The sequence below is a fragment of the Mesorhizobium comanense genome, from assembly GCF_005503535.1.
Taxonomy (GTDB): Bacteria; Pseudomonadota; Alphaproteobacteria; order Rhizobiales; family Rhizobiaceae; genus Mesorhizobium; species Mesorhizobium comanense.
On the sequence record NZ_SCNN01000003.1, the window covers coordinates 167,086 to 224,756 of the forward strand.

Consider the following 57,671-nt stretch of genomic DNA (forward strand, 5'->3'; position numbering starts at 1 on the left):
CCTCCTGCAGCGCCCGGCGCGCTTCGCCGAACACCGCATTCCAGTACGGCATGCCGTTGTCGCTCTCCCTGCCGGGCGAGGTGTCGAGATAGAGCGCGCCGACGACGAGGCTCTGCGCCAGCTTCAGCTTGAAGTCGCGCACGCCCTCGCAGCCGATGGCGCGGCAGAACCGCGTCACCGTCGGTTCGCTCACGCCGGCGCGCTGGGCGAGCGCGGCATTGGAGGCGTCGACGGCGTATTTGACGTCGTCCAGCACGACATCGGCGACACGGCGCTCGGCCGGGCGCAACTCCGCGTAGGTATCCTTGACCAGCGAGATGATGTCGGGGATGCGCCTGATATCGCGCCCTTCCGTTTCGCTGTGTTCGCGGCTGTCAGCTTCGCTCATGAGGTCGATCTTCCCTGCCCTTTTCGACCTGACCTCTTACCATGGTTGCACGCTGCCGTTCCATCTGACCGGTCCCGCTGCAACCGCTGCGTGCCGCAAGGGAATGCCGGTAGTCCGAAGCGTGAGTATGTAGGAAAGCAACACGCAATTCAAGATCGTATAATCGGTTTAAAAACAACAGGATACGAACCATCCGAACTTTTCCTGATAAGCGTATCACCGCGACCGCTTGACAGCAAAGTAGGATAGTTACAGACTGATTTTCAACAAGTCCGATGACCATAGGATCATCGTGCAATCTCCGAGGGGCGGATGAACACGGGCGAAACAACAGCGCCTAAGCTTGGCGTGCAGGCGGCGACCAAAATCTATCGCACGGCATCCGGCGACCTCCTGGCGCTGGACCGCTGCAATCTCGACGTCAGGGCCAATGAAATCGTCTCGATCGTCGGCCCGTCCGGTTGCGGCAAGACCACGCTGTTATGGTCGATGTCGGGCCTGCACAGTCTGACCGGCGGCGAAATCCGGCTCGATGGCAAGAAGATCACCGGACCGCATCCCGACATCGGCATCGTGTTCCAGGAAGCGAACCTTTTGCCGTGGCGCAATCTCGACGCCAACATCCGCTTTCCCTTCGAAATCAAGGGCGAGAAGCCTGACCGCGCCTGGATCGCGCATCTGCTGAACCGCGTCGGCCTCGACGGCTTCGGCGGCAAGTTCCCGCGCGAGCTTTCGGGCGGGATGCAGCAGCGCGCCGCGATCGTGCGTGCCCTGGCGCTGAAGCCCTCCGTGCTCTTGATGGACGAACCGTTCGGCGCGCTCGACAGCTTTACCCGCGAAGAGATGAACCGGCTGGTCGAGGAGATCTGGCTCGACACCAAGACCACCATCGTCTTCATCACCCACTCGATCGAGGAAGCTATTTTTCTCTCGGACCGGGTGGTGGTGCTGAGCGCGCGGCCGGGTCGCGTCGCGAAGGAATACCGCGTGCCGTTCCCCCGCCCGCGCTCGCTCGAGATCATGGCGACACGCGAGGTGTTCGACCTCACCAACCGGATCAAGATGGATATCGTCGGCGAGCGCGCCGCGCCGAAGCCGACGGAGCAGCAGCGCGGCAGCGCCGAGATCGTGAGGATCAGGCCATGAGCGACGCCATTCCGGAATTCTCCAAGTCCAGATCGGGCGCCAAGTCGGGAGACGGACAGGACGTCAGCCTGACCAACCTTTCCGCCTTTGCCAGCGGTCCCGGCATCCAGTCGGGCAAGGAGGTCGCCGCCATCGTCGCGGTGGCGGTGATCATCATCGGCGGCATCGAGCTGGCGCTACGGCTGTTCCACGTGCCGCTCTACATCATGCCGCCGCCAAGCTCGATCGCCTATGCGCTGTTCGACGAGTTTCCGCTGATCGCGCCGCATCTCGGCTACACGCTGGTCGAACTGGTGTCGGGCTTTGCCATCGGCGCGGCCGTCGGCCTGGTGCTGGCCGCCGTCATCACCCAGTTCCCCTTCGCCGAAAAGATCGTCGCGCCTTACATCCTGCTGCTGGTCACCACGCCGATGCTGGCGCTGGTGCCGCTGCTCATCCTGCGCTTCGGTTTCGGCTACACGCCGCGCATCATCGCGGTGGCGCTGGCCGCCGGGCCGATGGTGATGATCAACGCCGCCACCGGCTTTCGCCGCGTCGACAGCGCCAAGATCGCGCTGGCGCGTTCCTATGGTGCCAGCACCTTGCAGATCTTCTGGAAGATCCGCGCGCCGATGGCGCTGCCGATGATCCTGGTCGGGCTGATGATCGGCGCCATCTTCGGCCTGCTCACGGCGGTCGGCGCCGAAATGGTCGGCGGCGGCTTCGGGCTCGGCAACCGGCTGACGACCTATTCGTCGATGATCCAGATGCCGCAATTCTTCGCCGTGGTGCTGATCCTGTCGATGCTCGGCATCCTGATCTACGTGCTGTTCTTCCTGATCGGCAAGAAGTGGGCGAGCTGGGAGGCATAGAGCAAAGGCGATGATGGCGCCCGGGAGGCGGGCGGCAAGAGACTGACGTCAAACAAAAAGGGGAAAGCAATGACCAAAGAGAATTTCGTTCGCCAGGCGGGCATGAGCCGCCGCTATTTCCTGCAGGTGACCGGTGCCGGGCTGGTGACGGCGACGACGCTCGGCGCCACCGGCATGAGAGCCCGGGCCGAGGCGTATGGCAAATTCACCTGGATCTCGCCGCGCGGCACGCTCGAAGTGCTCGACGACTATCCCTATTGGGCGGCCAAGAAGGCCGGCTATTTCGACGGGCTCGACACCGACATGCAGCCGGGTCCGTCCGACGGCACGGCGACGGTGAAATTCGTCGATGTCGGCCAGGCCGACATGGGCTTTCCCTCGCCGGGCGTGTTCTCCTTCGCCATCCAGAACGGCATGAAGCTGAAGTCCGTGTTCCACATGGGCGCGCGCGACACGTTCTCCATCGCCTTCCGCAAGGGCGAGGGCTCGAACGACCTGAAGAAGCTGGAAGGCAAGACCATCCTGCTCGGCTCCGCCGCCTGGCAGGCGATCACCGACCCGCTGCTCGCCGCGCAGGGCGTCGACATCAAGAAGGTCAAGTATGTCGAGGCCGGCTGGCCGACCTGGGGCACGGCGCTGGCCGGCGGCCAGGGCGACGCGGCGCTGTCCTGGGAAGGCCTGCGCGCGGAGTGGATCGCCAAGGGCCTCGACTTCGAATACTGGCTGGGCGTCGAGCACTCCAAGCTGCCGGCCAACACCTTCGTCGTGCGTGCCGCCGACCTCGAGGACGCCGACAAGAAGGCGTTCCTGGAGAAGTACCTGCGCGGCTGGGCGATGGGGCTGGAATTCGGCTACCAGAATCCGCGCGCCGCCGTCGAGGCGGTGTTCGAACAGTTCCCGACATTGGCCAAGAATCTCGGTCCCGAACTCGGCACCACGTCCATCCTGCAGCAGATCAACGTCTTCCGTGGCGACATGGACAAGCGCGGCGGCTGGGGCTCGCACGACATGGCGAGCTGGCAAGGCTTCTTCGACGAGATCCACAAGATCGGCCAGATCACCAATCCGGTAAAAGCCGAGGACGTCTGCACCAACGACCTCATCCCGGCGGCCAACGACTTCGACAAGGCCAAGGTCAAGGCCGATGCCGACGGCGCGAAACTGTCGGAAGGGTTCGCCGCGCTCGATGTCGAGAAGATCAAGGCGCATCTGTTCGATTCGGCGGTGAAGTAGGACTGCAAAAAGAGGCTCCTTTCCTCTCCCTCCGGAGGGGGGAGAGGTGGCGCCGCGAAGCGGCGACGGAGTGGGGGAAGGCGTTCGCCAAACGCTTAATCGCCGCAAGCCAGGCACAATCTGGCGAGAAAGAAAACTCAGGCGGTCGCGAAGGGTCGACCCCCACTCCGTCGAGCTACGCTCGACACCTCTCCCCCGATCGACGGGGGAGAGGAAGGCGCCAGGCAATGAGGGGCGGCGCAAACCTGGATGACCAATGTGGGCGGTACTGTCGCCGCCCAAGATTCAATCAAGAACTGGGAGGCTGATGTGGCCGACAAGGTAAGAGTGCTGGTCGTGGGGCTGGGCAATATGGGCGCGTCGCATGCCAGCGCCTATCATCGCTCCGAAGGGTTCGAGATCGTCGGCATCATGAGCCGCTCGATCAAGAGCAGCAAGAAGATCCCGGCCGAGCTTTCCGGCTATCCGCTCTTCGAGGATTTCGACCTGGCCTTGAAGGAGACGAAGCCGGACGCCGTCTCCATCAACAGCTGGCCGAACACGCATGCCGAATACGCGCTGAAGGCGATCGCGGCCAATTGCCATGTGTTCATGGAAAAGCCGCTCGCGACCAACATCGAGGATGCCGAGAAAGTGGTGGCTGCGGCGCGGGCGAAAAACCGCAAGCTGGTGCTCGGCTATATCCTGCGCGTCCATCCGTCCTGGATGAAATTCATCGAGGTTGGCAAGACGCTGGGCAAGCCGCTGGTGATGCGGCTCAACCTCAACCAGCAGAGCAGCGGCAGCGCCTGGCACTGGCACAAGAACCTGATCGATTCGCTGATCCCGATCGTCGACTGCGGTGTCCACTATGTCGACGTCATGTGCCAGCTGACCGGCGCCAGGCCGGTGCGGGTGCATGGCATCGGCGCGAAACTCTGGGCGGAAGCCGACAAGCAGAATTACGGCCATCTGCATGTCACTTTCGATGACGGCTCGGTCGGCTGGTACGAGGCCGGCTGGGGCCCGATGATGAGCGAGACGGCTTACTTCGTGAAGGATGTCGTCGGCCCCAAGGGCGCGGTCTCGATCGTCGCCGGCCAGGGAGCGGGCGATGCAAAGGACGCCGAGGAGGTTTCCGATTCCGCCGATATCGACCGGCACACCAAGACCGACGCGCTGAAGATCCACTACGCCGCCGTCGACGGCGACAAGAATTTTTCGAAACCCGACGAGATCGTCAGCATGGAGGACGAGCCCGGCCACCAGGAACTGTGCGATCGCGAGCAGGCTTTCTTCCTGCGCGCCATCCGCGAAGACCTCGATTTGACCGAGCAGATGGACGCGGCGGTCAACAGCCTGCGCATCGTGCTGGCCGCCGAACAGAGCATCGTGCTCGGACGCACCGTCGAACTGGCCTGACGCAATCCGGCCGCTGGCGCTGGAGACGGCGCCGGCAGCGCAGGAGTTTCTCCCTTCTCCCCGTCCCTATACGGGGAGAAGGTGCCGGCAGGCGGATGAGGGGCAGCGCTTACCTTTGCAATCGGCCGGTGGCGATGGCTCGCGCATTCTTGAGTGCGGCGGCGAGAGCATGGAAATTTGGGAGAGAGACATGGTCACCGACAGTCTGCTGAAAACCTATACGGAGTCCGACGCGCTGGCTCTCGCCGACCTCGTGCATCGGGGCGAGGTCTCGCCGGCCGAGCTGACCGAGGCGGCGATCACCGTCATCGAAAGCGTGAACCCCGCGCTCAACGCAGTGATTCATCGCCTCTATGACATGGCGCGTGCGCAGGCGGGCGCCGTCGACAAATCGGCTCCCTTCGCCGGCGTGCCGTTCCTGCTCAAGGAACTGGCCTCGTCCTGGGCGGGCACGCCCAACACCAATTCTTCCTTCTACCTCAAGGATGTCGTTGCCGATTTCGACACCGAGGTGGTCCGCCGCATGAAAAAGGCCGGGCTGGTGCTGGTCGGCAAGTCGAACGCGCCGGAAAACGGCTGGTCGATCACGACCGAGCCGAAGCTTTACGGCACGACGAAGAACCCCTGGAAGGAAGGCATCACGCCCGGCGGCTCGAGCGGGGGCGCTGCCGCCGCCATCGCCTCGCGCATGGTGCCGATCGCGGAAGCCAGCGACGGCGCCGGCTCGATCCGCGTGCCTGCCTCGTGCTGCGGCATCGTCGGGCTGAAACCATCGCGCGGCCGCGTCAGCCTCGCGCCGTTCGGCGACTATTGGTATGGCGGCGCCTATTTCCTGTGCTGCTCGCGCAGCGTGCGCGATACGGCGGCCTATCTCGACGCCGTGGCCGGCGCGCTGCCGGGCGATCCCTACACGCCGCCGGTGCCGGACGGCTCCTGGCTCACCCTGTCGGCGAAGGCGCCCAGGAAGCTGCGCATCGGCTTCACCGTCACGCCGCCCAACGGCACCGCCATCGACCCGGAGGTGAAGGCCGCGGTGCTGGCGACCGTCGCGGCGCTTGAAGGCCTCGGCCACCATGTCGAGGAGCACGACATGCCGCTCGACGCCGACGGCGTGTGGGCGACCTACACCAACATGACCTGCGTGCAGACGGCGGCGACCTTCGACTATCTGGAAACGTTGATCGGCCGGCCGGTGGCGCCTGGCGACGTGGAGGCGGTGACCTGGGCGATCATCGAGCGCGGCCGCGCCACCAGCGGCACCAGGCACATTTCCGACGTCGAGCGGTTGCGGCAGGTCGGCCGCGACATCGTCGGCGATCTCGATGGCTACGATCTCTTCGTCACGCCGACGCTGACGCAGCTGCCGCGCCCGTTCGGCTTCTACGACATGTCGGAGACCGACATCGACCGCTACAACGCCAAATGGACGGACGCCGTCTTCGCCTTCCCCTTCAACATCTCTGGCCAGCCAGCGATCTCGCTGCCGCTGGGATGGTCGAAGGGTGGGGTGCCGATCGGCGTGCAGCTCGTCGGCCGCTATGGCGACGAGGCGACGGTGCTGGCCGCCTCGACGCAGCTGGAGCAGGCGATGCCGTGGAAGGAGCGGCGCCCGCCGGTGAGTGGTTAGTTAGCCGGAAAAGCAGGGGAGTGGCAGGGCATCGGCGGTTGCGCTCTACGACGCCCCCCTCTGGCCTGCCGGCCATCTCCCCCACGGGTGGGGAGATCGGCAGTTTCGGCGCCGGCCCTTCTCCTTGCCACGTACAAAATTGGCGAAGGCAGTCGTGTCAGTCAATCTCCCCCCTCGTGGGGGAGATGCCCGGCAGGGCAGAGGGGCGCCGTAGAACGCCGGCCTACCCAATCCTCTCCAGCCGCCTCGGCAGCCGGTTCATCGCAACCGGGCCGTCCGGCGTGATCAGGAACTGGTCCTCGAGATTGAAGCTGGCGAGGCCATCGATATAGAGCGGGATTTCGAAGGCCAGCACCATGCCGGCCTCGATCGCGACATCGCTGTCCGCCGCGATGAACGGCCATTGCTCCGAAAACACCGACTGGCCGACGCCATGGCCGAAATGGCCGCGCCGGAAAGAGGGCAACCCCTGCCGGGCGAGGCTGGCGGTGGTGACCCGGTGGACGTGGCCAAGCGTGTTGCCGGGGACAAGTTCGGCCAGCCCGTCCTCGAAGGCGCGTTCGGCGATGGCGTGGAGTTCGGCCTGATCGGCGGAAGGCGGACCGAAGGTGAAATTGCGCGACATGTCCGAGGCGTAGCCGCCGACCGTGCAGACCATGTCGCATTTCAACGGATCGCCGGCCGCTGCCTTGGCGTCGGCGCCCCTGGCCCGCGCGCCGAGCGTGACATATTCGGCGGTGACGACGGGATGGGAGAGCCCCGCCGCCGCGTCGGCGACGCCCTTGCGGTAGAGTGCGACGAGGTCGGCCTGACGCATGCCGGCCATCGCGTCCACCTGCAAGCGCTCCAGCCCGGCCTCCGACAGGATGATGCCTTGCCGCAGGAGGTCGATCTCGCGTGCCTGCTTGATCGCCCTCAGCCTGTCCAGCACTGGCGACCCGTCGACCATCGGGCAGCGGGGCAGCAGTGTGCGCATGACCGAGAAATCGGCGACCGGCACGAAGTCGAGATCGATGCCGAGCGTTGCCTGGCCGAGTTCGAAGTCCTCCAGCATGGCCTGCAGCTGGCGCACCGAGCCGGTGAGATCGAAGGTGGCGGGGCGCGAAAAGTCCGGATCCCGGCCGAGCGATGCCAGTCCGGCTTCGATCCGGTCCGGCAGCGATTTGCCTTGTGACGACACCTCGACCGGCGCGGATTCGATCCAGATTGCGTGTGAGCGCACGGCCGCCTCGGGCAAGGCGGCCCGCAGCTGCGCTGCGTTGAAGTCGGCGGCGACGATGCCGATCGGCAGGTCCTGTCTGGCCGGGATGACGACGAAACCGCCGCCGGCGCGCCGGAACAGCCCCGCGGGGCCTATCCATGCACCGGTCGCATAGTGGAAGGCCTCCGGTGCGCTGAGCACCAGCGCCGAAATGCCGGCGCGCTGCATCAGCTCGGTGGCGTGCTGGCGGTCGACGAAGCCCGTCATGATCTGTCTCCGGTGTGCAGGGCGACACCGGAGCATTCCGCGTGCGGACAATCAAGCGGAGTGCTTACGATATTGATGCCCGGCATGCCTTTACGATTTCGTCATCCGCGGGCGGAGCAAGGAGCGTAGCGACGTGGCGCAGACCCCTGGAGCTGCTCTGCAGCCCAAGGGATCCATGCCGGGACTCTGGAGCGTTGGGACGGTTCAGAATTCTGCTCCGCAGCACCCTTCGATAAGGTCACGGAATGGATCCCAGGGTCTCCGCGACGGAGCTTCGCTCCTGCTTCGCCCTAGGATGACGAAGTTGGGAGGGCTTCGGCCAGTCCCACAAATGCCGCCCTACTTGATCGATTCCAGCTTGGCGAGCGCTGCGGTGAAGCCGGCCAGCGACACCGGGATGGTGACCGGCTTGCGGGTGACCGATTCCATGCCGATGTTGAGGCTGGTGCCCGACTTCATCGCCTTGACGAGGTCCGGCGACAGCGGCGTGGCGGCATAGGCGCCGTTCTGGTCGCTGGTCTGGATGGCGATGGTCGTTTTCTGCCCCTGGTCGACCTGATAACTGGCGCCGGACGGCAGGAACAGCCCGTGCGGCAAGGCGAGCAGCATGGCGAGGCTGCCATTGGCGTTGTCGCGGCGCACCGTCACGGTCAGCACGCGCTGTCCCGTCTTGGCCTCGGTGAGGTTCTGTGACAGCTGGCACTGAAGCTCGGTGCCCGCCGACCCGCTGGAGCAATTCACCGCCCACGGATTGGAGTCGGCGGGACCGGGCTTGGATTCCTTGGCCTGCGCGGGCTTCGCGTCCTCGGCAAACGCCGGTCCCAGCCAGGCCAGGCCCAGGCAGAGCGCGGCCGTTCCGGCGATTCGGCGAGGCAAATTAGTCATAGCTGAAATAACTATCATGATCTTCATGACCCCCGCAACGTTCCTTGCCCACGCACGTATTTTCTCGTTCGAGGCTTGATACAACAGCCCGCACTGCTCCGAAAGCGGAGTCGCGCCCAAGCAAGCCGGCAAATCTACTGTGACCGTCTTGCCACACATAAGAACTTTAGCACGAAATAACTGAATTCGAGGTCGTCAGGGCTCGCTATACAATAGAATTGGCGTAGAAATTTACACACGCGGGACGTGCAAGTCCCAGAAGGACTCGCCAGGGATGGGAACTACCGAGAAGTCTCGGCAAGTTGGTGAGATGACGGTGCGTGGGGAAAGGTTCCACGCGCGCGCCGTCGTCGGTCGTTCGCGTTTTGCTGGACAGTTGCTGAAGACGACAGCGCTTTCAACGCTGGCGCTGGCGCTCTCCGGCGCGGTCGCCTATGGCGACGATGCCGGGCTCTGGCAGCCGCAGATACGGGCAATCGTCGGCGCCGACAACAATGGCGGCAACGCCGCGCTCGAAGGCTTCATCCCGATCAAGCAGACGGCCGAATCGGTGCTGTTCCTGGATGTCAGGGCCAAGCACGATTTCAAGGATGCTTCCGGCCAGGATATCGGCCTTGGCATCCGCCGCATCGTCAACCCCGACCTGATGCTCGGCGGCTACGCCTATATCAACCTCGAGAACTACAACAGCACGCAGTTCACGGCAGGCACGCTGGGCGTCGAGGCCATCACGCCCAACTTCGACGCGCATGTGAACGTCTTCGTGCCGATAAAGGGCGACTCGACCGGCCAGTCGGTCTCTTCGACCCTGTCTATGGTCTCCAACCAGCTCATCGAACAGATATCGGTGCTCGACCATCGCGACTACGCGGCCTGGGGCATCGAAGGCGAGGTCGGCGCCCGGGTTCCGCTCAACCTGCCCGACAAGCATTCGCTGCGGCTCGACATTGGCGGCTACCATTTCGAGGATCCGCACGGCGACGACGGCAGCGTCACCGGCGCCAAGGCCGGGTTCGAATACACGATCGGCGATGTCTTCGGCAGCGGCACCGAACTGGTGCTCGCCGGCGAGGTCCGTGATGACAATCGCGATCACACCCAGTTCGCCGGCAGCGTGCGGCTGAACATTCCCTTCAACCCCGGCCATGGCTCGGACACGACCGGGGCGATCAGCGCGGCGGATCCGGTCTATCCGGTCAGCGAAGGCCTGCGCAAGCGCGTCAACGAGCGGGTGCGCGGCGATATCGGCGTCAGGGTCCAGTCGCAGGATTTTGACGGCGGCTCGTTCACGCGCGTGGCCATCAATGCCGCCAACAACGCGGCCTTCGGCAAGTTCTACTACGCCGATGGCGTGGGTGCCGGCACCGGCACGTTGGCGGCCCCGACGACGCTGGACAGTGCGGTCTCCCAGGCCGGCACCAGCGGCTTCGTGGTGGCACTTGGTGGCAACGGAAATTTGACGACCGCTGGCGTGACGCTTGCCAACGGCCAGACCGTCATCGGCGGCGGCGAGAGCGTCACCGCGAAACTGTTCGGCGGCGGCACCGCCACCTTCAACCTCGGCGGCAGCGACGGCACGATCCAGGGTGTCGGCTCGACCAATGTCATTACGCTCGCCAACAACAACACGCTGAACGGCATCACCATAACCGGCGACGGCAACGGCATTCTCGGCGCCGGCAAGACCGGCACGCTGACCAAGGTGACCGTCGACGGCGTCACCGGCAACGGCGCCAATTTCAGCGGCGATACCAGCAACATCAGCGCGTCCAACTTCACGTCGACGAACAACGGTCTCGACGGCCTGCACATCGAAGACAGCGGCACCTACAATTTCACCGGCACGACACTGCTGTCCGGCAACCATGACGACGGCCTCGATATTACGGGCCATGGCACCTACACCTTCGCCACCGTCAATGCGCAGAACAACACCGATCGCGGCATAACGGTACAGGGCACCTCGAGCGGCGGCACCTTCACCACCACGGGCGGCGCGATCTCCGGCAATGGCGGCATCGGCGTCTACATCGATCCGATCACCGCCCATGTGGTGCTGGATTCGATCTCTCAGACTGGCGGTCCGGCGGGCGTCGTGCTCGATCAGGTCTCGGGCAGCTTCACCGTCAACGGCACGACCACGATCTCCAACACCACCGGACCGGCGATCCAGATCACGGATTCGCCGGCGGCGATCCGCTTCGGCGGCGACGTGACGATCCAGGCGCCAAACGCGGGCGGCATCGATGTCTCGGGCATCAACGGCACGATCGGTTTCGGCAACGTCTACATTTCAGGGCTGACCAGTGGCCATACCGGGCTCGACCTGTCGGGCAGCCGGTCGACCTTCACCGCCACGCTGCTCAACATCACCGGCACCGGCACCTCGACCGGCATCGACCTTTCCGGCGCCACCGGCGGTTCGGTGGCCATCGGCAGCGGCACGATTGCCGTGGGCACGGGTGTGCAACTGGGCACGAATGGCGCATCGGGAACCAGTGCCAATACGTCCTTCACGTTCGGCGGCGGGTCGATCACCGGCACGGTGGCGTCGCTCGACGCGCGCGGCCTCAACCTGACCGGCACCTACGGGTTCGGCCCGACCGATCTTGTCGGCCCGCAGCTGTTCGATACGCACAACGTCATCTTCGTCGGCTCGATGCAGACCGGGACGGGCAGCGGCGCGTCGCTTCTCGACCTGGCCTCGATCGCGACCGCCGATGCCAACACCGCCAGCGGCGCGATCTTCGTGCTGGTCAATGACGGTACGGCGATCGATGCCAGTGGCGGCTTCTCGCTGAGCGCCGGGCAGACGCTGGCCTCGTTCGGCAATGGCCGCTCGTTCTCGCTCGGCGGCGTGCCGATGAACGTCACCGGCGACGATGTCGAGCATGACCAGGTGGTCACTGATCCGGGCGGCGGCGCGGCGACACTGACCAATTCCGGCGCCGGCGCGGTGGTGACGGCGGCCGGCGGCGGCACGTTGGAGGATTTCAACATTTCCGGCGGCTCGGGCGCGGCGATCAGCGCCTCCGGCTCCGGCAGCCTGACGATCCAGGGCGTGACGGTGAGCAGCGTCGCCACCGGCCTCTCGCTCAACGGTTTCACCGGCACCGGCACATTCAACAATTTCGACGTCACCAGCGCCGGCACCGGCGTCAGCATCACCGGCGGTACGACCGGCACCCTGACCTTCGACGCGGCGAGCTCGATCGCCGGCACGACGGGCGTCGCCTTCAACATCGATTCCTCGACGCCCAACCTCACCTACAACGGCACGATCAACCAGACCGCCGCCGCGAGCGCGGTCAAGATCAACGCCATGACCGGCGGCAGCGCCACCTTCGGCGGCCTGGTGACGGCCAGCACCGGCGCGGCCAACGCCATCGACCTGACCGCCAACACAGGCGGCAAGATCAATTTCACCGGCGGCCTGAACATCGACACGACCAGCGGCGCCGGCTTCACGGCGACGGGCGGCGGCACGATTGGCGTCGCGGCGACGGCAGGCGATGAATCGATCAAGACGACCACGGGGCAGGCGATCAACCTCACCAGCGTCACTATAGGTAGTGGTGGCGTTGCCTTCGACAGCATCACAACAGGAGTTGTTGCGGGCACAGGACTCGCCTTCAACAACGTTGATGGCGGAACTTTTTCGGGCGGCAACGTCACCGTCGGTGGCGCCAGCGTGTATGGCATCTTCATCTCAGGCTCGCCCGCCACCTTTAACTTTGCTTCCGCTACGGTAGCTAACACCCAGTTCGAAGGCATTTATCTCCACAACGCGAACGGCGATGTCACCTTCGATACCGTTGATGTTACCGGCACTGGCAGAAACGGCATCTGGATCGATGGCGCGACCAACGACGTCACCATCAGCGCCGGTTCTGTCGAGACCGCTTCTGTAGCCATCAACAGCAGTGTTGCCATCAGCAATACAGCAACGAGCACCGTCGATCTTGGATCGCTGAATATAATAGGGACCAACAATTTCGGACTTACGGTCGGCAGCGCGGCCGGCACGGTCAAGATGGCCGGCGGGACCATTACCCAAACCGGATCGGGCGGCGCGGTCGGCATATTCGATGGCACCGCCACACTTTCAGTTTCGATCGGTGCGGACATCACAAGCACCGGTGCGCCAGCACAGGCGATTCTCATCGAGCATACGGCCGGCGACATCACGCTTTCCGGCGATGTCACCGCAAGTACCGGGGCGTCGCTGTTCGCCATCGGCACCAATTCGGCGCCGACCGGCGGCCATATCACGCTTTCTGGAGCGCTGACGGCAACCGGGGGCGGCAACGCAATGGTCGGCAGTGTCGGCATGGGTTCAAGCGGTCTGGGCGTGAACGCCAAACTCGACGTGACCGGACCGCTATCAATCACCGGCGCGACCGGAAACGGGCTGTCGGTCTCAAACGTTGCGGGCAGCGCTACTTTCGGCGCGGTAACCGTGTCGGGCGCCAGCGGCAATGGCATCGACATTGGCGGCAATGCCGGCTCGATCACGTTCACCGGCACGACCAATGTGACGATGAGCTCGGCCGGCGGCACCGCCGGCATCAATTTCAGCGGCACGAACGCCGATGTCAGCTTCGGCACGACCAACGTGACGCTGGGCGCCGGCGCCAACCAGACCGGCATCGACTTCAGCGGCTCGTCGACGGCCGCCAGCTTCGGCCTGACCACGATCATGGGCCTCGGCGACATCACCTCGCGCGGCATCGACCTGTCGTCGACGACCGGCAACAAGACCATCACCTTCCTGGCCGGTTCCAAGATCGACGATCTCGGCGTCGGCGTCGAACTCAAGTCCGGCGACGTCGGCGCGACCTCGGCCAACGCCAACTTCACCTTCGGCGACGGCACGGCGGCCAACGGGCTGCAGTCGAGCATCATCGCGGCCGCCGGCGGCTACACCGTCAACACGGTCGGGCTCGATCCGGCGCTCGGCAACTACAATTTCAACGATGTCGCCTTCACCGGCAACGCCCATCTGGCCAGCGCGGTCAACGGCACCATCATGATCTCGCAGAACGGCGGCGTCATCGCCGCCGGCACGGACGGGCTGAGCGCCGCGGTGACCACGGTCACGGCCGCCGAGGCCGACGCCATGACCGGCACGCTGAACTTCGCCTTCGTCGGCACCGTCGACCTCAGCGGCACGCCGTTCACGCTCGATGCTGGCCAGTCGATCATCGGCTTCGGCAACGGCACCTCGATCCTCACCTCCGGCACGATCCAGCCGGTCAATGTCCAGGGCAATCTCGGCGCCACCGGCGGTGTCGTCACCGGCAATGAGGGCGTGGTCAAGAGCACGGGCAGCGACACGCTGCATCTGCTCGGCGGCAATCAGGTGAAGGACACCGCCTTCGATTTCAGCGGCGGCAGCGGCTCGGTCTTCGTCATCGACTCGAACCCGGCAGGCCCGGCAGTCTACGACAACACCGGCGGCATCGTCATCAACGGCGTCACGGTCAGCAATGTCGCCGTCGGCCAGACGGCGTTCAAGCTCGACGGCACCACCGGCACGATCGGCAATGTGTCGATCACCAACAACAACATCAACGTCGCCGGCACGTTGCTCGACGCCAATGGCGGCAGCGGCGACATCACGGTGACGCGCGGCGATCTGCCCAACAGCGGGCCGGCCGGCACGCTGACCGGCGGCGGCATCTCGATCGCCAACCACACCGGCGGCACGGTCAAGTTCACCGACGACGTGACGATCGGCGGCGACGGCGTTTCGCTCACCAACAACACCGGCACGACGATCACCTTCGCCGATCTGGGCGTGACGACGACCGGCGGCAACGGTGTCACGCTCACCAACAATACCGGCTCCACGATCACCTTCGACAATCTGGACGTTTCGACGGCGGGCGCGGCAGCATTCACCGCCACGGGCGGCGGCGCCATCAATGTCACCACCGGCACGGTGGCCAACTCGAACGGCCAGGCGGTTGCGCTGGACGGCATCACGGCCGGTATTCATTTCACCTCGACGAGCGCGACATTCAGCGCCGGCACCGGCATCGACCTGCAGAACGTCGGCGGCACGGCCGATTTCGGCACGGGCACGCTGACCAACACCGGGGCCGGCACCTCGTTCAATGTGGGCTCGGCGACGGCCGCGAGCGGCGGCAATGCCGACATTTCCTATGGCGGCACCATCGCCACCAACGGCAGCGGCGCGGCGGTCTCGATCCAGGGTATGACGGGCGGCTCGGTGACGCTGTCGGGCGACCTGACGGATGGGCTCGCGGACTCCGGCGGCAACATCGTCATCGCCGGCAACGATTCGGCCGCGATCACCTTCTCCGGCTCGAGCAAGGTGATCAACTCGGGCGCGACCGACGGCGTCAACATCGGATTCCCCGGCGGCTTCCCAGCGGGAACACCGAGCGCGAACACGAATTCGACGATCGACTTCACCAATGGCGGCCTCGACATCACGACGACGACGGGAACCGGCTTCGAAGCCATCGGCGATGTCATCAACCACCCGCCCGGTACGCCCTCGGCGATTACCGTCACCGGCACCGGCAACAAGATCAATTCCGGCGCCGACGGACTGCTGATGCTCGGCGCCAATGTCGGCGGCGCTGGCATAACGTTCGACAACATTTCGTCGGTGGCGACCGCCAGCGGCGGCAGCGTGGTGCTGAACACCGTCGATCTCGCCGGCGATGTGGACATAGGCGGCCTGACCAATACCGGCGCGGTCGGCGTCACCGTGTTCGGCGTGACCGGCACGGGCGCGGTCAACTTCACCGGAACGACTGATATCGATGTTGCCGGCTACGGCTTCCAGTTCGGTGGCCAGATCGGCACGGTCAACATCGCCAACGCTACCGGCTCCAGCCTGACCATCGACGGCGGCTCCACGGGCATTTCGTTCAATGGCGTATTTGGCGGCACCGTCAACATCGGCGGCCATGGCGGCACTGCCAGCATCGGCGCGACCACCAGCACCAGCGACTGGGCCATCGACGTCAACGGCAACACCGGCGGCACGCTGAATTACAATGGCTCGATCAATGTCACGCAAGGCAGTGCGCTGGCCGTCAGCGCAGCCGACCTCGCCACCGTCAATCTCAGCGGCACGGTGACGTCGACGACATCCTCGACCGCCTTCGATTTCGCCGGCGCCGACGGCACCTATTCGATCTCCAGCACGATCACGCACACCGGCGGCACCGGCGTCTCGGTGGACGGCGCATCCGACGGAACGATCACGTTCTCCGGCACGTCGAAGACATTCAGCACCGGCGCCAACGACGCGATCTACAAAGCTCCGGGTTTGACCTTCCCGGTGGCGCAGGGCTCGAGCACGCTCAACTTCACCAATGGCGGCCTGGTCATCACCACCACCAGCGGCGCCGGCTTCACCGCCAGCACCTTCGGAACGGGCTCGGTCAGCGTCACCAAGGACGGCGGTGCCGACAATACGATCACGACAACGACCGGAACCGCGCTCAAGCTCGACGGCGCGACGGTCGGTGCTGGTGGCGTCAATTTCGCTTCGATCTCGGCCACCGGTGCCGCGACAGGCATATCGCTGAACAATGTCGGCGGCGGCCCCCTCAGCCTCGGCGTGGTCGACCTTGAGGACATCACCGGTAGCGGCGTCCAGATCTCCGGCACGCTCGGCTCGACGCTGGACGCCACGAGCATCAAGATCGGGCTCGGCGCCATCAACGCGATCGGCCTCAATCTCAACGGCGCTTCGCTCGGCACCAGCAACATCGCCGCCGCCGGTTTCGACGTCAACGGCGGCAGTTTCGCCGGGACGCTCGGCATCGACATGGCCGGCACGACAGGCACCGGCACGATTCAGCTTGGCGACACGGACAACAGCCCAGCCGGCCGGCCCTCGACCATCAAGAATGTTGCGCAGGGCGTGCAGTTCTCCAGTACCACCAATGCCAACATGGTATTCGGCGACGGTCAGGCACCGGCCAAATCGTCGATCTCGACCATGGGCGGCTATGTCATCGCCGCCACCGACAGCCTGCCGACCAATGGCGACTACAATTTCAACGACGTCAATTTCAGCGGCGACATTTCGAACCTGTCGTCGATCAGCGTCTATTACGTCACCGCCGATGCCCTCGGCACGGGCGATGGCAGCCTCGCCAATCCGGGCACCTACGCGAATGCCCAGCTGTCTTCCGCCAATGTCATCGTGCTGATCGACAAGACCACGGGCGGCGTCCAGCAGACCATCGACATGGGCTCCACGTCGTACCAGCTGCACGACGGTCAGGTGCTGCTTGCCTTCAAGAGCGGCGACGCGGCCGTGGACGTCTCGCAGCTCGGCGTCGACGCCAGCGGCGGCGCTTCGGCCGCGTTCCACTTTACCACGGTTCAGAACTCGACGGTCGTCTCGGCGCCGGTCGGCATCGACACGCTGCGGCCTGTCCTGCAGAGCAACACGTCCGGTTCGGTCATCAACCTGGCGACATCGGGCACGGGCCTCATCACCGGCGGCGTCCAGAACCTCATCATCCGCAATCTGGGCGTCGGTGGGGGCATCACCGCCAATGCGAGTTCGGCCTCCAGCTTCTTCCTCAGGAGCAACGACATATCAGTCGGCGGCCGGGCGCTCGATTTCGGCACCACCGGCGCGCCGGCCAACACACTTCTGTTGTCGATCGACGGCAACACGCTGCAATCGAATGGCGCCAACTACGCGGCTTCCTTCTCGGGCCAGAACGTCAGCGCGACGCAGAATTCGATCGCCATCCGGTCGTTCTCCGGCAATACGGTGCTCAACGGAGCCGCGGGCACCGGCGGCGGCATCGCCTTCAGCAACGTCACCTTCGATTCCAACGGCGCCGGCGGCACCGTCAGCGCGGGCACGCTCGATATCGGCAAGTCGGGCGCGCGCGTCCTGGGTAACGGCCTCAGCCTCACCGGCACCAGCGGCAAACTGGACCTCGGCACGTTCACCGTCTTCAACGACAGCGGCACCGGCCTGCTGGTCGACACCAAGGGCCCGCCAGCCACCAATTTCACGCTGAGCAGCAGCGGCGGTTCGGTCGACACCACCAACGGCACGGCCCTCAATCTCGACCCGCTGACGGTCAACATGACCGTGGGCAGCGTCACCTCCACGGGCGATACGAACGGCATCATCTTCGACGGTGTGGCCGGTACCTTTACAGTGACGGGCGCCACCAGCATCACCGGCACTTCGGGCTACGGCATCGACGCCAACACCGCCAACACCGGTACCTTCAACTTCAACACGGTGGCGGTGGACAACACCACGACCGCCGGCGGCGGCATCCATGTCGCGACAGGCACGCTCAATGTCTCCGGCCTCGCCAATATCGACACGACGAGCGGCAACGGCATCCTGCAGGCCGGCGGCACCACCAGCTTCACCGGCGGGCTGACCGTCGACACCACCACCGGCACCGGCATCGTCGGAACCGGCGGCACGATCGGCGTCACCGCCACCAGCGGCGCCGAAACCGTGACTTCGACGCTCGGCCAGGCGATCAGCCTTTCCGGCGTGACCGCCGACATTACCCTTGACTCGACCTCGTCGGGCGGCGGCACCAACAATGTCGCCTTCAGCAATGTCAGCGGCTCGGTGGCGCTGGGCGGCGGCACTCTCAGCGGCGCCACGGGCTCAGCGTTCCTGGTCGGCGGCGGCGGCCTTGGCACCGGCGGCACCGCCGCCATCACCTATGCGGGCTCCATCACCAGCGGCAGCTATCATGCGGTCGACATCGAGGACCGCGCTTCGGGCGCGGGCAACATCACGCTGTCGGGCAACATCAGCCACAATGTGAACGCGGACGGCATCGTCGTCATCAACAACGCGTCCGGCACCATCACCTTCTCCGGCACGTCGAAGTCGATCAGCTCGGGCAACAGCGCCGGCGTCAATGCGTCGAACAACACCAACGCGACGGTCGCCTTCACCAATGGCGGGCTGGTCATCACCACCAACACTGGCCCGGCCTTCTACGCCACCGGCAGCGGCACCGTCAGCGTCACCAAGGACGGTGGCGCCGACAACACGATTTCGACCAGCGGCGGCGGCGCCGTCTACATGAGCGGGGTGATCGTTGGCAGCAGCGGCGTGAATTTCGCCTCCACCAGCAACAGCACCGCCAGCGCCAGCAACAACAGCAGCGTCGTCCTCACCAACGTCACCGGTTCCGGCACGATCAATCTGGGCACCGGCACGCTGGTCGGCGGCTCGCTCGCCGTGATCAATGTGACCGGCGGCAGCGCCAACCTGACCTATTCGGGCAATATCAACGAGGCGATCGCCGGCCAGGCGATGGTGTCGGTCTCGGGCGGCCACACCGGCACGATCACCTTCAACACCGGCACGCTGTCGGCCACCAATGGCACCGGCCTGCAGTTCAACAACGCAAACGGCGCCTACCATTTCAACGGCACCACGACGCTGAACGGCGGCGATGCAGGCGTCGACATCCTCGGCGGCTCGACCGGCACGTTCAGCTTCGGCACCGGCGCCTCGATCACCAGTCCGAGTGGCATCGCCTTCAACGTCGTCGGCGGCAGCGCCAGCGTCACCTATGCCGGCACGATCACCCAGGCCACGGCCAGCCAGCGCATGATTGCGATAACCGACACGACCGGCGGCGCCATCAGTTTCACCACGGCCGTGGCGAACGGGCTCAACAACTCGGCCGCTACCGGTACCGGCATCCTGATCGATGGCGCCGCCGGCAACGTCACCGTCAACAATGCCAGCCTGACCGGCGCGCGCGGCATCACCATTCTTGGCGACGCCGCCAACAACGCCACTGGCACCTTCACCTTCAACAATGTCGCGATCGATACCGCCACCGGCGCCACCAACCATGCCTTCGTGATCGACGGTGACCAAGGCACGCCGACCAACAATGATGTCAGCGCCACGATCAATCTTAACAATGTCGACATCACCAATCCTGGCGGCAATGTCGTCAACATCCAGGGCATGGGTGGCGGCTCGGTCAATTTCGACGCCAACAGTTCGATCAACCGAAACGACGGTGGCCTCGGCATCGTCGTCACCAGCAATGCCGGCGGCACGATCAATTTCGGCGGCTCGACGAAGACACTTTCGACAGGAACCAACAACGCCGTCGATTTGACCAACAATGGCGGCGCGACCATCAACTTCACCAATGGCGGGCTGGCGATCACGACCAGCAGCGGCACCGGCTTCAACGCCACCGGCGGCGGCACGGTGACGGTGCAGGGCACCGGCAACACCATCACGTCCACTACTGGCACTGCGCTGAACGTGGTCAACACGACAATTGGCGGTTCCGGGCTTACGTTCCAGAGCATTTCGTCGAACGGAGCCGCCAACGGCATCGTGCTCAATAATACCGGCCTCGCCGCCGGAAACGGCGGCCTGACGGTGACCGGCACAGGCACGACGGCAGGGTCTGGTGGTACTATCCAGAATGCAGTGCAGGGTGCACTGTTCACCTCGACGAAGAACCTTTCGCTCTCGAACATGAACTTCACCAATGCCAACAGCGGCAACGGCACGGTGAACAACATCGACGGCCCGACATTCAACAGCGCCGCACAGGCTGCGATAAACATGAGCAGCGTCTCCACGGCGTCGTTCACCAACCTCAACCTCAACGGGGGCGTCCAGGTCGGCATCAACGGCCAGAACGTATCAAACTTGACGATTGCCAACTCCACGGTAACCGGCTTTGGCGACCAGGTGGGCGAGGGCAATGTCAAGCTCTGGAACCTTTCGGGCACCTCAGCGGTCACCAATTCAACATTTGGCTTCGTGCCAGGGGATACCAGCGCTGGCGAAAACCTGTTTGAAGTGCGCAACAACTCCGGCACGCTGACACTGAATGTCACCGGCAGCACCTTCCAGAACACCAGGGATTCCAGCAACGGGTCCGGGGGCATCGCCTTCACTACGACCGGCACCGCAACAGCGACCGTCAATGTTTCAAACAGCAGCTTCCTCAATATGAAGACGTCGGGCTTCGAAGGCTTCGCCAAGCAGACATCGACACTTAACGTCAACATCACGGACGGCGGCACTGCCGGCAATGGCAATACCTTCGATCCCACCGGCACCAATCAGCTCAGCCGTGCTATCGGGCTCAATGCGCAGGATACCGCACAGCTGACTTTCAACATCAACCGTAACAAGAAGATCTATGGCAGTGGCGGTCCGATCATCAACATCTATGGCCAGGATAGCGCGAATATTCAAGGCCGCATAAACAACAACGGTGACATACAAAACAACAACACGGCCGCCAATTCTATTGGAGGGCCGATCTCGATCCATACAAGCAGCACAGCCGCCACAGCCGTGGTCGAGATAATCGGCAACACTATTGTGAACAATGGTGGGAGTCCGTCCATCGAAGCCGATGTCGTCGGCCAGGGCGGTGCCAGTGATCATGGCACAATGGATATAACCATCATGAACAACACGCTCACATTCGCGGGTCGAAACCTGACGCAGAGCAACATATTCAATGATGGCATCTACCTGACCAGCGGAGCCAGCAATACTGACGCGACAATCTTGACCGCCAACGTCCAGGGTAACACCGTCAACGGGCTGACCGGGCCCAGCGGCAATTTGGCATTCGTGCTCGGCAATTTCGGTGGACCAAGCGCCAACATCTATCTCGAAGGATTCAACTCAAACACCACCACGACATGGAACAGTCGTGGCAATACGCCCACTGGGTCCGTTCTCGACAATGGGGGGGCGATCGGAGCAATACCAGGTGGGCATAATGGCGGTCACACGATAACGCCGAGCAACCCCAGTCAATAGAAAGCGCAATGTCTAGTTGTGCTGACGTGAAGAATTATCGAAATGCAATCTCAGAGAATTCTTCGCAGAAAAGTGAAATGAAATAGCTGGACAGTTCCCTTAGGGAAGGATACTTCTAGATTAAAGAAAATCGATGGTTGGAGGACGTAGATGGCCGAGCCTTTTCTCTCGGAAATCAGGATTATGTCATTCGGCTTTCCTCCGAAAGGGTGGGCGCTCTGCGACGGGCAACTCCTGCCCATCAACCAGAACCAGCCACTGTTCTCGCTTCTCGGCACCACATATGGTGGTGATGGTCGCGTGAATTTTGCCCTCCCTGACATGCGCGGTCGCGTGCCTAATCATACCGGCGGTTCTGGCCATTTCCTCGGCGAGCGAGGCGGTGAACAGCAGCATACGCTCACGATTGCCGAGATGCCGAGGCATACGCACCAGGCGAGCGGGTCCGGCAACACCGGCTCGGATCAGATTCCGGCTGGCAATCTGATCGCAAATACTGCGCCGAATCTACTTTTCGGGCCGACGCAGAACCTCACCAATTTGCGACCTGACACTGTTAGCAATGTCGGTGGCAGCCAGGCGCATCCCAACATGCAGCCTTTCCTGACATTGAGTTTCTGCATTGCCCTGCAGGGCATCTTCCCCTCGCAAAACTGACGGAGACTGACCGTGGCACAGCCGTATGTTGGTGAGATCCGTATGTTTGCCGGCAATTTTGCGCCCGCCGGCTGGATGTTCTGCAGCGGACAGCTTGTTCCGATCTCGGAAAACGAGACGTTGTTCAACCTGATCGGCACGACTTACGGCGGCGACGGGCAATCGACCTTCGCTCTACCTGATCTGCGCGGTCGCCTTCCCATTCACCAGGGTAATGGCTTCACTCTTGCCCAGAGCGGCGGTGTCGAAGAGGTCACTCTGAATGTGAACCAGATGCCGATGCACAGCCACCTGTTCATCGCGTCGAACGATGTAGCGAATTCACCCAATCCGGGTAACAGCCTGATCGGCAGGTCGCCTCAGGTTAATATGTTCATCAACGCCGTTCCTTCGATTGCGATGGCCACGCAATTCATCAACGGCGTCGGCGGAAGCCAGCCGCACAGTAATCTCCAGCCCTATCTGTGCGTGGAGTTCATCATCTCGCTGTTTGGGATTTTCCCGTCACAGACTTAAGAGGACACCAATGGCCGACCCATTCGTCGCCGAAATCCGGATTTTTCCGTTCAATTTTGCGCCCAAGGGTTGGGCGTTCTGCGACGGGCAACTGCTGCCGGTTTCGCAAAACACCGCCCTGTTTTCGCTGCTTGGCACCACTTATGGCGGCAACGGCAAGTCGAACTTCGCCTTGCCGGATATGCAGGGCAATGCGCCAATGCATCCTGGTCAAGGTCCAGGCCTGTCCCTGCACGATCTGGGCGAGACCGGGGGCTCTGAGACGGTCACTCTGCTGCAGAGCGAAATGCCATTCCATCCACATCAGGTTTTGAGTGTGCCAGGCAATTTCGCCGCCAACACGAACGTTCCCAGCAATACAGCGATCGGGAAGACGTCTCAGGGAAACATCTATACGCCCGCCGCGAATCTAGCGGCATTGTCAGGTCAGACCATTGCTCCGGCTGGTGGCGACCAGCCGCATAACAACATGATGCCCTACATCACACTGAGCTTCTGCATCGCGCTGCAAGGCGTTTTCCCGCCGAGAACCTGAATTCCGAGCCACAGGCAGGATCGATATCATGGCCAAGAAAGCTGAACCGAAGTCGAAAGCTGCCGCGGCGAAGAAGCCCGCGCCGGCGCCCAAGGCGGCTGCCAAGGCCAGCGCGCTGACCTCCGGAGCAGCAGCCCCCTCTGCTCCAGGTGCGCCCTTCTTCGAACTGTCGCGGCTGATGGTCGTGGCCATCAATGCTCCTGCGGGCCAGTTGATCCAGAAGGCGCAGGCCTCGCCCAACGGGGCGTGGGCTTCCGCATGGTCGCCCATCGCGCCCGGCGCCTATCTGATCATGACCGTCGGGCTGACCAAGGACGGCCGCGTCGCGGTGGTCGCGCAGGCTTCGGGGACCGTCAACCTGTCCTTCATCACCGAGGACGCCAACCAGGTCGGGCCGATCGACAAATGGAACCCGCCCGTCAATATCGGCGCGCCGCCCGGTGTCACCAGCTATCAGAAGCTCTCGATGGCGCGGGACGTCGACGGCCGCATCGAAATCTTCCTCACCGACAATCAGGGCCGCATCTGGTGGATCTACCAGAACCCGGACCAAATCGTGCAAGTCCAGAAGACCATCACGCCGCCGGGCACGACGACGCCCATCGTGGTCACGGTGGACGAGCTCAGGCCGCCCGCCCAGCCGTGGAGCGCCTGGCAGCAGATCCCCGGCGGGCTGGTGGCGGTCACCGCCATACGTCAGGCCGATGGCCGCATCGCGCTGTTCGGCATCAATTCGGGGCTGCATCTCTACCGCTGCCAGCAGGCCAAGGCGCAGGCGCTGGTCCCCGCCGACTGGACGCAGTGGGTGCAGATCGACACTCCGGCCACCGGCCTGTTCACCGAAATGGCGCCGGTGGTCGGCCCACTGGGCGCCACCAACCTCTTCGCCATGACGCAAGGGGGCCAGGTTCTGCACACCAAGCAACAGCCGGCCGGCTCCGACACCTGGACGGTCTGGGCGACGCCGGGATACAGCAGGGTTCCCAAATATACGCTGTGCGCCGGCATCCAGGGCGACGGCGACATCATGCTTGCCGCCTCCGACCAGCAGCATGTTCACTCGTTCAACGCCCAATATGACGCCGCTACGCAGAACTGGTCGGGGTGGCGCGATTTCAACGGCTCCAGCGCCAACACGCGGCTGTCGCTCGACTACAATGCCGACGGCCGGCTGGCCCTGTTCAGCATGATCATCACCAACAACGGCACCAACGGCCTGTGGACGATCAACCAGATGCTGATGGACAGTTCCGAATGGGAATGGGCCTGGACGATGCTGGCCGACACGGGCATCAAGCAGGCCTTGGTGGTGCGCGACCTGACGCCGCCGGTCTGATCCGTTGATCGCTGGCAGCGCCGCACTGTCCGGCCCGTCCTATTGCACTCCGGCCTGGGACCGGTCGCGGCAGGCCGGGCTGACCTTCCGCCACGCGGCGGACGCCGACCTGCCTTTTCTGTCGCGTCTCTATGCTTCGACCCGCATGGAAGAGCTGGCAGTGACCGACTGGAGCGAGGCGCAGAAGTTCGCCTTCCTCGGCATGCAGTTCCAGGCGCAGCACGCGCATTATCACAAACATTACCCCGAAGCCGACTGGCTGGTGATAGGCCGGGCCGGGCAGGATATCGGCCGGCTCTACATCGAGCGCTGGCCGAGTCAGCATCGTATCATCGACATTGCCTTCTTGCCCGCGCATCGCCGCAAGGGCCTGGGCGGCGCCCTGCTTCGCGACCTCATCGACGAGGCATGGGTGTCAGGCAAATCGGCATCGATCCATGTCGAGAAGAACAATCCGGCGCGGCGGCTCTATCTCGAACTCGGCTTCGCCGCCGTCGAGGACAAGGGCGTCTACGATCTCATGGCGTGCGCGCCGCCGGCTAGCAGTCCATGATCATCGCGCCTCCTACATTACAATAGTCCATCCGTCGGCGCCGCCCCTCACCTGCCTGCCGGCATCCTCTCCCCGTATAGGGACGGGGAGAGGGAAGCTGTCATCGACGGTCTCGCCAACTACCGACTTCGCAGTATAGCGCGCCGTCGTCACGTCCGCTCTTTCTTCCCGTCCCTATACGGGGAGAAATGCCCGGCAGGGCAATGAGGGGCAGCGCTGACGATGGAATTGGGGCGTCCAGCCCGGTTATAGTGCGTCGGGTCCCGATGAATGTCGCCGAAGCAACCCCTAATTGAACACCGCTTCATAAAGCCGCCCGGCCGCGTCGGCGGCGACCGGCACGATGAAGATGTCGTGGACCGCGCCATTGCCGGCAAGGCGATAGGTCGCCTGCGGCAGGGCGATTTCGCGCGGACCCCTGAAGATGAGCGAGAAGCCGCCGTCCGGGCGCGGGCTGGACGCGATGCGGTTGACCGCGCTCAATTCGAGCGAAATCCGCTGTCCACCCGCGTCGATGGTGAACGCCTGGCCGATCGCCCGTTCGAAATCCGCCGCCATCATGCCGTTCGCCTCACCCTGCCTGCCTGTTCGAGCCTCTTTCCCGGAGACCGGGTTTCAGGCCGCCGATGATGCTCCAGGACAATTGCGCGGGGCAACCGTAAAATACAGTGGCGACCGTGCTTTTATGCGCGCGCGAGACACTGTAGTACTTTGCGCCTGCGCGGGAGTCTTGGTCATGCCAAGAACAGCGCCACAAGAGGCGGCTCCGATCCTTGGGGCCCGATGCTGGGGACCGGCCCACAGGCCGGAGGAGAAAGGGACCGACAATGGCTGACAACGGGGCAACGACGGAAGCGGCGGCGAGCGAGGCCCTGCCGCTGTTCTATGCCAGGCCCGAGGCGCTCAATCCGGTGCGGCACGGCTCGCTCGGGCTGACCGCGCGCAGCGACTTTTCCTTTGCCCGCTCGGCGCATGCCATTCCGGTGGTCGCATCGGAAATGCCGGCGGCGATGCGCTCCTACCCGATCGTGTTCATCGGCTCCGGCAAGGCGCCGGTCATCATCACCGGCGTGCGCCAGAACGAGAACCTGTTCGTCGATACCGACGGCCGCTGGACCGCGCCGCACTACATCCCCGCCTATGTGCGCCGCTATCCCTTCATCCTGGCCGAGGATCCGAAGGCCCCGGGCCGCCTGACGCTGTGCGTCGACCGGGCGAGCGACCGTGTCGTGGAACAGGTTCTTGCGCCCCTGCGCGAAGACAAGATCGCGCCCTTCTTCAACGGCACCGAACCCACCGAAGCGACCAAGCAGGCGCTCGCCTTCTGCAATCAGTTCCAGATCGATTTCAGGGCCACGCGCGAGATGGTCGAAAAGATCGACGCGCACGGCCTGTTCGCGCCGCGGCAGAGCAAGGTGACGCTGGAAGGCGGAGAAGTGCTCAACCTCACGGATTTCCAGGTCATCGACGAGGAAGCCTTCAACAAGCTGAGCGACGCGGCATTCCTGGACCTGCGGAAATCCGGCGCGCTCGGCCTGCTCTACTGCCACCTCGCCTCGACCAACAGCTGGACATCGCTGGTGCACCAGGCCTCGCTGAGGAAGGCAGATGGGGCGAGGAGCGGCTGACGGCACTCGGCTGCCCGAAAGATTGCGCCAATCGGCACGATCTTTGTTAGATCCGAGCGACCGGAGGCGCAGGCTGCGATCCTTTTCGGTGCGGATCGTCCCTTGCCGCTAAAATTACCTCGACGAAACAGCGTTTAAGAACTCATCAAACGTCTGATCGGTAATGACCAACCGGCGTTCACTCGCCTGGTCCTCTGCTGTTACTCCGGGAAAAAGATTCGCGCGAAGACGCCAGAGTTTTTGGCTAGACAAGCCTGGTCCATGCTTCGCGCAATGACACGCTAGCTCGAGCTGTCTCAGCCCGTCTCGGTTTGGTTTTCCACCATTACCTTCGACCCACCGCATCGCGTCTTCATGAACGTACTTTTTGACCTTCATGCCGTCATTGCAGTGCCGCTCCCAAAGATGGAAGAGGGCAATGACAAAGGCCTTTCGTACGAGAGGGATGCTGTTCTCGGCGACTTGTATCTTTTCAGCGCCTTGATCGTACATGTCGTCAAGATAACCGCCTTCCTCGTCCGTCTCGGGCTCCGGCAATGGGTCGTTCGGGCCGATTCCAAGGGCACGGCGAAAGGCATCTTCCGTTTTTCTGCGTGTATCCTTGAGAGAGGACACGGCAGCGCTGTAAGCGTGGTCGATCTCAGTAAGGTGCATATCTAGGATAGCTAAATTTACAGCGTACCGAATATGCTGTGGCAACGGAGCCATCGAACTGTCTCCTTAAATATCGACACATCATGGTGCCTACGAACAGTTTTACTGACCGAAAACGCGAAAAAGCCGCGGCGGACCGCGGCTTTTCGATGCTTGATTCCCCTTGAGGAAACTGGAGCGGGTGAAGCGATTCGAACGCTCGACCCCAACCTTGGCAAGGTTGTGCTCTACCCCTGAGCTACACCCGCTCACACGGCGTCTTGGCCGCAAGCCGGGCCTATATGGCTGAAGAGCGCGGCGATTGCAACAGGGAAATCGCAGCCTTTTTGCACCATTTCGAATGATGCCGGCAAACCGCCGCCGGGCGCGGATTTCCGCCTCGCGTCGCGCGATGGCCTTGTGCCGGCCACCGCATTGGCCGTAAACGGCAAGGCACCAAGTCGACGGGAATAGAACCGATGCCTAAAACCGAAGCCGAGCTTTTCGCCTTTCTCGCCGAACGCGGCATCGCCGTTTCGACGAAGCGCCATCCGCCGCTCTATACGGTCGCCGATTCGCAGGCGCTGCGCGGCGAAATCGCCGGCGGCCACACGAAAAACCTGTTCCTGAAGGACAAGAAGGACAATTTCTTCCTGGTCACGGTCGGCGAGGATGCCGTCGTCGACCTCAAGCAGATCCACCAGCTGATCGGCGCCGCCAGCCGGGTTTCCTTCGGCAAGCCGGAAATGCTGATGGAGCTGCTGGGCGTCCTGCCGGGCGCTGTCACCGTGTTCGGCGTCATCAACGATACGGCCAAAAGGGTCAAGCTGGTTCTGGACAAGGACCTGATGGAGCATGCCGTCATCAACGCGCATCCGCTGACCAATGAGGCGACGACATCGATCGCGGCGGCCGATCTCATCAGATTCGTCGAGGCAACCGGGCATGATGCTGCTATCTTGAAAGTCTCGGCGTGATCGCCACATGGATGGCGAAACCGACTTCCATTGAATTCACTGCGCCGGGCCACGCGCCGGCGGCGCGACCGAAAGGGTGACGAGATGAGCGACAACAATCCGTTTGGCGGATCCTTCGGCGGCAATGGCGGCCAGTATACCACATCGGTGCAGTATGGCGGCTCCGAGCCGGCCCGCGCCAAGGCAGCGGCTGGCGACATGACGCTGGCTCCGCCCGCCGATGTCATCAAGGACACCACGACGGCGGCCTTTGCCGCCGACGTCATTCAGGAATCGCGCCGCCAGCCGGTGCTGGTCGATTTCTGGGCACCATGGTGCGGGCCTTGCAAGCAGCTCACCCCGCAGCTGGAAAAGGCGGTCAAGGCCGCCGGCGGCAAGGTCAAGCTGGTCAAGATGAACATAGACGACCATCCCTCGATCGCCGGCCAGCTCGGCATTCAGTCCATTCCGGCGGTCATCGCCTTCAAGGACGGCCAGCCGGTCGACGGCTTCATGGGCGCGATCCCGGAAAGCCAGATCACGCAGTTCATCGACAAGGTCGGCGGCAAGGGCAATGGTGCGCCCGCCGTGGCCGATGCGCTTGCCGCGGCCGCCGAGGCGCGCGACGCCGGCGACATGCAGACCGCGGCCGACATCTATGACGCCGTGCTGGCGCAGGCGCCTGAAACCATCGAGGCAATCGCCGGACTGGGCGATCTGCTGTTCGAGGCCGGCGATGCGGAGGGCGCCGAAGCGTTGCTGGCGACCGCGCCCGAGGCCAAGAAGGATGCCCCGCTGCTGGCCGCCCTGCGCGCCAAGATGGCGTTGGCCGCCCAGGCCGCAAGCCTCGGCAATCCGGCCGAATTCGAGAAGCGGCTGGCCGACAATCCCGGGGATCATCAGGCGCGTTTCGATCTCGCCATGATCCAGAACGGCAGGGGCGAGCGCAATGCGGCGGCCGACAATCTGCTGGCCATCATCAAGGCGGACCGGACCTGGAACGACGACGGCGCCAAGGCGCAGCTGCTGCAGTTCTTCGAGGCCTGGGGTATGACCGACGAGGCGACGCTGGCAGCGCGGCGCAAACTGTCGTCGCTGCTGTTTTCGTAAGGAGCGTCCGCCGCTCCCCGGGGCGGCGAACCGGTCCATGTCCTTGTTGTTTCGGCGATTTCGGGCGGCAAAGGATCGGATCTTTCCTGGAATTGCCTTAAGCCGGCTTCCGGCCGTTTTGTCGCACAGGCTTGCGTCGCCGGGCCAAAGCGCCAGATAGGACAGAACGAAGGCGGCATTGACGCTTCCCGACGGAAGCGATCGGAGGAACGAGGTGCAAGCGGGAAACGCGCATTACCGGCTCGCCAAGGATCTGCCATCGGCCATCCCGCTCTTTCCGCTGGAAGGTGCGCTTCTGTTGCCGGGCGGCCGCATGCCGCTCAACATCTTCGAGCCGCGCTATCTGCAGATGGTCGACGAGGCGGTGGCCGGCTCGCGCCTCATCGGCATCATCCAGCCCAGTCTGGACGGCGCGTTGCGCGAGGATGGCGAGCCGGCGCTCTGCAATGTCGGCTGCCTCGGTCGCATCATCGCCTTTTCCGAGACCGGCGACGGCCGCTACCTGATTTCGCTGCAAGGCGTCTGCCGGTTCCGCATTGCCCACGAACTGACCGTCAAGACGCCGTTCCGCCAGGCGAAGCCGGCGCCTTTCCTTGCCGATCTCGGCGAGGACCAGGCGGCGAACGAGATCGACCGGCCGGCCCTGCTCAAGGCGTTCCGCGCCTATCTGCAGGCCAATGAACTGGAAGCCGACTGGGAAAGCGTCAGCCGCGCCGAAAACGCCATGCTGGTCAACGCGCTGTCGATGATGGCGCCCTACGGGCCGGCCGAGAAACAGGCGCTGCTCGAAGCCGCGGACCTCAAGACGCGCGCCGAGACGCTGATTGCCATCACCGAGATGACGCTGGCGCGCGAGAACGAGGATTTTGGCTCGAGCCTGCAGTAGGATGTGTCGGAAATTGCGGGGCCGCCGGGACGTCAGCTCCGGTCGGCTCCGGTTCCGGCAAGGCGGAGAGGGATGCGATGGCGGATGGACGTGATGGAACGAAGGCGAGCGTCGATCCAAAGTTGCTCGAGCTTCTGGCCTGCCCGCTGACCAAGGGACCGCTGACCTGGGATCCGCAGCGCGGCGAACTGATTTCCCGGGTTGCCAAACTCGCCTATCCCGTGCGCGACGGCATCCCGATCATGCTGCCCTCGGAGGCGCGGACCGTCTTGGCGGAAGACGTGCTGCCGCCGCCGAGGTTGAGCGGGCCAGGCTGAGAGACGCTGAAGCGCGCAAGGGTGGCGGCTTGACGCATGCCTTGTCTTGGTGCTGCGCTGGTCGACCCCCACTCCGTCTCGGCTTCGCCGAGACACCTCTCCCCCGATCGACGGGGGAGAGGAAAGGCGCGAGTCTATTGCCGCCAACGTTCCTTAAGCCAAGCTTCCTTCCTTTCCCTCCGGAGGGGGGAAAGGTGGCGCTGCGAAGCAGCGACGGATTGGGGGAACCACATCGCAATCAAACCCCACGCCGGTCAGTCACGCCAGTCACAGAAGGCTATGTGCATGGCATAGCCCTTGCGGGGGAGATGGCCGGCAGGGCCAGGCGAAGGCATCCCGTCAGCGTCAATTTTTACACCACCGTGGAGGTGCTCGCTCCTGCTCCGCCCGTGGATGAGGAGGGCAAGGGCCGCGCCTACTGAAAATTGCGCCCCTTGGGCATGACGCTTTCCGCCTCCTCCGACAGCATTGCGAGGTCCTGCGCTACCGGCGTGCTCCTTGTTCCGGCCTGGTTGGAGCGACCCGGCTCTTCCCCGGAGTTGTGTCGCGCGGCCGGCTGCGCGGCCTGGCCAACCTTCTCCAGAAGCACGGTCAGCCAGGGCGTCAGGTCCTCGATCCTGTCGGCGACGATGTGGATGACGCCGGATTCCGACTGCAGCTTGCCGGTGACGCGGATGAACCTGGCGCCCATGATGATGGGCCGGAAGCGGTCGAAAACCCTTGGCCAGATGATGACATTGGCGACCGCCTTGTCGTCTTCGAGCGTGAGAAAGATCGCATTGCCCTTGCCGGGGCGCTGGCGCACCAGCACCAGCCCGGCGACGGAGACTCGCCTGCCGTCGCGCACGGCAGGCAGGTTGGCGTTGGGGATGACGCCGGCGCGGTCGAGCCGCTCGCGCAGGAAGGCCACCGGATGCGCCTTCAGTGACAGGCCAAGCGAGCGGTAATCGTGGATGACATGCTGGCCGAGCGGCATTTTCGGCAGTCTCGTCTCCGGCTCCAGCTCGCGCAGGGTCATCCCCGGCCGGTCGAACAGCGGCAGGGTCTCGGCGGCGCTCCTGCCGTCCAGCGCCCGCACTTCCCACAGCGCTGCACGGCGGTCGAGACCGAGCGAGCGGAAAGCGTCGGCCTGCGCGAGCTTCTCGATCTCGCCGACGTCGAGGCCGGAGCGCAGCCAGACGTCGCGCACGCTCGAATAGGCGGCACCGCGCCGCTGCGCGAAGGCCTCCATGCGGTCCCTCGACAGGCCCTTGATCTGCCGGAAGCCGAGCCGCAACGCATGATTTGTCTGGATGACGCCGCGCATGTCGGCATGGCGCGCCAGGATGCGGGCCGGGTCGAAGGGAGCTTTCTCCAGGGTGCAGTCCCAGACGGAATGATTGACGTCGATCTCGCGGATCTCGACGCCATGGTCGCGCGCGTCGCGCACCAGTTGCGCCGGCTGGTAGAACCCCATCGGCTGTGAATTGAGGATCGCGGCGCAGAAGACGTCGGGATAGAAGGTCTTGAACCAGCAGGAGGCATAGACGAGGAGCGCGAAGGACGCGGCGTGGCTTTCGGGAAAGCCATATTCGCCAAACCCCTCGATCTGCTTGAAGCAACGCTCGGCGAAATCCTTTTCGTAACCCCGACTTGTCATGCCGTCGATCATGCGCTGGCGGTAGTTTCCAATGGTGCCGGTGCGCTTGAAGGTGGCCATGGCGCGGCGCAATTCGTCGGCCTCACCCGGCCTGAAGCCGCCGGCGACGATGGCGATCTTCATCGCCTGCTCCTGGAACAAAGGCACGCCAAGCGTCTTGCCGAGTATCTTCTCCAGTTCCGGCTTGGGATATTCGGCTTTTTCCTTGTCCTGCCGCCGACGAAGATACGGGTGCACCATGTCGCCCTGGATCGGGCCCGGCCGCACGATCGCTACCTCGATGACGAGGTCATAGAAGCAGCGCGGCCTGAGCCTGGGCAGCATCGACATCTGCGCGCGCGATTCGATCTGGAAGACGCCCAGCGTGTCGGCGCGGCAGATCATGTCGTAGACGTGGCGATCCTCCTTGGCGATCGTGTCCAGCGTCAAGGGCCTGCCATGCTCGTCCCTGACGCCGTACTGGTTGGTGAGCAGGGTAAAGGCGCGCTGGAGGCAGGTCAGCATGCCGAGCGCCAGTATGTCCACCTTGAGGATCTTGACCGCGTCGAGATCGTCCTTGTCCCATTCGACCATCTTGCGCTCGTCCATCGCCGTCTTGACGATGGGCACGATCTCGTCGAGCCGGTCCCTGGTGATGACGAAGCCGCCGACATGCTGGGAAAGGTGGCGCGGGAAGCCCATGATCTCGTTGGCGCGCTCCATCACATGCAGCGACACCGGGTCGCTGCGGTCGAGGCCGCCGGCGCGGGCCTCCTTCTCGCCGAGTTCCGAGGTGGACCAGCCCCAGATCGAACCGGAAAGCGATGCCCTGACATCTTCCGACAGGCCCATCGCCTTCGACACTTCACGCAGCGCCGAGCGGCCGCGATAGCTGATCACGGCGGCGGCGAGCGCGGTGCGTTTGGAGCTGTATTTCGTATAGATGTACTGCATCACCTCTTCGCGGCGCTCATGCTCGAAATCGACGTCGATGTCCGGCGGCTCGTTGCGCTCCTCGGAGATGAAGCGCTCGAACAGCGTGTCGATCTTGTCCGGCCCGACCTCGGTGATGCCGATGCAGAAGCAGATGATCGAATTGGCGGCGGAACCACGGCCCTGGCAGAGAATGTTCTCGCCGCGGGCGAATGCGATGATGTCGTAAACGGTCAGGAAGTAGCGGGCGTAGTTCAGCCGCTCGATCAGGGCGAGTTCTTCCTGAATGCGCTGCATGACACTGGCTGGAACCCCGTCGGGAAAGCGCCGAGCCGCTCCCTCCCGGGCAAGCCTCTCCAGTTCCGCCTGCGGCCCGAGGCCCGATTGCGTCGGCTCGTCGGGATAATTGTACTGGAGGTCGCCGAGCGAGAAGGTCAGTTCCTCCGCGAAACGCAGCGTCTCGGCCAGCGCCTGCGGATGCCTGCGAAACAGGCGCATCATCTCCAGTGGCGGCTTCAGGTGGCGCTCGGCGTTGGCGGTCAGTTCCAGCCCGACCTCCGCCACAGGCGTGTTGAGGCGGATCGCCGTCAGCACGTCCTGCAGCGGGCGGCGTTCGGCCGTGTGGTAGAGTACGTCGTTGGTCGCCATCAGCGGGATGCCGGTGCTCTCGGCCATTGCCGCCGCCTGCTCGACCCTGAAACGGTCATTGCCGGCATAACAGGGCGACACGCCGAGCCGCAGGGCCGGCCCGAAACGGTGCCTGAGCTGCCGCAGCAAGGTCAGGCTGATCTCCGCGCCCGCCGCCAGATCGGGCAGGACGGCCAGCGACATCAGATCCCCCCATTCGAGCAGGTCGTCACGCTGGAGAAGGGTTGCGCCCTTTTCGTTTTCCTCGCGCAGATTGGCCTGGGTCAGCATGCGGCACAGATGCCCCCAGCCCTTGCGGTCCCTGGGATAGGCGAGGATGTCCGGCGTGCCGTCGCCAAACACCAGCCGGCAGCCGGGATGGTAGGAGAGCTTTTCGACCTTCGCCTGCTGCCAGGCGCGCACCACGCCGGCCACCGTGTTGCGGTCGGCGAGCCCGATCGCGGAGAAGCCCATGAGCTTGGCGGCGACCACCAGTTCCTCCGGCTTGGAGGCGCCGCGCAGGAAGGAGAAATTCGACTGGATGCCGAATTCGGCATAGGGGATGACGGTCAGCGCGTTCATGCGAAGACCCCGTGCAGGAACCAGCGCGGCGGCACCGGCGAGACGCCGCCGTAAAGGCCCTGCCGGTAGAGCCAGTAGCGGCGGCCGTCGGCATCCTCGATGCGGAAATAGTCACGCGTCGCCGCAGCGGCGTCGCCCGGCGCCTGACGCCACCATTCGGCGGCGATGCGCTCCGGGCCCTCGGCGCGCGTGACGCGGTAGAGCGCGCGGCGCCAGCGGAAACGCAGCGGCGGTCCCTCCGGCATTTCGGTGGCCGGCACCTCGATCGGTTCAGGCGCGCGAAACAGCCGGATCGGCCGTTCGGGCGGGAAGATGGTCATCGGCGCCTGTGTCCTGCCCGGCCGCTTCGGCGGCGTGGTGCGGCGCGGGGTTTCGCTGAAGGGAACGATGGCGACGGCGCGCTCCGGCAGATGGCTTTCGACGGGTACCGGCTTCAGCACGGCGCCGTCACCCAGGCGGGCGCGGACGCGGTCGGCGAAGAGGGCGATGTCGGCCTCGTCGTCGGCGACCTCGCCGGCGAGGTCGCCCTGCTGCATGTCGAAGGCGGCAACCGAAAGCACGCAGAGCCGCACGAGATCGAAGCCGAAACCGGCGTCGATGGTCTGCTCCAGCGCGGTGAGCCTTTCGTGGAACAGGCGCCTGATCAGCCGTGGTTCGCGCAGGGGCCGCGAGGTGCCGACCGCGATGCGGCTGACGGCACCGTCGACGCGAAAGAGGAAAAGCGCCAGCGCCCTCGCGCCCTCGCCGCGCCGTTCGAGATCGGCTTTCAGGGCCGTGGCGAGCCGGCCGACCAACTGTTCGATGTCGTCGGTCTGCATGATGGGCTCGGCCAGATGACGCTCGACCGAAAGCGGCGCGACGGGAAGGCGCGGCGAGACGGATTCGTCGAGCCGGCCAAGCGCCTGGTCGAGGCGCAACAGCAGGGAGGCGCCGAAGCGGCGGGCGAGCGGCGCGCGCGGCGCTGCCAGGACGGCGCCCGCCGTGCGCAGGCCGACACTTTCCAGACTGGCGCGGGTCTCAGGCGCTATGCGCAGCGCCGCCAGCGGCAAGGGCGCCAGCAACGTCTCCTCCTCGCCCGACACAACGATGCGGTCGCCGCAGAAGCGCGCCGCCGCCCAGGCCGCGCCCGGTGTCGCGGCAAGCCCGGCGCGGACATCGAAACCCTGCTGGAAGAAGCGCGACAGGATGTCGTCCAGCATGGCGCGTTCGCCGCCGAACAGATGGGTGCAGCCGGTGACGTCGAGGAACAGGCCGTCGATGCCGTCCAGCGCCACCAGCGGGGTGTAGCGGTCGCACCAGTCCGCCAGGCCTTCGAGCAGGCGGCGATCGGCCTCTGGGTCGGCCTCGACGATATCGATCGAGGGATGCATGGCGCGCGCATCGGCAATGCCCATGCCGGGCTTGAGGTGCAGCGCCTCAGCCCGCTCGTCGAGGGCCGAGATGCGTTGCGCGTTGCTGTCGCGATGACTGATCACCAGCGGCGGGTGGGATGGTGACGGGTGCTCCGGCGGCCGGGAACGCCAGGACCGCCCCAGGCGCTGCCGCAGGATCCTTTCGGCCGCGAGATAGGGAAACCACAGCGACAGGATTCGCTGTCCGGCGGTCTTCGCCTGCTCTTTCGTCGCCCCTTCTTTCGTCGCCCCTTCTTTCATCGCCCCTTCTTTCATCGAATGCGTGTTCATCGGGGTTCCACTCCAGTGTGAATTGTCCCGGCAGGGCCGTGCGGCTCTTGCCGATGGTGATGGTGAAGGCGGGGCGGCCGATCGAGCCGGCCAGCGGCCCGGCGACGGTGGCGCGCGGCGCCGCCGGCGCCGGCGCGACGAGGAGGCGCACGGGTGCCGCCGTCGGTTCAGGCGCCGCCGCCTGCCGCAGCAGCAGGACCGGCCGGCCGGCCGCCATCGCCCTTGCATGCAGCCGGCGCGTCGCGGTCAGGTCCAGCCGCTGCGGATTGCCCCTGATTTCGAGGATGACGGCGGCAAGAGCCGTCATCCGGGCCGCTTCCTCGGCGACCCACAGGGCGTCAGCGAGTTTCGGCGTCTCGGAAAACAGCAATTGCCCGGGTTCGATGCCGAAGCCGGCATGCAGCCCCCTGGCGTAGGGAAAACCGGCCTCGTGAAAGATTTCCGACGTGCCGACCCACAGCACCGGCAAGCCTTGTGCCTGCTTCAGGACCAGGCTGGCGAGCGACAGGGCGAAGCCGGCGACGGCCCCGGCATCGCGGGTCTCCTGGCCATGGATTTCGCTCAGCGCGGCTTTCGGCAGGCCACCGCTCAGGGCCGCATCGAGACGCTCCACGCCGACGGGCAGGAAGGCATCCGGCAAGGTCGCGGCGAGCCCGCGCCGGACGATCGTAAGGTCGGCGCTGGCCGTGATCCGGGCATCGGGCGGCGCGCCAGCCGGCGCCTGCAGGCGCTCGGGCAGCGTTCCCTCGATCTTCGCGATCTGGCGGCGCAGGGCAAAAACAGTCTCCCGCGCCACAGCGGTCATCGCCATGACGGTCAGCTTCCACTCACAATTGTTCCTGTTATGTTCCTATAGATTCCAGAGGGTGCTGGAAGAGTCAAGCAGAGTCACGAGGAATTTATTCCTTCGCTGGATAGTCATATGCCTGATACCCCGGTGGGCCACGGGTCATCCATGACGCCGTCATCCCCGGCAGAAGCAACCCGTGTGTGGTGCCGTGGAGATGTGGGTGGGCGGCGGATTTGCCTCGACCCCCGCGAAAGCCTATATGCCGGGATCAAAGGACAAAGCATGGCCCGCATCTACAAGACCCGCACCTGGCACGACCAGTTCTCGCCCTCGATGGACGAATTGGAGTTCCTGGCCCTGGAGGCCTACGCGCATCTGCCTGAAGATTTTCGCAAGCTGACCGGCGAGATCGTCATCCAGATCGCCGAATTCCCGACCGACGAGATCATGGACGATCTGTCGCTGGAAACGCCGTTCGACCTGCTCGGCCTCTTCGAAGGGCGCGGCATCGCCGAACGCTGGAACCCGCAGACCGGCGAAGGGCCGAACCGCATCACGCTCTACCGCCGCGCCATGCTCGACTATTGGGCGGAGAACGAGGAAACGCTGGGCGACATCGTCACCCATGTGCTGATCCACGAAATCGGCCATCATTTCGGCTTATCCGACGATGATATGGAGCGGATCGAGGAAGCAGCAGAGTAGCGGCATGCGCGGCATCACCAATCCCGGCGACCTTTTCGGCAGGCTGAAAGAAGCATGGAGCCTTGAAAGCTCCGGGAGCTGGAGCGCCGAAAACCCGGCCAAGGGCCAGTGCAGCGTCACCGCCCTGGTCGTCCAGGACGCCTTCGGGGGCGAAATCCTCAAGACCTACACGCCCGGCGGCACGCACTTCTACAATCTGGTCGACGGCATCAAATGGGACATGACGATCAGCCAGTTCGACCGTCCGATCCCGTTCGCGGATCTGTCGTCCAGCCGCGAGGAGGCGATGGCCGACACGTCGCCGGCCCAGTACGAGGCCCTCAAGGCCAGGCTGAGCCTTTGACCTCAGCGCCGCCGGTCGGTCCGCGAGCCCTCACCAGTCGCTGAGCTTGGTGTCCGGTCCGTATTCCTGGCCATCGATATCCTTGACCACGGCTTGGCCGCAGCGCATCGCCTTGGCCTTCTTGTCGTAGGCATAGGTCGGCGAACCGAACAGGTGCCAGCCCTTGTTCAGCGCCGCCGTCACCTTGTGGCAGAAGCTGGCGTCGTCCGGACCGGTCAGAAAGCGGTAGAGTTTCATGGTCTCAAGTCCTGTGGTGATCGGAGCAATTCCAGGGAAAGTGTGAAACGGTTTTCCGTCCGGAATTGCTTGAAAGCAAAGAGCTAGAGCCGTTCAGCGATTCCGTGAAGTACTGAACGGCTCCAGCCGGGATCATGCGCCGATGGCGGCCGCCTTCGCCAGTAGTTTTTCGGCCTGCGCCAGATGCAGGCGCTCGACCATGCGGCCGTTCAGCGAAATCACGCTCCTGCCCTGGTTTTCGGGAAGCGCAAAGGCATCCTCCACCTGGCGCGCCTCGGCAAGTGCCTGCGCCGACGGCGCGAAGGCGCGGTTGGCGGCCTCGATCTGGGCGGGATGGATGACGGTCTTGCCGTCGAAGCCCATGGCGGCTCCCTCCGCGCATTCGCGGGCAAAGCCATCGAGATCGCGGAAATCATTGGCAACGGCGTCCAGGACATCCAGGCCGCCGGCCCGCGCGGCCAGCACCATCTGCATCAGCCAGGGCACGATATAGCGGCGGTCTGGTGTGGCCAGGACGCCGGTTTCCTTGGCCAGATCATTTGTTCCGGCAACGAAACAAGCCAGTCGCGAGGCCGGGTCGCGGCCAAGCTCGGCGATGGCGCCGATGTTGAGCATGGCCTTCGGTGTCTCGATCATCGCCCATAGTTTCACACTGTCGGGCGCGAAATTGTCGTCCAGCACGTCGCCGGCCTCCAGCAGGTCGCGCGGCGTGTCCACCTTGGTCAGAAGGATGCCGTCGGGCTGGCAACTCGCGGCGGCCAGAAGATCGTCCGCGCCCCATTCGCTGGAAAGCGCATTGACGCGCACCACCATCTCGCAGCCGCTGCCAGGGCGGTTGGCCAGGATCGCCGCCAGCTTGCCGCGGGCGGTGATCTTGTCGGCCGGTGCCACGGCGTCCTCGAGGTCGATGATGACGGCATCGCAGGCAAGCCCGGCGATCTTGGCCAGCGCCTTGTCGTTGGAGGCGGGGACGTAGAGCACCGAGCGGCGCGGGCGGTAGGTTTCCATGGCCGATCTATGCCGCGTGTCGCGGGTGGAGACAAGCGTTGGGGGCATGGCTTTAGGAACGTTTGCGTGGGATCAGCTAATCATCAAGATCAGCGCCGCCCCTCATCTGCCTGCCGGCATCTTCTCCCCGTATAGTGACGGGGAGAAGGACGCCCTCATCGCCGATTTCGCCAATCGCCAACGTTGCAGAAAAGGCGCCGGCGTTGCGGCCAGCCCCTTTCGCCCCGTTTACAGGGAGAAATGTCCGGCAGGACAATGAGGGCGGCGCCAACGTCCGTAAAAGATGGTGGACAGCGCACCAGCCTTGAAGGGCAGCTCTGCACGAAAACTGCACACGCCTGCGGAAAAGCTCCTCGGATCCGCCCTGCCGTCTCCGCGCCGGCTTGCGAAACAGGCGACATGAAAAAGCGAGCAAAACCCCGCTGGTCCTTGCCACAGCGCCTGCGCAGCGAGGGCTGGTGGCTGGCCGATCCGCCGCGCGCGAAGTCTAAAGCGATCCTCGTTCCCCTTGTCCGCAGGAGCCTGCCGCCAAGGCGATTGGACGCGATCAGGCCAGAAGCGATCAGGAAGGTCAGCTCATGACATCGTTTTTCACCGCCGCGCCAAGCTATTGCAGCCGCTTCGGCATTGCCGTGCTGCTGGTCGTGCTGGCGGATTTCCTGTTCTATGGCCAGCCGGCCGGCATCACGGTTCTCCTGTTCGCCATCCTGATTGCCGCCGCCGTGGTGGCCGTGCATCCCACAGCCTTCAGCGATATCAAGGTCTGGCTGAAGCCTGGCGCCTTGCTGGTCGCGCTGCTGCCGCTCGCCGAGACTGTCAGCGCGCTGTCCGTATCGGTCGCGCTTGCGGCCCTGGTCGTCTTCGCGCTTTCGCTGAGCGGGCGCCTGCGGCACAACATCGCCCGCATTCCCAGCCAGATCGCGCTGTTCGGGCTCGCGGCGCCGTTCCGTTTCATCCGAGATTTCATCCGCTGGCGCAAGACGGCGCGCCGGTTTGGCGGGCGACGTGTGCGGCTGGCGGCGATCGCCGTCTGGGCGATGCCGCTGACACTCGGCGCCGTCTTCCTGGCGCTGTTCGGCGCCGCAAACCCGGTCATCGACTATTGGCTGTCGCTGATCGACCTGATGAAATTGCTCGATCTCATCCAGCTGGCGCGCATTGCCTTCTGGCTGTTCGTGCTCGCCGGCGTCTGGGCTTTCCTGCGGCCGCGCCTGCCGCGTTTTTCGCAGCATATTTTCCGGCCAAACCATGCGCCTGCCAATGCGCCTGCGGCGGTCAATCCGGACAGGCACGTTATCGAGGACATCCTGTTCGGCAAGGCAGCGATCCTGCGCGCCTTGATCGTCTTCAACGTCCTGTTCGCGCTCCAGACAGGGCTCGACGCCGCTTATCTCTGGGGTGGTGCGGCCCTTCCCGACGGCTTGAGCTACGCCGCCTACGCCCATCGCGGCGCCTATCCGCTTGTTGTCACCGCGCTGCTTGCCGCCGGCTTTGTCCTGGCCGCACTCAGGCCGGGAAGCCAGACATCGGCCGATCCGCTCATCCGCCGGCTGGTCTATGCCTGGGTCGCGCAGAACATCGTGCTGGTGATTTCGTCGATCCTGCGGCTCGACCTCTATGTCGGCGTCTACGCGCTGACCTACTGGCGCATCGCCGCTTTCGTCTGGATGGGGCTGGTGGCGGCCGGTCTCGCGCTGATCATCGCCCGCATCGCGCTTCGAAAATCCAATGAATGGCTCTCGTCCGCCAATCTTCTGACGTTATCGCTGACGCTTTATGCCTGTTGCTTCATCAACTTCGCGGCCACGATCGCCAATTACAATGTCGACCATTCCTTCGAAATGACCGGCCAGGGCATTCCCCTCGACGCCTGGTATCTGCGCTCGCTCGGGCCGGGGGCGTTTCCGGCGCTCGATCGTTTTTTCGATCACCAGGACAAGACGGCTGGTGCCGGAGCCGTGCGCGAATTGGAAGGGGTGCGGGCCAGCGACGAGGAGTGGTATCGCATCGTCCAGCAGAACTGGCGCGCCTGGAGCTTTCGCGACTGGCGCCTGCTTCGATATCTCGACAGCAGGGGCTTGCCCGTGCTTCCTCAGCCTTCACAACCTTCCTTGCCGGGCCGCTGACCGATGCCGCATCACATTCTCGTCGCCGACGATGACCCGCATATCCGCGAGGTGATCTGCTTTGCGCTGGAAAAGGCGGGCATGAAGACGCTCGGCGTGGCCGACGGCGCTGCCGCCTTGCAGGAGATCGAACGCCAGGCTCCCGATCTCATCGTGCTCGACATCGGCATGCCCGAGATGGACGGGCTGGAGGTCTGCCGGCGGCTGCGGCAGCGATCCGATGTGCCTGTGCTGTTCCTCTCCGCGCGCGATGAAGAGATCGACCGCATCCTGGGGCTCGAAATGGGCGGTGACGACTATGTCACCAAGCCGTTTTCCCCGCGCGAACTGGTGGCCCGCGTCAACGTCATCCTGCGTCGCGCCCGCCCGGCGGCGCCCGAATCCGCCGACGAACGGCAATTTTCGCATGGCAAGCTCATCCTGACGCCAGCCAGCCACGGCGCCAGTTTCGACGGCAGGCCGCTTGCCCTGACGGGGATCGAGTTCGCCATCCTCAAAGGATTTCTGGCCCGGCCCGGCCATGTGCTCGACCGCGACGCGGTGATGAGCAATGCCTATGCCGGCAGGATCCATGTCGCGGACCGCACCGTCGACAGCCATATCCGCAACATCAGGGCGAAGCTCGCGGCGGTCGGCTGCCCCGACGTCATCGAGACCGTCCACGGCGTCGGCTTCCGGCTCGGCAAATGCGGCTGACGGCGTCGCGCAAATGGATCGGCCGCAAATGGCGGCCGCGCCTTGCCACGGTCGTCGTCGCCATCCTGATGCTGGTGATGGCGCTGCCGCTGGTCGGCCTGTTCTTCTTCCGTCTCTACGAGAACCAGCTGATCCGGCAGACCGAGGCTGAGCTGATCGCACAAGGCGCGGTCATATCGGCCTTTTACGCGCAGGAGGTGCGCGAGGCCGGCGTCCCGCTGGAAAAACTCGGCACGCCGCTGCCGCAAACCGGCGCCGGCGCAAGCCGGAGCAACCCCGGCGGGCCCTACCGGCCGATCGAGCCGCAACTCGACCTCGCCTCCGACAGCGTGCTTCCGACCCGGCCGGATGGGACGGCCGCTACCGCCGATCCCGTCTTCGCCGCGATCGGCGCGCGCCTGTCCGGCATTCTCGACGCGACGCAGAAGACCACGCTTGCCGGCTTCCGGCTGCTCGATCCCCGGGGCGTCGTCATCGCCGGGCGCAGCGAGGTCGGGCAGTCGCTGGCCGAGGTCCAGGAGGTGCGCGAGGCGCTGGGCGGGGGCTATGCAAGCGTGCTCAGGCTGCGCATCCCCGAGCAGCCGGCGCCACCGCTCTATTCGGTCAGCCGCGGCACCAGGGTTCGCGTCTTCGTCGCCATGCCGGTGGTTGTCGACGACCATGTCGCCGGTGTCGTCTATGTGTCGCGAACGCCCAACAACATCGTCAAGCATCTCTATGGCGAGCGCGGCAAGGTGACGTTGGCGGCCATCGCCATCCTTGGCGGCACGCTGCTCATCGGCCTTGTCTTCCTGCGCACCGTCAGCCGGCCGATCTACGCGCTGATCGACCGCACCCAGCGCATCGCCGCCGGCGAGCGCGACGCGATCCGGCCGCTCGACCATCACGGCACCTACGAAATGGCCGAGCTGTCCGCAGCCTTCCTCGACATGGCCGAAAAGCTGCAGGCGCGCTCGGACTCGATCCAGACCTTCGCCACCCATGTCTCGCACGAGCTCAAATCGCCGCTGACGGCGATCCAGGGCGCGGCCGAGCTGCTGCGCGATTCAGGCAGCGCGATGGACGATGAGGAGCGGCGGCGCTTCTCCAACAATATCGTCACCGATGCCGGGCGGCTCAATCTGCTGGTCCGGCGCCTGCTCGACCTGGCGCGGGCCGAGAATCTCGCGCCCAGCGGCGAAAGCGCCTCGGTCGCGGCGGCGCTGGCGCTGCTTCCTGTCGACACAAGGCTGACGGTTCAAGCCGGTGCGGGCGGCGATCTCGCCTTGCGCATCTCGGCCGAAAACGCGGCGATCGTGCTCGCCAATCTCATCGATAATTCGGCCAGGCATGGCGCGACGCTGGTTTCGGTCACGGCAACGAGCGCCGCGGGCAGGGCAACGGTCGAGGTGAGCGACGACGGCGCCGGCATTTCGCCGAGCAACCGGGCGCGCATCTTCGAGCCGTTCTTCACTACGCGGCGCTCCAGCGGCGGCACCGGCATGGGCCTTGGCATCGTGCTGGCCCTCCTGAAAGCACATGATGGCACGATCCGGCTGGTTGACTCCGGGCGCGGCACGCGCTTCGAGATCGTTCTGCCGGTTGGATAGACATGCCGGCGGCCGGATCGGAGAGAAAATGCGCTACGACATCGTCATCATCGGCGGGGCCATCGTCGGCTCCTCGATCGCCTATTACCTGCGCGAGGAAGGGTTTTCCGGCTCGATCGCGCTGGTCGAGCGCGATCCGCAATTCGCGCATGCGGCAACGACGCTGTCCATGGCCTCGATCCGGCAGCAATTCTCGATCCCGCAAAACATCCGCCTGTCGCAATTCACGCTGAAGCTGTTCCGGCGGCTGAAGGAGGAATTCGGCGCCGAGGCCGATATCGGCTTTCGCGAGGGTGGCTATCTCATCCTGGCCGGCGAGGCCGGCCTGCCGATCCTCAAGGCCAACCACGAGGCGCAAATCGCAGAGGGTGCCGACATCCTGCTGGAGGACGCCGGCCAGCTGACGCGCCGCTTCCCCTGGCTGTCGGACGAGGGCATCGTGGCCGGCGCCTATGGCCGCAGCGGCGAGGGCTGGTTCGACGCACATGCCATGCTGACGCTGTTCCGCAAGGCGCTGCGGGACAAGACGATCGATTTCATCACCGCGTCGGTCACCGGCATTGCGCGCGACGGCAACCGCGTCACCGGCGTCAGCCTCGACAATGGCCAGACGCTGGAGGCCGGCACCGTCGTCAACGCCGCCGGGCCGAACGCCGGCAAGGTCGCGGCTTTTGCCGGCCTTTCGCTGCCGGTCGAGCCGCGCAAGCGCAACGTCTTCGTCTTCGAGGCGCGCGAGAAATATGCCGACATGCCGCTGCTGGTCGATCCCTCTGGCCTCTATGTCAGACCCGAAGGTTCGGTCTATCTCACTGGCGGCGCCGAGCCGGAAGAGGGCGACGGCCCGGCCGACCCCAGGGATTTCGAGGTCGACTGGTCGCTGTTCGAGGAGGTGGTGTGGCCAACGCTGGCAACCCGCATCCCGGCCTTCGAGGCGATCAAGGCGACCCGCGCCTGGGCCGGCCACTACGACTACAATACGCTTGACCAGAACGCCATCATCGGCCCGCATCCGGAGGTCGGCAATTTCCTCTTCGCCAACGGCTTCTCGGGTCATGGCTTGCAGCAGGCGCCGGCGGTCGGCAAGGCGCTGGCCGAACTGATCGTGCAGGGCGGGTACAGGACGATCGACTGCTCGGCGTTCGGCTACGAACGTGTGGCAGAGGGACGGGCGTTCAGGGAATTGAACGTGATTTGACGGAACGCTATATTTTTCGGGGATGGCTCGGAGTGGGCATTGCTTAAGACGATTGTCGAGAAATTTCGCCGCACGAAAAGCGTTCAATTGCTTTTGGACTTCCGCAACGAAATTTTATATCGCCAGTTTCTGGGAAGTTCCGTTTCCAGGGGACACGCTTTCGCGGAAACTCTCAAGCAGAGCCCCGAACGGAATTATTGCTTCACGATTGCCTTCAATACGCCCTGGGTCATAGATGCGCTCGCCACGGCCTGGCGCATATTTGCGCCCGGAACGCGGCTGGTGGTGATCGACAACTCGTCAAAGCCCGATGCCAGAATTGCCATCGAGGCGATCTGCCGGCAGCGTGGCGTCGCCTATTTCCCCTTGCCCAGGAATTTCGAGCGAAACCCTTCACGCTCCCATGGAATTTCGCAGACATGGGCATTCCACAACATCATCAGGAAACTAAGCCCCGATATGTTCGGGTTCATCGATCACGACTGCTTCCCGATCAGCCATGTCGATATGGAAAAGCTGATTGGCGACAGGATAGGTTATGGATTGGCGCTGAAGGCCAAATCCACCTATTTGTATAAATCGCCGAAGGACGAGGATCGCTGGTTTTATTGGGCGGGCCTTTGCTTCTACGACTTCTCCGCCGTCGAGCATGTCAATCTGGACTTCAGGCATCGTCTGGATATTGGAATGGATACAGGCGGCGGCAACTGGCCGGTGCTGTACGCGAAATTTTCCGACGCCCAATTCGGAAAGGCGACCGTCGGTTCCATGACGGTGAACGTTCAGGACAGGGATGTCGAATATCAGATGTTCGACAACGCTTTTTTCCATGTTGGCGGCGCGTCCTACCGCCAGTTCGCGACAAACCCGGAATACCGCCGCTCCCTATGCGATCATATCTGGGATACCTATCTGGGCGGCACAAGGGAACGCTTGGCTTCCGGTTAGATCGAAGCGGTCCCGACCAGGCGGGAAATGCCGGAACTGGCAGGCAGCCGGCACGTGCCGGCAGGGTGAGGATCGCCAGGCCGCCGCTTCGTGAAATAATCCTGCAGCCAGCAAAGCACCCGGCCCCAGCCCTCAGCATGTTCGGCCGCCGCATCGGCCAGCCCGGCAAAGCCGCCATGGCAGATGGTGAGAAGCGTGCCGCCGGCGGTCGGCTCCAGGAGATAGGCGACCGTGGTTTGTCGCCGGCCAAGCTTCGGATGATCCCAGCCATAGCGCCGTGTCTGGACGATCCGGCGCGGCGCTTCGATCTCAAGGAACTCGCCGCCGGCCGGAAGGTCCCTGCCGTCGGCCGTCCGCACCACAACCGTCCAGCAGCCGCCGACGTGAAGTTCGGCCGACCAATCGACCATCCGGTAGGTGTCCGCGGATCCCCACCATTGCTCGACCTCCTTGCCGACCAGAGCCCGGAAAATGCGTTGCGGCGGCGCCTCGATCCAGGCTGACGCCATGACCGTCTCGCCATTGGTCATGCTTCGAGCGCTGGGGTCGAACGTCATCATCGATGTCTCCTCCAGTGTGTTTCGTTACCGAAATGAGGCTTTCATCCCTTCGATGGCGGGCGCTCGAAACCCTTGCCGGTCTCGAGCAGGCTCTTCAGGCTCGCCAGCACCAGCGGCCAGCCCCTGGAGACGTTCGGGATCAACTTGTGCGGACCATCCGCTTCGTGGGTGACGGCGAGCTTCGTCAATTCGCCATCCTGCTCGATGGCGAAGGTGCAGCGTGTGTAGCCGTCCTCCTTTACCTCGGGCATCCATTCGTTGCGCCATTTGATGACCAGGCGGCGCGGCGGATCGATCTCCAGGATCTCGCCCGAATCGGCAACACGGCCGTCGGGGAAGATCAGCTTCCAGCTCGATCCGGCTTTCCAGTCGCTCTCCTGGTAGGAGCAGAGGAAGAACTGCCGGTTGAATTCGGGATCGGTCAGCGCCTGCCAGAGCTTGTCGGGCGTGGTGCGGATATAGGTTACGTAGACGAAGGTGTTGTTCACGGCTCTTCCCTTTCAAGGCGTTTCTTCAGGTCGCTCAATGCATCCAGCCGATGGCGCTCGAATTTGCCGATCCAGCGTTCGGCGATCTCGTTGATCGGAACCGGGTTGAGGTAGTGCTCCTTCTCGCGCCCCTTGCGCAGGGTGGTGACGAGGTTCGCCTCCTCCAGGATGGCCAGATGCTTGGTCACGGCCTGGCGCGTCATGTCCATCTCGGCGCACAGCGCGTTCAGCGTCTGGCCGTTCCTGGCATGCAGGCTGTCCAGCAATTGCCGGCGGGTCGGGTCGGCCAGGGCGCGAAAGACGGCATCCATGCTCATGGCCTAAATATGCAACCATTTGGTTGCATGTCAAGCGGCAATACCCCGCGCCAATAGTTGGGGCCATTGCCGGCTGGATGCCGGCACAGGAGAAAAGATCAACGTTTGCGGGAAAACCAGAAGGCGTCTGTCATTCGCCTCATGCCGATGCGCTCATAGAAGCCGACGGCATCGGGCATCGAAACCAGGCTGATGGCGACCGAAGGCCCGAGCTGCCGGCGCGCCTCGTCCATCAGGCCCTTGCCTATGCCCAGTCCCTGCGCCTTGGCCGAGACGGCGAGATCGCTGATGTAGCAGACCCAGGAAAAGTCGCTCAGGCAGCGGGCGACGCCGATCAGCGGCTTGCCTTCCATGTCGAGACGGGCGGTCAGGATCAGGTTGGCGCCGTCCAGCATCGCCTTCAGTCTTGCCTCGTCATCGACGGGCCGGACCTCGCCGAGGCCCGACTCGACCAGCACGCGGCGGAATTCGGCAATGGCGAGAGTCGGTTCGCGGGCGTAGAGGACATGCGAGTTTTCCGTCATGACGGCCAGAGTGCACCATCGGCTCGGGAATTCGAAGCCGTTTTGTACTATCCGTCTGCCCGGCAGGCCGGGAGGCGCACGAACAGTTGCCTTTTATTTGCCGCCGGCTTTGTGTAAACCGGCACCAGCAATCCCCAGAACTGCAAAGAGAAGACGGGCAAAAGCCATGGAAAAATTCACCAAGCTCACCGGCGTCGCCGCCCCCATGCCGATCGTCAATGTCGACACCGACATGATCATCCCGAAGGATTATCTCAAGACGATCAAGCGCACCGGGCTTGGCACCGGCCTGTTCGCCGAAATGCGCTACAAGGAGGACGGTTCGGAGAATCCGGATTTCGTGCTCAACAAGCCGGCCTACCGCAAGGCGCAGATCCTGGTCGCCGGCGACAATTTCGGCTGCGGCTCCTCGCGCGAACACGCGCCATGGGCGCTGCTCGATTTCGGCATCCGTTGCGTGATTTCCACCTCGTTCGCCGACATCTTCTACAACAACTGCTTCAAGAACGGCGTGCTGCCGATCACCGTCAGCCCGGAGGATCTGGAGAAGCTGATGGACGATGCCTCGCGCGGCTCCAACGCCACCTTGTCGGTCGATCTCGAAGCCAAGGAAATCCGCGGTCCCGATGGCGGCGTGGTCAGCTTCGATCTCGACGACTTCAAGCGCCACTGCATGCTCAACGGCCTCGACGACATCGGCCTGACCATGGAGAAGGCCGGCGCCATCGCCTCGTTCGAGAAGCGCAACGCCGAACAGCGCCCCTGGGCCTGAGCGGCTTCGTGTGCCCTGGATAGGCCCGGCCTCCCGAGGCCGGGTTCGTGCGACTGAGGAGGGACGGTCATGACACGCTTGCTTCTCGCCGGGGCCTGGAGCCTGGCCTTGCTGCTGGCGCCATCGATGGGCGCGGTCGCACAGACCCAGACGCCCGCGGCGCAGCAGACGCCGCCTTCGGCGCAGAAACCTCCCGCCGACGCGCAAGGGGCGGACACCGCCGACGCCAGCGACGATGACAAGCAGGCGCCGGTGCCGTTCGAGGGCGGCCAGCTGACCGTCACCCAGAAGGAACAGTATGGCGAGAAGGTGCTGTCCTATAACGGCAAGGAGCTTGCCAGCAATTACGATGTCTTCTTCGACAAGATCGTCGAAGTGGGCGGCGTCAAGGTGGCGCTGTTCGACGTCGGTGACGGCGGCAACCAGTGCGGGCCGGCGACGCTGATCATCTGGAAGCCGGAAGGCGGCGAGATCCAGAGCACCAAGGTGGAGCAGGACGAATGCGGCGCTCCGCCGACCGCCGTCTCCGACAACGCCATCTATTTCGTGCCCTATCTGTTGCCCGGCGACCAGAAGCCGGCGCTGCAATGGTCACCGACGGACGGTCTGACGATTTCGGGCAACCTGACCTACATGCCCGAACCCGGAACCGACTGGAAAGACATCGATCCGGAAAAATACCAGAACATCATCGACGCCTTCCACAACGAGGCGGTCTACAAGGAAGCCGAAAAGCTGCTCGGCAAGGACATGACCGACATGGCCACCAGCCTGCTGGTCGGCGGCGGCACGGAAAAGACGGCGTCCGGCGCCTTCTATGCCACAGGCTGCGTTCCGCACGATTGCGGCGGCAATGACGGCTTCATGGCCGTCGACCCGGCCAAGCACAAGCTCTACTTCGCCCGCCGGGGAGACGATGGCCAGCCAAAGGGCTGGCCGGCGCTGGCGACATGGCCCGCCGATATCAAGGCAGCGCTGGACAAGGCGCAGGGCGAGGCGAACTGATTCGAGCGTTCGCTCGTGATGTGATGACGGAGATCATGATGCAGAATCGGCGGCAAGTAACGGCAGCCGGGCTGCTTCTGGGCAGCGGATTGCTGACTCCGGCCCTCGCCCAGTCGAACCCCTCGCCTCAATCATCGGCCGAGCAATTCGCCGCGAGGCTAAGCGCGGGCGATATCGACGGCTTCTCCAAGCTGTTCGCCGACAGCTATGTCAATCACCAACAAAGCGCCGCCGCGCCAGCACCAGCGAATGTCAGCCCGAAACAGGCAACAGCCGCTTTCTTCAAGGCACGGCTGATGGCGATGCCGGATCTCAAGGTCGCCATCGAAGTCGTGGTCACCGACAAGGAGCATGTGGCGGCGAGCTTCGTCTACAGCGGCACGCACAAGGGCGTCTACTTCGGCGTCGCGCCGACCGGCCGGGCCCTGCGCTTCACCTCATGTGACATCTTTAGGGTCCAAGAGGGTCTGATCGTCGAGCACTGGGGCATGGGTGATATCGCCGGCGTCCTGGCGCAACTGCGAGCCTGACAACCCAAAGCAACTGAACCTCCTGCGAGGGCATCGATGTCCACCCGCCCAGCACTGCAAAGCGGCATCGGGTCGGTCGAGTGGAAAGTTCGCGCACTCCCCTCGGGCAAGCTCATTTCGCTTCGAGGCTTAGCGCTTTCTTGCGGTCGGCTTCGGCGCGCTTGTGGTTGCCCTTGGCTTTCCATGCCGCGCTTCGCGCCTTGTAGGCGGTGGCGAAATTCGGCTGAAGCTTGATGGCCTGGCTAAGGTCGGCGATAGCCCCTTCATAGTCCGCCCTGCCGGTCCGGATCACACCCCGACCAAGATAGGCAAAGGAGTTATTGCGGTCGAGGCTGAGCGCCATTTCGAAATCGCGCAAGGCAGCGGCATCCTGATGTCTGCCCATCCATAGGAGACCCCGGTCGGCATAGACCTTTGGGTGCTTGGGATTGAGACTGATGACCTTTTGATAGTCAGCGAGCGCCCCCTTGTCGTCGCCCTGGAAGCCGCGGTTCTGACCTCGGCCATAATAGGTCTCGGCATCGGTCGGATCGAGCGTGATGGCCTGGCTGTAATCGGCGATGGCATGGGCGTAATCCTGTTTGGCCTCCCAAGCCATGGCGCGAGCCAGAAAGGCGTCGCGAAATCCCGGAGAAAGCACGATCGCTTTGTCGTAGAGAGCTATCGCGCCCTCGTACTCGCCTTGCTTGTGCAGCTGCCAGCCTTTGCTGAACGCAAGCGCGGCAGGCGAAGCGTTGCCCGGCCGGGTCGCTTCATCGCCTCTGCGCGCGACGGCCTTGCCCGACTTGGCAGGAGAGCCTTTCTCCTTCGCGGCAATCGCGAGCTTACGGGCGTCGCGGGCAAGGCCAAGCTTCGGGTCGACCCTGAGCGCCTGGTCGAAGTCGGCGATCGCCTGGTCGTAATCGCCCTTCGCGAACCAGTTGCTGCCACGCCCATAATAGGCGGGCGCGTAGTCGGGGTCGAGCTCGATGCCGCGCGTGTAATCGGCAATGGCCAGATCCAGCTTGTTCTTCTTGGTCCAGGCAACGCCACGGCCAAAATAGGCATCGACATATACGGGGTAGAGTTCGATCAACTTGTTGTAGTCGTCGATGGCCGCGTCATACTTGCCCTTCTCGACAAGCGCCATGGCGCGCCAGAGATAGGCTGAAGCCGTTTTCGGCTCGAGCGCAAGCGCGCGGTTGTACTCGGCTATGGCGCGATCGAACTTGCCTTTGTTGTAGAAAGCCGTACCGCGCTCGATGAGCGCCTTGACGTTCTTGGGATCGGAGCCGACGGCAACGGATCCGGCACCGCCCTTAGCCTGCGCGGTCACGGTGGCCTGCCGGGCAGCCGCAGAGCTGGCATTGCCGGGATCAAGCTTCAGGGCCAGGTCGAAGTCGGCGATGGCGCCCTCATAGTCCTTGCCGTCGGCGCGCGCCATCCCCCGCCCATAGAAGCCGGCGGCATCTCGAGGATCAATCTCTATGGCAATTGAATAGGCCTCCACCGCTCGCTTGGCGTCGCCCGTGGCATGCAATGTTGCCCCCAGGCAGAAGAACGCATCGCGCGACCTCGGATCAAGTTCGGTAGCCCGCTTGCAATCCGCCAGGCCGCTTTCCGCGCCGCCCGCCATCGCCTTGGCCATGCCTCGGCGAATATAAGGCGCGGCCATATCGGGGATCATCGCGATCGCCTTGTCGAAGTCGGCGATGGCACGGGCATAGGCGCGCTTGGCGTCCCAAGCCTTGCCGCGCCCGAAATAAGCGAGGGGGCTTTGCGGGTCGATCGCGATGGCCTCGTCGTAGGCCTTGATCGCTTCGTCATGCTTGCCCGCGCGCAAGAGGCTGTCGCCATTGCTCACCGCGACCAGGACACGGGGATCGGCGGCGTCGATCGCCTCCTCCAGCCGCGAGCCGGCAGGGTTTTCGCCTGACGGGATATCCTGGTCCGCGTCTTGGCCGGCAGCTGACCGCGCCCCGGCAGAGCTGGCGGTGGCATCCTCGTTCCTGGCGGCGACCGCCGTCTCGCGTCCGTTGCGAGCTTCGGAATCGCCCGGATCCAAAGTGAGCGCCTTGTCGAAATCAGCGATGGCGCGATCATAGTCCTTCTTGTCCGCCCAGGCCTTGCCTCTCCACGCATACATCGAGGCGTCTCCCGGGGTGAGGTCGATCGCCAGGCCATAGTCCACAACGGCCTGGTCGAAATCGCCTCTCGTCTGAAACGTCAGGGCCCGGCAAAAATACGCGTCGCGCCATTTCGAATCGATACGCAAGGCCTGTTCACAGTCGGCGATGGCGAGGTCGAACTTGCCCTTCTTGATCCAGGTAAGGCCGCGCCGGACATAGGCATTGGGCAAGGTGGGGTCGAAGCGTACGGCCCTGTTGTAGTCCGCCAGGGCCAGATCGTATTTCTGCATCCTGAACCACAGATTGCCGCGACCGTAGTAGCCTGTCGCATCCTGGGGCGCGAGCTTGATCGCCAGACTGTATGCCGCGCCGGCGCGGTTGTTGTCATTTTTCGCAAGCCAGTCATTGCCGGCAAGGAACGCGGCCTTGGCCATGGTTTCATCCGGCAGATGCGGATTTGCCCGCAGGATGGCCTGTTGTTCGACCTTCGCCACGACGGCGTCCGCGCGCCGCTCGCGCACGCCGAAGTAGTCGGGATCGAGCTTGAGCGCCTGGTCGTAGTCGGCGATCGCGCGATCGTATTCGCCGATATCTTTGAAGGCATCGCCTCGCGACGAATGGCTGGAAGCCGCCCCTGGATCCAGGGCGATCGCTTTGCCATAGCTCTCTATGGCACGTTCCGTTTCACCCCTTTGCGCAAGAACGGCGCCGCGCGTGGAGACCATCTCGGCATTGTCGGGGTCGAGTTCGACCGCCTTGTCGAAGTCCTGCCAGGATCCTTCCATGTCTCCCGACTGTGCCCGGGCCCTGCCACGGTGGTAATAGGCGAGCGCATTGCCGGGGTCGAGCTCTATGGCCCGGGTATATTCGGCGACGGCGCGGTCGAACCTGTGCTTGTCCTTCAGCCGGTCACCATTCCTGATGATGTCAGCGACACTGGAGCCGTCCAGTTCGGATGCGACCGCTGGGCCCGGTAGTCCTCCCGCTCGCGCGGCCGCCTCACGGCTGGCGGCATAATCGGGATTGCCGGGGTCGAGCTTGAGCGCCTGGTCGAAATCGACAACGGCGCCGGAATAGTCCGTCCGGTCGGCGCGCGCCATGCCGCGCCCGTAATAGCTGACATCGTCCATGGCATCGATCCCGATCGCCGTCGTGTAGGCGGCGATGGCGCGCCCGGCATCGCCCTTGGCGTGCCATGCCACACCCTTGCAATAGTGGGGGTCCCTCGGCTTGGGATCGAGCTTGGCCGACCGGCCGCAGTCACCAAGCGCGCCATCGGCATCGCCCAAGGTCATCCTGACAAGACCCCGGCGCGCATAGGCCACGGCAAAATCGGGCTTCAACTGAATGGCCCTGTCATAGGCAGCGATCGCCTTGGCGTAAGCGCGGCTGGCCGCCTGCGCGTTGCCGAGGCCGAAATAGGCGAACCGGTTGCCGGGATCGAGCGCGATCGCTGCATTGTAGGCGTTGATAGCATTGTCGAATCGTCCCAAGCCAAGCCAGGCGTCACCGCCCTGGATGGTTTCCAGTGCGCGAGGGTCTTTCGCTGCCAGCGCCATGTCGACGAGGTCCTGCGTCGGCTCGAAATTCAAAACGACCGCTTGTTGCTTCGGGTTGAAGGTTAGCGGCTGACGATCCGGTGTGTCGGGCAACGGCGCTGCCATGCCGCCGCCGGCAACCTGGTCGTCGCAGGTTTCGGCACGTCCCGGATCAAGCCCGATGGCGCGCCGGCAATCCGCCGCTGCGCCGGCATGATCGCCTTTGAGCACCTTCGCACGGCTACGGCCGAGATAGGCGTCGGCGTTGTCGGGATCGAGGCTGATGGCCTTGTCGAAATCGAGAATCGCGCCCTCCACGCCATATTTCGACAGCCGCGTCCCGGCGCGATCAATCAGGATCCTTGCCGCTTCCTGGTCACTTGTTTCTCCGATGGCCGACAGGTCGGCGGCGGCAGGCCTTACCGCTTCCGCCCCGGCATTCCCGGTGTCGCACCCGCCTGTCTTTTTCGGGTCGAGCGTGATGGCCTTGCGGCAGTCGGCGGCGGCCCCTGCGACGTCGCGGTTGCGCGCTCGTGTCAGCGAACGGGCGAACCAGATCCGAGCATCATTCGCATCGAGTGCGATCGCCTTGCCGAAATCGGCCATGGCGAGGTCGTTATTGCCCTTGCTTGCCCAGGCGATGCCGCGAAAGTAATAGCCGTCAACGATCTCCGGATCGAGTTGGATCGCCTTGCTGGCGTCGGCGATCGCGCGTACCCAATCATCCTTGCCAAACCAGGCGGCGCTGCGGTTGGCATAGGTTTTGGCACTCTTGGGGTCGATGCTTATGGCGGCGTCGTAATCGGCGATGGCCGGATCGAATTCACCCTTGGCGGCGCGGGCCACGCCGCGATTGACGAGGGCAATCATGTCCATCGGGTCAAGCCGGATAGCCACGTCATATTCGGCGATCGCTTTGTCCCGCTCGCCTTTCCTGCCCCAAGCCTGTCCGAGCCCTGTATGGCCTTTGCCGCTTTGCGCGTCTGCCTCGATCGCCTGCTGGTAATCCAAAATAGCCGCGTCGATCTTGCCTTTGCGCAGGAAGGCCGCGCCGCGGCTGGCATAGGCGTCGCTCGCCGACGGCTCCAGGCTTATAGCGACGTTGAAGTCGGCGATCGCACGGTCGTCGTCGCCCTTGTTGTACCAGTCGGCGCCACGGTTGAAATAAGCGGCAACCTGATTGGGATCGAGTGCGATCGCCTCGCCATAGTCGGCGATCGCACCGTCCCAGTCCTGCTTCTCGTCCCGGGCGGTGGCTCGGTAGAAATAGGCTTTGACACGTAGACGCAGCGCTTCGGTCGCGTCTTGTGCAATCACCGTGCAGGCGGCGATGCGCCGGTCGGTCGCGTCATTGTCGACGCTCGCTTCCTTCTGATAGACAGGCCCGCTGTCTTCGCTCGCGTCTTTTTCGTCGCCGAAGCAAAGCGCATAGTCGCGCGTAACGGCTGATGACGGAGCGGGCAGAGCCCCAAGCATCATTATCGCCGCCATCACAACCAGCGGCGTGCGCAAAAGCGCCGTATCAAATACGCGTTCGAGTGCGTCAGTGCGACGTGACATGGTTCTCCCCCCGGAGCTACTGCTATCGCTTTCGCGTATACTTATAGTTCTCCTTTTGTTCCCAAATGCAAGTAAAAATTGCAACGGAGATTAGTCGGCCGGTTTCCCGGCAAATGGATGAGGACTGCGGAGTGAAGGTCGATTGCCTGGTTTTCCGAACGACGAACGAACGGAGGGCCGGCCAGCCGAGAGCGATATTGCATCGCCGATTCATTCGTTTTGGCCCATGGCCAAATCAGGTCTTGCCTGCAACATGGACGCGACGATCACGGAGGACACCCATGCGCAAACTCATCTCCACCGGCTCGCCGTTCGAAAAGACCGCCGGCTACTCGCGGGCAGTCGTCCAGGGCGACTGGTGCTTCGTCTCCGGCACGACGGGCTACGACTATGCCACCATGACGATGCCCGAAACCGTCGAGGCGCAGACGCGCAACTGCCTGGCGACGATCGGCAAGGCGCTTGCCGATGGCGGCTTCGACATGGCCGACGTGGTGCGGGCGCATTACTACATCACCGACCAGGCCTTCGCCGATATCGTCTTCCCGATCCTGGGCGAGACCTTCGGCGACATCAGGCCGGCGGCGACGATGATCGTCTGCCAGCTCAACAAGCCGGAGATGAAGATCGAGATCGAGGTGACGGCGCTGCGGCGCACGGCCACGGGACGTTGAGGAAGGCCGTGAAAGTCCGGCGCATCGTAGCCAATGTCGAGACGCGGGATGCGGCGGCGGCGAGACGCTTCTATCACGACGTGCTTGGCCTTGACGTGCTGATGGATCAGGGCTGGATCGTCACCTGCGGTTCCGAAGAACAGATGCAGGTGCAGATCAGCTTCATGGCGCAAGGCGGCTCGGGCACGCCGGTGCCGGACCTGTCGATCGAGGTCGACGATGTCGAGGCCGCGCTCCAAGGTATGAAGGCCGCCGGCTTCGCCATCGAATACGGGCCGGCGGACGAGCCGTGGGGCGTGCGGCGCTTCTATGTACGCGATCCCTTCGGCCGGCTGGTCAACATTCTCTCGCACCAGTGACCGTGGAAGTGGCTTGCAGGCTTGCGCGCCGGGCGCTTGGCGTTTAGCAAGGCCGCGGTTCACACTCTTTCTGGGACGGTTCTTTCATGGCAACGAAGCATCTTTTCCTGCTCCCCGGCGACGGCATCGGCCCCGAGGCCATGGCCGAGGTCAAGAAGCTGATCGCGGCCTTGAACGAAAAGCTCGGCAGCGGCTTCGTCACCGACGAGGGTCTGGTCGGCGGCTCGGCCTACGACGCGCATGGCGCGGCGATCTCCGATGCCGACATGGAAAAGGCTGTTGCCGCGGACGCCGTGCTGTTCGGCGCCGTCGGCGGGCCGAAATGGGATGCGGTGCCTTACGAGGTGCGCCCCGAGGCCGGCCTGCTGCGCCTGCGCAAGGACATGGAGCTGTTCGCCAATCTCAGGCCCGCCATCTGCTACCCGGCGCTGGCGGCGTCCTCCTCGCTGAAGCAGGAAGTGGTCGAAGGCCTCGACATCCTCATCGTGCGCGAACTGACGGGCGGCGTCTATTTCGGCGAGCCCAAGCAGATCATCGATCTCGGCAACGGCCAGAAGCGCGGCATCGACACGCAGGTCTACGACACGTTCGAGATCGAGCGCATTTCGGGCGTCGCCTTCGAATTGGCGCGCACGCGCAAGAACCACGTCACCTCGATGGAAAAGCGCAACGTCATGAAGTCGGGTGTGCTGTGGAACGAGGTCGTCACCCAGACCCAGAAGGCACGCTATTCCGACGTCAAGCTCGACCACATGCTGGCGGATGCCGGCGGCATGCAGCTGGTGCGCTGGCCCAAGCAGTTCGACGTCATCGTCACCGACAATCTGTTCGGCGACATGCTGTCCGACATCGCCGCCATGCTGACCGGGTCGATCGGCATGCTGCCTTCGGCCTCGCTCGGCGCGCCCGATGCCAAGACCAAGAAGCGCAAGGCGCTCTACGAGCCGGTGCACGGTTCGGCGCCCGACATCGCCGGCAAGGGCATCGCCAACCCGATCGCCATGATCGCCTCCTTCGCCATGTGCCTGCGCTATTCCTTCGGCATGGTCGCCGAGGCCGACAAGCTCGAGGCTGCGATCGCCGCCGTGCTCGACGACGGCCTGCGCACCAAGGATATCTTCTCGGCCGGGATGACCGAGGTCGGCACGGTCGCCATGGGCGACGCGATCATCGCCAAGTTCCTGGCTTAGCGGCTCGGCCTCAGCGTATCTCGC

45 protein-coding genes and 1 tRNA gene (2 of these 46 only partly in view) are annotated in these 57,671 nt (G+C 64.2%); 29 read left to right on the forward strand and 17 right to left on the reverse strand.

All coding sequences use genetic code 11. The features are described 5' to 3' along the window. A protein-coding gene (locus FFS37_RS07410; protein ID WP_137930290.1) for a MurR/RpiR family transcriptional regulator crosses the window boundary here: on the reverse strand, positions 1-388 show its 5' portion. The gene continues 542 nt to the left of window position 1, outside the view; 388 of the gene's 930 nt are visible here — the first part of the coding sequence; the start codon lies at positions 386-388; its stop codon lies beyond the left edge, outside the window. A 312-nt stretch (positions 389-700) separates the two neighbouring features. Here FFS37_RS07410 and FFS37_RS07415 point away from each other — a divergent pair, with 312 nt between their 5' ends. The 5 genes from FFS37_RS07415 (at position 701) to FFS37_RS07435 (ending at position 6,646) form a co-directional block, all read left to right on the forward strand. Then, complete coding sequence (locus tag FFS37_RS07415) at positions 701-1,534, forward strand: ABC transporter ATP-binding protein (protein ID WP_137930291.1); 834 nt, start codon at positions 701-703, stop codon at positions 1,532-1,534. After that, the gene (locus FFS37_RS07420; RefSeq protein ID WP_137930292.1) at positions 1,531-2,385 is read left to right on the forward strand and encodes an ABC transporter permease; all 855 of its coding nucleotides are present in this window, start codon (positions 1,531-1,533) and stop codon (positions 2,383-2,385) included. Before FFS37_RS07415 ends, FFS37_RS07420 begins: the two co-directional genes overlap by 4 nt. A gap of 69 nt (positions 2,386-2,454) precedes the next feature. Next, positions 2,455-3,618, forward strand: a complete 1,164-nt coding sequence (locus tag FFS37_RS07425; RefSeq protein WP_137930293.1) for an ABC transporter substrate-binding protein — start codon at positions 2,455-2,457, stop codon at positions 3,616-3,618. Between the two features lie 309 nt (positions 3,619-3,927). Further along, positions 3,928-5,019 carry a Gfo/Idh/MocA family protein gene (locus FFS37_RS07430; protein ID WP_137930294.1) on the forward strand — a complete coding sequence of 364 codons (1,092 nt, stop codon included), beginning with the start codon at positions 3,928-3,930 and terminating at the stop codon, positions 5,017-5,019. 190 nt (positions 5,020-5,209) lie between these two features. Next, positions 5,210-6,646, forward strand: coding sequence for an amidase (locus FFS37_RS07435; protein WP_137930295.1), 1,437 nt, complete (start codon positions 5,210-5,212; stop codon positions 6,644-6,646). A 223-nt stretch (positions 6,647-6,869) separates the two neighbouring features. Here the strand turns inward: FFS37_RS07435 and FFS37_RS07445 are convergent, their stop codons facing one another. Both FFS37_RS07445 and FFS37_RS07450 read right to left on the reverse strand, forming a co-directional pair. Further along, on the reverse strand, positions 6,870-8,114 hold the full coding sequence (locus FFS37_RS07445) for a M24 family metallopeptidase (protein WP_137930297.1): 1,245 nt from the start codon (positions 8,112-8,114) through the stop codon (positions 6,870-6,872). A gap of 339 nt (positions 8,115-8,453) precedes the next feature. Then, positions 8,454-8,999: an invasion associated locus B family protein gene (locus FFS37_RS07450; RefSeq protein WP_232375595.1), complete on the reverse strand. Its 546-nt coding sequence runs from the start codon at positions 8,997-8,999 to the stop codon at positions 8,454-8,456. A gap of 310 nt (positions 9,000-9,309) precedes the next feature. On the opposite strand from FFS37_RS07450, the gene FFS37_RS07455 reads away from it, so the two are divergent. The 6 genes from FFS37_RS07455 (at position 9,310) to FFS37_RS07480 (ending at position 25,413) form a co-directional block, all read left to right on the forward strand. Beyond that, positions 9,310-21,816: a hypothetical protein gene (locus FFS37_RS07455; RefSeq protein ID WP_232375596.1), complete on the forward strand. Its 12,507-nt coding sequence runs from the start codon at positions 9,310-9,312 to the stop codon at positions 21,814-21,816. Positions 21,817-21,966: 150 nt separating this feature from the next. Next, on the forward strand, positions 21,967-22,473 hold the full coding sequence (locus FFS37_RS07460; protein WP_137930300.1) for a phage tail protein: 507 nt from the start codon (positions 21,967-21,969) through the stop codon (positions 22,471-22,473). Positions 22,474-22,485: 12 nt separating this feature from the next. Continuing rightward, positions 22,486-22,989: a phage tail protein gene (locus FFS37_RS07465; protein WP_137930301.1), complete on the forward strand. Its 504-nt coding sequence runs from the start codon at positions 22,486-22,488 to the stop codon at positions 22,987-22,989. Positions 22,990-22,999: 10 nt separating this feature from the next. Beyond that, entirely contained in the window at positions 23,000-23,524 is a 525-nt protein-coding gene (locus FFS37_RS07470) for a phage tail protein (protein ID WP_137930302.1), read from the forward strand. A gap of 28 nt (positions 23,525-23,552) precedes the next feature. Further along, positions 23,553-24,860: a hypothetical protein gene (locus FFS37_RS07475; protein ID WP_137930303.1), complete on the forward strand. Its 1,308-nt coding sequence runs from the start codon at positions 23,553-23,555 to the stop codon at positions 24,858-24,860. 4 nt (positions 24,861-24,864) lie between these two features. After that, a complete protein-coding gene (locus tag FFS37_RS07480; RefSeq protein ID WP_232375597.1) occupies positions 24,865-25,413 on the forward strand; it encodes a GNAT family N-acetyltransferase in 549 nt (182 codons plus the stop codon). Positions 25,414-25,701: 288 nt separating this feature from the next. Here FFS37_RS07480 and FFS37_RS07485 read toward each other — a convergent pair whose 3' ends face one another. Then, the gene (locus tag FFS37_RS07485) at positions 25,702-25,974 is read right to left on the reverse strand and encodes a DUF6916 family protein (RefSeq protein ID WP_232375598.1); all 273 of its coding nucleotides are present in this window, start codon (positions 25,972-25,974) and stop codon (positions 25,702-25,704) included. Between the two features lie 266 nt (positions 25,975-26,240). On the opposite strand from FFS37_RS07485, the gene FFS37_RS07490 reads away from it, so the two are divergent. Beyond that, positions 26,241-27,041: a SapC family protein gene (locus FFS37_RS07490; RefSeq protein ID WP_137930304.1), complete on the forward strand. Its 801-nt coding sequence runs from the start codon at positions 26,241-26,243 to the stop codon at positions 27,039-27,041. 114 nt (positions 27,042-27,155) lie between these two features. Here FFS37_RS07490 and FFS37_RS07495 read toward each other — a convergent pair whose 3' ends face one another. After that, the gene (locus FFS37_RS07495; RefSeq protein ID WP_137930305.1) at positions 27,156-27,749 is read right to left on the reverse strand and encodes a hypothetical protein; all 594 of its coding nucleotides are present in this window, start codon (positions 27,747-27,749) and stop codon (positions 27,156-27,158) included. A gap of 119 nt (positions 27,750-27,868) precedes the next feature. Beyond that, positions 27,869-27,943: transfer RNA gene (locus tag FFS37_RS07500), tRNA-Gly, on the reverse strand. A gap of 210 nt (positions 27,944-28,153) precedes the next feature. On the opposite strand from FFS37_RS07500, the gene FFS37_RS07505 reads away from it, so the two are divergent. The 4 genes from FFS37_RS07505 to FFS37_RS07520 all read left to right on the forward strand — a co-directional run bounded on the left by FFS37_RS07505 (position 28,154) and on the right by FFS37_RS07520 (position 30,943). After that, positions 28,154-28,651: a prolyl-tRNA synthetase associated domain-containing protein gene (locus FFS37_RS07505; protein WP_137930306.1), complete on the forward strand. Its 498-nt coding sequence runs from the start codon at positions 28,154-28,156 to the stop codon at positions 28,649-28,651. Positions 28,652-28,735: 84 nt separating this feature from the next. Beyond that, positions 28,736-29,740: a thioredoxin gene (trxA, locus tag FFS37_RS07510; RefSeq protein ID WP_137930307.1), complete on the forward strand. Its 1,005-nt coding sequence runs from the start codon at positions 28,736-28,738 to the stop codon at positions 29,738-29,740. Between the two features lie 214 nt (positions 29,741-29,954). After that, entirely contained in the window at positions 29,955-30,626 is a 672-nt protein-coding gene (locus FFS37_RS07515) for an LON peptidase substrate-binding domain-containing protein (protein ID WP_137930308.1), read from the forward strand. A gap of 77 nt (positions 30,627-30,703) precedes the next feature. Further along, a complete protein-coding gene (locus tag FFS37_RS07520; protein WP_137930309.1) occupies positions 30,704-30,943 on the forward strand; it encodes a Trm112 family protein in 240 nt (79 codons plus the stop codon). Between the two features lie 415 nt (positions 30,944-31,358). Here FFS37_RS07520 and FFS37_RS07525 read toward each other — a convergent pair whose 3' ends face one another. Genes FFS37_RS07525 through FFS37_RS36125 form a run of 3 tightly spaced genes read right to left on the reverse strand, consistent with a single transcriptional unit; the run spans position 31,359 to position 37,196 of the window. Then, positions 31,359-34,703: an error-prone DNA polymerase gene (locus FFS37_RS07525; protein WP_137930310.1), complete on the reverse strand. Its 3,345-nt coding sequence runs from the start codon at positions 34,701-34,703 to the stop codon at positions 31,359-31,361. Next, positions 34,700-36,178: a DUF6504 family protein gene (locus tag FFS37_RS07530; RefSeq protein ID WP_137930311.1), complete on the reverse strand. Its 1,479-nt coding sequence runs from the start codon at positions 36,176-36,178 to the stop codon at positions 34,700-34,702. The genes FFS37_RS07525 and FFS37_RS07530 overlap by 4 nt, the downstream gene beginning before the upstream one ends. Then, complete coding sequence (locus FFS37_RS36125) at positions 36,120-37,196, reverse strand: ImuA family protein (RefSeq protein ID WP_137930312.1); 1,077 nt, start codon at positions 37,194-37,196, stop codon at positions 36,120-36,122. The genes FFS37_RS07530 and FFS37_RS36125 overlap by 59 nt, the downstream gene beginning before the upstream one ends. A gap of 261 nt (positions 37,197-37,457) precedes the next feature. Here FFS37_RS36125 and FFS37_RS07545 point away from each other — a divergent pair, with 261 nt between their 5' ends. Then, positions 37,458-37,880, forward strand: a complete 423-nt coding sequence (locus tag FFS37_RS07545) for a metallopeptidase family protein (protein ID WP_137930313.1) — start codon at positions 37,458-37,460, stop codon at positions 37,878-37,880. 4 nt (positions 37,881-37,884) lie between these two features. Continuing rightward, entirely contained in the window at positions 37,885-38,223 is a 339-nt protein-coding gene (locus tag FFS37_RS07550) for a YunG family protein (protein WP_137930314.1), read from the forward strand. A gap of 30 nt (positions 38,224-38,253) precedes the next feature. Here FFS37_RS07550 and FFS37_RS07555 read toward each other — a convergent pair whose 3' ends face one another. Continuing rightward, the gene (locus FFS37_RS07555; protein WP_056585621.1) at positions 38,254-38,460 is read right to left on the reverse strand and encodes a DUF1737 domain-containing protein; all 207 of its coding nucleotides are present in this window, start codon (positions 38,458-38,460) and stop codon (positions 38,254-38,256) included. 132 nt (positions 38,461-38,592) lie between these two features. Beyond that, complete coding sequence (locus FFS37_RS07560; protein WP_171026208.1) at positions 38,593-39,468, reverse strand: HpcH/HpaI aldolase/citrate lyase family protein; 876 nt, start codon at positions 39,466-39,468, stop codon at positions 38,593-38,595. A gap of 578 nt (positions 39,469-40,046) precedes the next feature. Here FFS37_RS07560 and FFS37_RS07575 point away from each other — a divergent pair. Genes FFS37_RS07575 through FFS37_RS07595 form a run of 5 tightly spaced genes read left to right on the forward strand, consistent with a single transcriptional unit; the run spans position 40,047 to position 46,022 of the window. Further along, entirely contained in the window at positions 40,047-41,594 is a 1,548-nt protein-coding gene (locus tag FFS37_RS07575) for a DUF4153 domain-containing protein (protein WP_137930316.1), read from the forward strand. A 3-nt stretch (positions 41,595-41,597) separates the two neighbouring features. After that, on the forward strand, positions 41,598-42,290 hold the full coding sequence (locus FFS37_RS07580; RefSeq protein ID WP_137930317.1) for a response regulator transcription factor: 693 nt from the start codon (positions 41,598-41,600) through the stop codon (positions 42,288-42,290). Then, entirely contained in the window at positions 42,281-43,879 is a 1,599-nt protein-coding gene (locus FFS37_RS07585; RefSeq protein ID WP_137930318.1) for a sensor histidine kinase, read from the forward strand. Before FFS37_RS07580 ends, FFS37_RS07585 begins: the two co-directional genes overlap by 10 nt. A 28-nt stretch (positions 43,880-43,907) precedes the next feature. After that, complete coding sequence (locus FFS37_RS07590; RefSeq protein WP_137930319.1) at positions 43,908-45,074, forward strand: NAD(P)/FAD-dependent oxidoreductase; 1,167 nt, start codon at positions 43,908-43,910, stop codon at positions 45,072-45,074. 39 nt (positions 45,075-45,113) lie between these two features. Continuing rightward, positions 45,114-46,022: a hypothetical protein gene (locus FFS37_RS07595; protein WP_137930320.1), complete on the forward strand. Its 909-nt coding sequence runs from the start codon at positions 45,114-45,116 to the stop codon at positions 46,020-46,022. Here FFS37_RS07595 and FFS37_RS07600 read toward each other — a convergent pair. The 4 genes from FFS37_RS07600 to FFS37_RS07615 all read right to left on the reverse strand — a co-directional run bounded on the left by FFS37_RS07600 (position 46,019) and on the right by FFS37_RS07615 (position 47,911). Beyond that, positions 46,019-46,582, reverse strand: coding sequence for an SRPBCC family protein (locus FFS37_RS07600; RefSeq protein WP_232375599.1), 564 nt, complete (start codon positions 46,580-46,582; stop codon positions 46,019-46,021). The two genes, FFS37_RS07595 and FFS37_RS07600, sit on opposite strands and share 4 nt — an antisense overlap. 41 nt (positions 46,583-46,623) lie before the next feature. Next, positions 46,624-47,070 carry an SRPBCC family protein gene (locus FFS37_RS07605; protein ID WP_137930321.1) on the reverse strand — a complete coding sequence of 149 codons (447 nt, stop codon included), beginning with the start codon at positions 47,068-47,070 and terminating at the stop codon, positions 46,624-46,626. Beyond that, positions 47,067-47,381: an ArsR/SmtB family transcription factor gene (locus FFS37_RS07610; protein ID WP_210240448.1), complete on the reverse strand. Its 315-nt coding sequence runs from the start codon at positions 47,379-47,381 to the stop codon at positions 47,067-47,069. Before FFS37_RS07610 ends, FFS37_RS07605 begins: the two co-directional genes overlap by 4 nt. Before the next feature lie 104 nt (positions 47,382-47,485). Next, positions 47,486-47,911, reverse strand: a complete 426-nt coding sequence (locus FFS37_RS07615; protein WP_137930323.1) for a GNAT family N-acetyltransferase — start codon at positions 47,909-47,911, stop codon at positions 47,486-47,488. Between the two features lie 166 nt (positions 47,912-48,077). Here FFS37_RS07615 and leuD point away from each other — a divergent pair, with 166 nt between their 5' ends. The 3 genes from leuD (at position 48,078) to FFS37_RS07630 (ending at position 50,218) form a co-directional block, all read left to right on the forward strand. Further along, positions 48,078-48,683 carry a 3-isopropylmalate dehydratase small subunit gene (gene leuD / locus FFS37_RS07620; RefSeq protein WP_137930324.1) on the forward strand — a complete coding sequence of 202 codons (606 nt, stop codon included), beginning with the start codon at positions 48,078-48,080 and terminating at the stop codon, positions 48,681-48,683. A 69-nt stretch (positions 48,684-48,752) separates the two neighbouring features. Then, positions 48,753-49,688, forward strand: coding sequence for a hypothetical protein (locus tag FFS37_RS07625; protein WP_137930325.1), 936 nt, complete (start codon positions 48,753-48,755; stop codon positions 49,686-49,688). Positions 49,689-49,726: 38 nt separating this feature from the next. Beyond that, positions 49,727-50,218: an ester cyclase gene (locus tag FFS37_RS07630; RefSeq protein ID WP_171026209.1), complete on the forward strand. Its 492-nt coding sequence runs from the start codon at positions 49,727-49,729 to the stop codon at positions 50,216-50,218. A gap of 112 nt (positions 50,219-50,330) precedes the next feature. Here the strand turns inward: FFS37_RS07630 and FFS37_RS36130 are convergent, their stop codons facing one another. Then, entirely contained in the window at positions 50,331-55,424 is a 5,094-nt protein-coding gene (locus tag FFS37_RS36130; protein WP_232375600.1) for a tetratricopeptide repeat protein, read from the reverse strand. A 281-nt stretch (positions 55,425-55,705) separates the two neighbouring features. Here FFS37_RS36130 and FFS37_RS07655 point away from each other — a divergent pair, with 281 nt between their 5' ends. The 3 genes from FFS37_RS07655 to leuB all read left to right on the forward strand — a co-directional run bounded on the left by FFS37_RS07655 (position 55,706) and on the right by leuB (position 57,647). Then, on the forward strand, positions 55,706-56,098 hold the full coding sequence (locus tag FFS37_RS07655) for a RidA family protein (protein WP_137930327.1): 393 nt from the start codon (positions 55,706-55,708) through the stop codon (positions 56,096-56,098). An 8-nt stretch (positions 56,099-56,106) separates the two neighbouring features. After that, entirely contained in the window at positions 56,107-56,457 is a 351-nt protein-coding gene (locus FFS37_RS07660; RefSeq protein ID WP_137930328.1) for a VOC family protein, read from the forward strand. A gap of 86 nt (positions 56,458-56,543) precedes the next feature. Beyond that, the gene (gene leuB, locus FFS37_RS07665) at positions 56,544-57,647 is read left to right on the forward strand and encodes a 3-isopropylmalate dehydrogenase (protein ID WP_137930329.1); all 1,104 of its coding nucleotides are present in this window, start codon (positions 56,544-56,546) and stop codon (positions 57,645-57,647) included. Positions 57,648-57,657: 10 nt separating this feature from the next. On the opposite strand, the gene FFS37_RS07670 is transcribed toward leuB, so the two are convergent. Next, positions 57,658-57,671: the final stretch of a MarR family winged helix-turn-helix transcriptional regulator gene (locus tag FFS37_RS07670; protein WP_137930330.1), read on the reverse strand. Its footprint extends 442 nt past the window's final position; 14 of the gene's 456 nt are visible here — the last part of the coding sequence; the start codon falls outside the window, past its right edge; it ends in the stop codon at positions 57,658-57,660.

Excerpts from the sequence above, each read along its gene's own strand:
- FFS37_RS07415 (WP_137930291.1), top strand. The coding sequence starts at position 701 with ATGAACACGGGCGAAACAACAGCGCCTAAGCTTGGCGTGCAGGCGGCG.
- FFS37_RS07420 (WP_137930292.1), top strand. The coding sequence starts at position 1,531 with ATGAGCGACGCCATTCCGGAATTCTCCAAGTCCAGATCGGGCGCCAAG.
- FFS37_RS07425 (WP_137930293.1), top strand. The coding sequence starts at position 2,455 with ATGACCAAAGAGAATTTCGTTCGCCAGGCGGGCATGAGCCGCCGCTAT.
- FFS37_RS07435 (WP_137930295.1), top strand. The coding sequence starts at position 5,210 with ATGGTCACCGACAGTCTGCTGAAAACCTATACGGAGTCCGACGCGCTG.
- FFS37_RS07445 (WP_137930297.1), bottom strand. The coding sequence starts at position 8,114 with ATGACGGGCTTCGTCGACCGCCAGCACGCCACCGAGCTGATGCAGCGC.
- FFS37_RS07450 (WP_232375595.1), bottom strand. The coding sequence starts at position 8,999 with ATGACTAATTTGCCTCGCCGAATCGCCGGAACGGCCGCGCTCTGCCTG.
- FFS37_RS07455 (WP_232375596.1), top strand. The coding sequence starts at position 9,310 with ATGACGGTGCGTGGGGAAAGGTTCCACGCGCGCGCCGTCGTCGGTCGT.
- FFS37_RS07460 (WP_137930300.1), top strand. The coding sequence starts at position 21,967 with ATGGCCGAGCCTTTTCTCTCGGAAATCAGGATTATGTCATTCGGCTTT.
- FFS37_RS07470 (WP_137930302.1), top strand. The coding sequence starts at position 23,000 with ATGGCCGACCCATTCGTCGCCGAAATCCGGATTTTTCCGTTCAATTTT.
- FFS37_RS07475 (WP_137930303.1), top strand. The coding sequence starts at position 23,553 with ATGGCCAAGAAAGCTGAACCGAAGTCGAAAGCTGCCGCGGCGAAGAAG.
- FFS37_RS07485 (WP_232375598.1), bottom strand. The coding sequence starts at position 25,974 with ATGATGGCGGCGGATTTCGAACGGGCGATCGGCCAGGCGTTCACCATC.
- FFS37_RS07490 (WP_137930304.1), top strand. The coding sequence starts at position 26,241 with ATGGCTGACAACGGGGCAACGACGGAAGCGGCGGCGAGCGAGGCCCTG.
- FFS37_RS07495 (WP_137930305.1), bottom strand. The coding sequence starts at position 27,749 with ATGGCTCCGTTGCCACAGCATATTCGGTACGCTGTAAATTTAGCTATC.
- FFS37_RS07505 (WP_137930306.1), top strand. The coding sequence starts at position 28,154 with ATGCCTAAAACCGAAGCCGAGCTTTTCGCCTTTCTCGCCGAACGCGGC.
- trxA (WP_137930307.1), top strand. The coding sequence starts at position 28,736 with ATGAGCGACAACAATCCGTTTGGCGGATCCTTCGGCGGCAATGGCGGC.
- FFS37_RS07520 (WP_137930309.1), top strand. The coding sequence starts at position 30,704 with ATGGCGGATGGACGTGATGGAACGAAGGCGAGCGTCGATCCAAAGTTG.
- FFS37_RS07525 (WP_137930310.1), bottom strand. The coding sequence starts at position 34,703 with ATGAACGCGCTGACCGTCATCCCCTATGCCGAATTCGGCATCCAGTCG.
- FFS37_RS36125 (WP_137930312.1), bottom strand. The coding sequence starts at position 37,196 with ATGGCGATGACCGCTGTGGCGCGGGAGACTGTTTTTGCCCTGCGCCGC.
- FFS37_RS07545 (WP_137930313.1), top strand. The coding sequence starts at position 37,458 with ATGGCCCGCATCTACAAGACCCGCACCTGGCACGACCAGTTCTCGCCC.
- FFS37_RS07550 (WP_137930314.1), top strand. The coding sequence starts at position 37,885 with ATGCGCGGCATCACCAATCCCGGCGACCTTTTCGGCAGGCTGAAAGAA.
- FFS37_RS07555 (WP_056585621.1), bottom strand. The coding sequence starts at position 38,460 with ATGAAACTCTACCGCTTTCTGACCGGTCCGGACGACGCCAGCTTCTGC.
- FFS37_RS07560 (WP_171026208.1), bottom strand. The coding sequence starts at position 39,468 with ATGGAAACCTACCGCCCGCGCCGCTCGGTGCTCTACGTCCCCGCCTCC.
- FFS37_RS07575 (WP_137930316.1), top strand. The coding sequence starts at position 40,047 with ATGACATCGTTTTTCACCGCCGCGCCAAGCTATTGCAGCCGCTTCGGC.
- FFS37_RS07580 (WP_137930317.1), top strand. The coding sequence starts at position 41,598 with ATGCCGCATCACATTCTCGTCGCCGACGATGACCCGCATATCCGCGAG.
- FFS37_RS07585 (WP_137930318.1), top strand. The coding sequence starts at position 42,281 with ATGCGGCTGACGGCGTCGCGCAAATGGATCGGCCGCAAATGGCGGCCG.
- FFS37_RS07590 (WP_137930319.1), top strand. The coding sequence starts at position 43,908 with ATGCGCTACGACATCGTCATCATCGGCGGGGCCATCGTCGGCTCCTCG.
- FFS37_RS07600 (WP_232375599.1), bottom strand. The coding sequence starts at position 46,582 with ATGATGACGTTCGACCCCAGCGCTCGAAGCATGACCAATGGCGAGACG.
- FFS37_RS07610 (WP_210240448.1), bottom strand. The coding sequence starts at position 47,381 with ATGGATGCCGTCTTTCGCGCCCTGGCCGACCCGACCCGCCGGCAATTG.
- FFS37_RS07615 (WP_137930323.1), bottom strand. The coding sequence starts at position 47,911 with ATGACGGAAAACTCGCATGTCCTCTACGCCCGCGAACCGACTCTCGCC.
- leuD (WP_137930324.1), top strand. The coding sequence starts at position 48,078 with ATGGAAAAATTCACCAAGCTCACCGGCGTCGCCGCCCCCATGCCGATC.
- FFS37_RS07625 (WP_137930325.1), top strand. The coding sequence starts at position 48,753 with ATGACACGCTTGCTTCTCGCCGGGGCCTGGAGCCTGGCCTTGCTGCTG.
- FFS37_RS07630 (WP_171026209.1), top strand. The coding sequence starts at position 49,727 with ATGCAGAATCGGCGGCAAGTAACGGCAGCCGGGCTGCTTCTGGGCAGC.
- FFS37_RS36130 (WP_232375600.1), bottom strand. The coding sequence starts at position 55,424 with ATGTCACGTCGCACTGACGCACTCGAACGCGTATTTGATACGGCGCTT.
- FFS37_RS07655 (WP_137930327.1), top strand. The coding sequence starts at position 55,706 with ATGCGCAAACTCATCTCCACCGGCTCGCCGTTCGAAAAGACCGCCGGC.
- leuB (WP_137930329.1), top strand. The coding sequence starts at position 56,544 with ATGGCAACGAAGCATCTTTTCCTGCTCCCCGGCGACGGCATCGGCCCC.